Origin of the sequence: Streptomyces sp. E11-3, assembly GCF_046540415.1 — a bacterium.
Taxonomy (GTDB): Bacteria; Actinomycetota; Actinomycetes; order Streptomycetales; family Streptomycetaceae; genus Streptomyces.
Genome location: NZ_JAZGRL010000001.1, coordinates 294,729 through 349,314, shown reverse-complemented (window position 1 = coordinate 349,314; position 54,586 = coordinate 294,729). Strand labels below are relative to the sequence as shown.

Below are 54,586 nucleotides of genomic sequence, written 5' to 3'. Positions count from 1 at the left end.
GGCGGGGACGGGGGCGGAGGCGGGGTGGAACCGCCCGCACTGCGGATCGCGGCGGCGAACCCGGTGGGCAATACCTCGGCGTTGCCTCTCCTGCCTGATGCGGCGACCTGGGTGCTGCCCGACCTGGAACTGATCCGCGCCGGTTGGATCGAGCCCGATCGGCTTCACCCACTGGTCGCCTCGGCGCTGGCCCCGGGCCATACGCCGACCGGTCCTGCCAGGACTCCGGACCCGGCCGGACAACCGCGCCTCGTGGAGTGCCGGGGAGCACAGCACCGGATCGGCCTGGTCAACGGGGTACTCGCCCCGTTGGACCACGATCCGGCCGAGATCCGGCGCGAGGAACTGCTCGTCGCGCTGACGGGTACTCCGCTTCCCTGTCTGCAGGCCATCGACGAGGCGCACCGCCATCCGGACTGCCTCACCGGCGTCCGCGAACGCCTCGACCACGGCGACACCGTCGGCGCGCTGGCTGTGGTCGAGGGCCTGCTGGGCCCCGACGCGCTGCTGCGCGCCGGTGCTCTGCGGGACGCGCTGGAGACGGCCGCGCGGCGGCGGGTCACGTACGGGCTGTACAGGTCAGGCCTGATCGAACCCACACCCGACCGCATCCGCCCGGGCGTTCCCCGCCCCCGTGACCACCGCTCACACCCGCGCCACACGACCGCGCGCTGACCTGCGGGACCTCCGTCCTCCCGCACCCACGCCACTCACCGCTCACCGCTCACCGCTCACCACTCACCCAAAGGTGATCACGCATGCCTACGTACACCCCGTTCACTGCCACCGACACCCTCGCCGACCCGGCCCCGGCCTCCCAACTCGACGTCGCCGACGAGTTGTTGACCCTGCTGCGCGATGCCACCACCGAACCGCGACCCGACACACAACTGGAGGCCCTCACACTGGCCGTGGCCGCCGACCTGCCCGTACTCCTGTGGGGTGAGCCGGGGATCGGCAAGACCGCGGCCCTGACACAGCTGGCCGCTGCCCTGGACCTGCCGCTGACCACAGTGATCGCCAGTGTGCACGAGCCGTCCGACTTCTCGGGCCTGCCCATCGTCGGCGACGACCCCGCGGAACAGGGCGTCCCGATGGCCCCACCGGACTGGGCCGTGCGCCTGGTCCGGGCCGGTCGGGGACTGCTGTTCCTGGACGAGTTGTCCACCGCACCGCCGGCCGTTCAGGCCGCCCTGCTCCGCCTCGTGCTCGAGCGGCGGATCGGCTCCCTGCAACTGCCGCCCGGCGTCCGGATCGTGGCAGCCGCCAACCCGCGGTCCTCGGCCGCCGACGGCTGGGAACTGAGCCCGCCGCTGGCCAACCGGTTCGTCCACCTGCAGTGGACCCACGACCACGAGGTCGTGGTACGCGGCCTCGGTGGAACCTGGCCCCGGGCGACACTGCCACGGCTCGACCCGGCGAAGATGTCAGAGGCCGTGGACTTCGCCCGCCGCGCGGTGTGCGGACTCCTCGCCGCGCGCCCCACACTCGTACACCGGCTGCCCAGCAACGAAACCCGCCGGGGCGGCGCCTGGCCATCCCCGCGAAGCTGGGAGATGACCCTGAGCCTGATCGCCTTCGCGACCGCGGCCGGCTCCTCCCGGGACGTCCTCTCCCTGCTGGTCAGGGGCACCGTAGGAGACGGTCCGGGCCTGGAGCTGCTGGCCGGCCTGGACCGGATGGACCTTCCCGACCCCGAGGTCCTGCTCGCCGATCCCGCGGGTGCCGCCCTGCCCGAGCGGGGGGATCTACGCCAAGCCGCGCTCGACGGTGTGGTGGCGGCGGTCCGCAAGCGCCCGGAGAGGGCACGCTGGGACGCGGCGTGGGCGCTGCTGGTCCGGGCGGTGGAGACCGGAACCCCGGACCTGGTGGTTGTCCCCGCGACCACCCTCGCCACCCTGCGCCAGGAGGACTGGGACGTTCCGGCATCGATCGAGAAGCTCGCCGGAGCGGTGTCCCTGTCCCGGCGAGCCGACCAGGCGGCGGCCCGGACCGCGGTCGCAGCGAAGGCCGCACGATGACCGCGGACGCACCGGAAGCACCGGAAGCACCGGACGCACAGGGGGTACAGGGGACACCGGGGACACCGGACGCACAGGAGGCGCCGGTCGCGCCCAGGACCCTGGACCTCGACAAGCTCTTCGCCGCGAGACTGCACGCCGCCCGGGTCCGGCCCTACCTGGCGACGGCCCTGTTCGCCCTGCACACCGTCGAGTCGCGCGCGGTCCCGACGATGGCCGTCGACCGGCACTGGCGGTGCTACGTCTCGCCGGCGTTCGTGGACCGCACACCCGTGGAGGAACTGGCCGGCGTCTGGGTACACGAGGTGTCGCACCTGCTGCGAGACCACCACGGGCGCAGCGACCGCGTCGCGCGGCAGCGCGGGCTGACCGGCCCGGCGGAACGGCTGCGGATGAACATCGCCGCGGACTGCGAGATCAACGACGACGTGTTCGGCGACGGCCTCGTCCGGCCCGAAGGCGCCGTCCAACCGGTGTCCCTGCGGCTGCCCGAGGGGGAGCTCATGGAGGACTACCTGCGCCAGTTCCGGCTCGGGCCGCTGACCCAGAGCCTGGCCTGGCTGGACTGCGGCAGCGGCGCCGACGGACAGGAACGGGAGTGGGAGCTGGGACCGGACGGCGCGCACGGCCTCAGCGAGCAGGAACGCGACGCCGTACGGTTCCGGGTGGCGCAGGGCATCACCGCCCGGCCGGGGAGCACCCCCAAGGGCTGGCAGCGGTGGGCGGAGGAGGCGTTCCACCCGCCGCAGCCGTGGCGGGAGTTGCTGGGAGCGGCGGTCCGCTCGGCAGCCTCCGGCCCCGGCGCGGGCGAGGACTACACCTACGGTCGGCCCGCGCGGCGCTCGGCCGGGTTGCCCGGCGTAGTGCTGCCGAGCCTGCGGCGCAGGCCGCCTCGGGTCTCCGTGGTCATCGACACGTCAGGCTCGGTCAGTGACACCGAGCTGGGCAGCGCGCTCCTGGAGGTCGCCGCGATCTCCCGAGCCGTGGGCGGCCGCCGCGACCTGGTCACCGTGCTGCCGTGCGACGCGGCGGCCCGGGTCGTGCACCCGCTGTGCCGCGCCGAGGGAATTCCCCTGATGGGCGGCGGGGGTACCGATCTCCGTACCGGCTTCGCCAAGGCGCTCAGGGCGCAGCCACGCCCCGATGTCGTCGTGGTCCTGACGGACGGCCAGACGCCCTGGCCGAGCACGCCGCCGCCGTGCCGGACGGTGGTGGGTCTGTTCCCCCGGCAGCACGCGTCCCGGTCGTGGGACGAGGACGATCCCGAGTATGTTCCGGACTCGCCGCCCGCGTGGGCACGCGTGGTCGAGATCGAGTCCACCCCCGCTGTCCGGTGAGACGCTCAGGGCGTCGATGCACGCCGGAGTCCTGTGCGATCACCGGTTCCCGCACCTGTTCCCGCGAAGGAGTTCGGCCGTACCGTCGGAGACCGGCGCGGTCACCAGGGCGACCGACGCGTCGACGAGGTCGGCGAGGAAGCTGTCCCGGTCGTCCGGCCGCTCCGCCCCACCGGACGCGATGAACGCTTCGCGGTCGGTCAGCGCGTGCAGGACGAAGCCCACGAGAAACACCCAGCGGTGGGCCAGTGTGCGCGGCGGCAGCCCGCTCAGTCCCGCGCGCAGCCGCCGTTCGATCTCCGTGGCACCCGCGGTCCACCGCTGGGCGTCCAGGTCGGTCACCGAGGCCGTCGTACCGCCCAGCGCCTGCGCCGCGAAGCGCAGATATCAGTTGGGGCGGTCGGCCGTCCCCAGCCGCGCCGCCAGCGGCAGGATCAGCGCCTGCACCAGGCTCGTGGATCGGCGCCCCGCCCCGCGCGGTCGAACTCGGTCAGCATCTGCTGGCGCAGCATGCTGGCGGGCTCCATCCGGTGCGCGAACACCGCGTCGAGCAGCCCCTTCTTGGAGTGGAAGTGGCAGCGCACCGCACCCGTGTTGCGCTGGTCGGCGGCCGCGCCGATCTCCGGTGGTGCGCGGCCATGGACTACCTGACTCAAGCGAGTTAGTTTCCTCGGCTGTGCGGTACGCAGCGGCTCACCCCCTCTTCCACCTTCCAAGGAACGGGCTATGAAGAAGCCGAACATCCTCCTCGTCGTCTCGGACCAGGAACGCCAGCGCGGCTGGATCCCGCCCACCGTGCGCCTGCCCTGGCGCGACCGACTGCGCGCCGAGGGGCTGGAGTTCACCAACTACTGGACCCACTCATCCCCGTGCTCCCCGTCCCGCGCGACGATGATGACCGGGCAGTACGTCACCCAGCACCGGCTGGCGGAGAACGTGATCTTCCCGTGGCAGCCCGAACTCGATCCGGCCGTCCCAACGATCGGCAGTGTCCTGCGCAAGGCCGACTACCGGACCTCGTACATCGGCAAGTGGCATCTGTCCCGCTCCGCCCACCCCGACATGGAGGCCTACGGGTACGGCGACTGGGACGGCAACGACCACCACTTCATGGGCATGGCCGGCACCGGTGTGCACTTCGACCCGGTCATCGCGGCCAACGCCGCCCGCTGGCTCCGCTCCCACGCGAACGCTCCGGACCCGTGGTTCCTCACCGTCGCCCTGGTCAACCCGCACGATGTGATGTGGTATCCGATCGACCAGCCGGAGTACCAGCGGGCCAACCCCGCACTGCTCGACCTCATCCGCCAGTTCATCGACCCTGGTGACTGGGGCCGCGGGCAGGCGATACCCCCGTACGACCAGCCCTACGAGGAGGTCTTCAGCGAACTTCCCGCCAACTTCGACGACGACCTGCACACCAAGCCCACCACGCAACGGCAGTGGCGCCACGACCAGCAGCACGGCTTGTGGGGCTATATCGACCCCGCGGACAAACGCTCCTGGCTGCGCCAGCTCGACTACTACCTCCAGCTCCACCGACTCGCCGACGACAGCCTCGGCACAGTACTCGGCGCCCTGGAGGAGTCGGGCGGCTGGGACGACACGGTCGTCATCTTCACCTCGGACCACGGGGACATGTGCGGCTCGCACGGCCTGCGCTCCAAGGGCCCCTTCCTCTACGACGAGATCATGCGGGTGCCGTGCTACGTCAAGGCGCCCGGCATCACCCGGCCCGGCACCACGACCGACGCGCTCGCCTCGCACGTCGACCTGGCCTCGACGATCTGCTCACTCGCGGGCGCGGCCCCGGCCCCGTCCTTCCGCGGCACGGACCTGACCCCGGTGTTCGGCGACCCCACCGCATCCGTACGCGACTTCGTGCTCTTCGCCCAGGACGCCGTGCACACCCGGCGCATCCAGCGGACCCGCTACGCGAACCGCGGGATCTTCGACGGACGCTACAAGTACGCCCGTTACTTCGGCGTGGGCGGGGGACTGCCTGCCGACCGGGGGGAAGCGCCGAGGCCCTCCAAGATGCTCTACGGCGCCGATGCCGCCTTCGACGACAACGACCACGAGCTCTACGACCTTCAGGAGGACCCCCACGAACTGGTCAACCTGGCCATGGACCAGGGCCGCCGAGCCGAACTCCGCGAGCGTTTCGAGCGGCTACGGGCCATCGAGCGCACAGAACTCGCCCCGTAGCAGAACCATGTGATCAGCGTGGTCAGAAAGTGTGCCATATCCCACGATCTGTGACGTTCTGTGATGGTTGGCAGAGGCGTTCAACTGAGTGCCGAGACAGGCTTCGTGTTCGGGCAGGAGCGGGATGGTTTGCGCGCAAAGTGGGGTATTTCAGGTCATAAGCGGTGACCTTGGGGCGGGCGGTGGACACTGACGGGCATATGCGGGCCGGAGTCGCTGCGGCCGGTGAAGTGCCGACCCTAGTAAGACTCCGCTAGGTCTGCGTGGGTCTTGAGTCCCACGTCACTGGGGTGAATGCCGCGCGTCCCGGGCTGGTGGCGAGCGCGGCCACGGACGGCGGGGACTGGCGGTAGCGGGGCTGCGGCCAGCAGCCGTTGACTCCTTTGCGGGGCGGTGCCACGGGGACCGCGTCGAAGGGATGAGCTGTGACGTCGGAACGGACGGACAGCACGTACTGCAGGCCGCGTTCGTCGAGCGCACTACGAAATCGGGCGTTGGTTCCGTAGGCGGCGTCGGCCACGATGACCGGCGGGGTCAGGCCCCAGGTGGCGAGTTCGTCGAGGATGTCCAGAGCGAGCAGCCACTTCTCCCGGTGCCCCACATCGGCGGGAACGTGCGCCTTGGCCCGTCGTGCGTCGTCAGCGGCCCACTGCGCGGGCAGGAACAGGCGCCACTGCAGCGGACACGACGCCGTGGCGGTGACGGCGTGCACGCTCACCGCGACCTGGCAGTTGGCCCGCTTGCCCAAGGCTCCGCAGTACTGCGGAGCAACCCCGACCGATATTCGGCCGTCCTTGGGCACCGACACGTCATCGATGGCCCAGGCGTCTGGAGCGAGGGACCTCGCCACGCGCTCGGCGATCCGCCGCCGGACCGGCTGCGGATCCTACGGCGACTGGTTCACGAACTGCTGGAGGTTCTGTTCGTTGCCGTCCGACAGCCGCGAGGCCATCGCCTGGACCGACTTGCGCCGTCCGTCCAGCAGCAGTCCGCGTAGATAACAGTCGGCCTTGGCCCGCTGATCCCGCCGTGACACCGCGGCGAAGACGTCCGCAACGAACTCCGCCAAATCAGCCCGCAGACCCTCTACTTGTCCAAGTCCACACGTCCCACGTGCTGCCGAACAGGCCGAACGAGAAGACCCAACGGAGTCCTATTACTGGTCCGTCTGGGGAGTGTTCGTCGTGGCCCAGGGGATCGGCATTGTGCCGTGTGAAGGTTTTTATGATCTGGTGGACCAGTCGGTTCAGCTGGTCGGCCCACGCCGCACCTCATCGGGGCAGTGAAAGCAGCCGGCAAACTCACGCCCATGCGCATCCGGATGCAGCAGCCAAAGACGATCCGACTTGCCCTCACCACCCTGCGCTGAAACTGACAGGGCTGACGCCGCGACCTCGATTTGCGACGCGATCGGGGGCGTTCGCGGCGCAGGTCAGGCGGCGGAGGTGGGCCAGGGGATGTCGGTTTCGGCAGGGGCGGTGTAGTCGATGCCGGGGACAGCAAAGCCGTAGAGGCGGCGGACCTCGTCGCTGAACCAGTCGAGGTCGGCGAGTTCGGTGATGGTGTCGCTGGTGGCGTTGGCCCAGCGTTCGGCGACGGCGCTCTGCACGGTGGGGTCGAGTTCCCAGGTGTCGAGGCGGACCCGGCCCTCGTCGTCGAGGTCGAGGGGGCGGGCACCGGTCAACTGATCCCAGAGGTTCACCAGTTGGCTGATCGGGGCGACCATGGTGTCGCCGAGGACGCCTCGCAGCAGCCCGACGTACAGGGCGATGCCCGGGATGGCGGTGGAGGACTGGGTGACGGCGGCGGCGTTGACCGAGGTCACGGCCCGGCCGCCCACGGTCTTGCCGAGGCGCTCGTTCAACGTGCGTGCGGTGGCTTCCAGATGGGACTTCGCTGCGCCGATGGTGCCGTGCCGGTAGATCGCCGCGGTGAGTGGCGAGCCGATGTAGGACAGGGCGGCCGTGGTGAAGCCGTCGGCCAGCAGGGACCGGGCGGCCAGGAAGGTGATCCACCGTTCCCAGTCGGTGCCGCCCATCACCGCCACGGTCTGCTCGATGTCGTCGCCCTCGGCCGGCGCCGTGGTGACCTCCTTGACCTCTGGGGCACCGGACTCGTCGAAGACCAGGGTCTTGGTGGTGTACGGCGAGCCGACCGGCTTGAGGACCGAGGCGTGCACCGTACCGGTGTCCGGGTCGGTGCGGCGAGGCGCGGCCACCGAGTAGATCAGGTAGTCGAGCCGTCCCCCGAACCGCTCGGCGAGGAGGTCGGCGACCTGCTCCTTCACCGTGTCGCTGAACGCATCGCCGTTGACGAAGACCATGTCGCGCCCGTGCTGTCGGGCGAGCCGGGCGGTGGCTGCGGTGCGATACCAGCCGGCCGTACCGGTGCGTCGCGCGGGCGCCTTCTCGAAGCACACGCCGATGCCGCGGATACCGGCCCGGGCCAGGCCTGCGATCGTAGCGGCCAGGCCATACCCGGCGGACGAGCCGATGACCAGAGCCACCGGCTCTGCGCCCCCGTCGGTGACCGGGGCCGGGACGGCCTGCCACATCTCGTCCACCAACTGTCGGCAGCCGCCGGGATGGGAGTCGAGGAACAGGAAGCCCCGGCTCTTGGGCGCAATGACGCGTTCGCTCATGGTGTGGTGGCCCAGGTGTCGTCGCGGACAAGGACGCGGCGACCGCCTTGGCCTCCCCGTCCCGCAAGTCTGCGGCGGAACGGTGAACCCAGTGATCTTGCCTGGCACAACGATGTCCAGCCGGTATTGGAGGGTTCCGCACTTCAGCCTTACGACTCTCCGGCCCAGCACATGGGCCAGAGAGCGAGAGGCTGCGTCAGAAGACCACGACGATCTTGCCCGTCAAGCCACCCCGGAGGAAACGCGTGTGTCCAGCGTGGATTTCCTGGAGGCTGAAGCTGGAGTGCACGCGCAGTTGCAGGGCCCCATCGTCGACGAGCTTGGTCAGCTCGCTCAGGCCCAAGCCGTCCTCGCGGACCTGGTTCACGGTGGTACGCACATTGCGGGAGGACAGGTCAGGTGCCGGACCGGCCTGCGTGGCGATGGATGCGTATCGCCCTCCATCGACCACAACCTCGGTCACGAATGCCCCGAAGGTGTCGAACACGGCGTCATAGTGACGGTCTTGCAGGGCGTCCTGGTTGGTGGTCACGAAGTTGGCACCGTGCTCGTGAGCGAATGCGACGTGCTCATCCCGGGAAACCAGCGCATCGACTTCGGCGCCACGGGAGCGGGCGATCTGCAAGGCCAGCCCGCCCACCGCTCCCGCGGCACCCGTGATCAGCAGCCTCTCGCCAGCCTTGATCTCCAACCAGTCCAGCGTCTGCAGAGCTGTCAGCCCGGGAAGCGGCAAGGTGGCGGCTTCCGCCAGACTCACCGACGTCGGTGCTACAGCAACAGCTTGCGCGGGAAGCACGACGAGGTCGGCCCAGGTCCCTCGGCCCGTGCTGAGCTGATGGGACATGGCAATCACTCGTTCACCGACGCGCAGACCGCTGCTGCCGCCATCGACCACGATGCCGGACAGCTCCCAGCCGAGTGTCAGTGGCAGTGGCGGCGTGCCTTCACCGATGGCCCCCTCCCGCGTCTTGTCATCGACGGGGTTGATGCTGGTAGCAACGGCCCGGATCAGCACCTGGCCAGCGCCGGGCGAGGGCTCGGGGACATCGATGATGCCGAGCACGTCAGGAGTACCGAATCGATCGATCTGTATTGCGCGCACGAAGAGTCCTTCACTTGACGGGACTGACAGCACGGCTCAACACCATTGATGATCAAGGGATTCCTGCTTTAGGCCTGTCCCGCCCACCGAACCAGCAAAACGTGACTGTGCCCGACCGGATTCGAACTGCGGGGCCCTCATGCTTCCACAGCGGCGATTCGCTACGAAGCGTCACAGATCAAGGGATATAGCACAGCTTCTCAGCGCAGTTCGCCGATCACCGGGGCGAGGGCCTCCATATACGGCTCCAGGATGCAGACGTACGAGAAGCCGTACCGCTCGCGCTGCGCGAGCAGTTGCTCCGTGATCTGGCGCACCGTGCCGACCAGCACGATCGGCAGTTCCAGGACCTCGTCCTCGGTCAACTGCGGCAGGCGCGGGAGCAGGTCCTTGACGGCCTTCCGTCGGTCCTGGGTGATCGCGACGAACTGGATGAGCAGATTCAGCTCGGCCGGTGTCGCGCGTCCGGCGGCGAGCTTGTGGTAGGCGGCGACCCGCGCGTCCAGCTCCGTCGTGGTCAGCGGGGCGAGTCCACTGACGCTGTCGGGATCGGGGCGGGCGCCGGTGAAGGCGGTGATGTCGGCGTGTTCGGCGGCCAGGCGCAGCATGCGGTCGCCGTTGGCGCCGATCAGGAGGGGAGGCCGCGGCTGCTGCGAAGGCTGCGGCTGGTGGTCGGGTGAGCCAAGGAGCCGGTCCAGCTCGGTCACCGTGTGGCGCAGGTGGTCCACGCGTTCGCGCGGGGAACCCCAGGGCAGACCCGCCTGCTCGTGCTCGGCCCGTATGTAGCCCGTGCCGAGCCCCAACTCGAGCCGCCCGTCGGTCAGCGCGTCGGTGCCGGCCACCTCGCGGGCCAGTAACGCCGGGTTCCAGAAACCCGCGTTGAGGACGAACGTGCCGAGCCGCGGCCGTTCGGTCGCCTCGGCCGCGGCGACGAGCGACGGGAACGGCGCGGGCATCCCCAGATGGTCCGGGACCAGGATGACGTCGTAGCCGAGCTGCTCGGCCCTGCGGCACTTCGCGCGCCACGCGTCCCCGGTGGACGGCTGGATCATGTTGACGCCAAAACGGAACGGCCGTGTCATGAACTCCCCTTGGTCGGTCAGTGCGATGTGGTCGGCGGCTGAGATCACCGGCGGCCGCTACTCGTGGGCGATCGCGGCCAGTACGTTCATGCGCGAGGCCCGCAGCGCGGGCAGCAGCGCGGCCGCCAGGCCCACCACCACCGAGCCGGCCACCACGATGAGGATGGTTCCCCAGGGGATGTCCAGGGCCGTCATCCCCTGTAGTGCCAGGACCCGTTGGGCGGCCAGGCCCCACACCAGGCCCAGGGACAGGCCGAGTACCGCGCCGAACACGGCGATCACCACCGATTCCAGGCGGATCATCCGGCGCAGCTGCCTGCGGGCCAGACCGATCGCGCGCAGCAGCCCGATCTCCCTGGTGCGCTCCACGACCGACAGCGCGAGGGTGTTGACCACACCGAGCACCGCGATCACGATCGCCAGGCCGAGCAGCGCGTACACGAGGTACAGCAGCACGGCGATCTGGCCGCGGATCAGCTCCTTGTAGTCGGCCTGGTCGCGGACCTGCACCTGCGGGTACGGGTCCAGGGACTTCTCCATGCTCGCCCGGAGGGTGTCGGGGTCCGTGCCGGACGCGGCGTTCACGAACACCGCCGAGTCCTGGCCGTCGGGGAGGTACTTCTCGGCCGTGCCGAAGCCGAGGAACAGGTTCCCCTGATTGGCGGGCCCGCTTGCCCCCGGCTGGTCGGTGAGGGCCCCGACGGTGAGCCGCGTCTTGCGGTTTCCGGGGAACTCCGCAGGCAGCACGGTGCCGATCCGCACCTGGTGGTCCTCGGCGAACTCCCGGTCCATGGCGATGTGATCCAGGGCGAGGGCGGACGCGGTGTCCCCGGCCGAGTACTCGATCTTGGCGACCTCGTCCAGACGGTCCTCGTACGCCCCTGCCGTCGAGGTGACCTTCTTGCCGTCCGGCAGGCGCAGCTCCACGGGCGCGTACCGCTGCCGTACGACGAGCCCGGCGCCGTCGGACGCGCGGACCTTCTCGGTGATCTCCTCGGGGAACGGCAGGAAGTCGGCGCTCTGCACCACGAAGTCGGCGCCCAGGGTCCGGTCGATCTGCTCGTCGAAGGACTTCGTCATCGATGCGCTGGCCACACCGAGCCCGCCCACCAGCGCGAGGCCCACCATCAGCGCGGCGGCGGTGGCGCCCGTACGGCGTGGATTGCGCAGGGCGTTGCGCTGGCTCATCCGGCCGACCGAGCCGAACACCGCGGGGAACGCGCCGCCCAGGACCCGGATCACCGGACGGACCAGGAGTGGCCCCGCGATCACGGTGGCGATCAGGGTGAGGACTATGCCGAGCCCGAGCAGCGACGCGGCGTTCGAGGTGTCCTCGCTCACCGCGCACCCGATCAGGGCAGCCGCCCCGGCCGCGCCGACCAGGACGCCCACCACGGCACGCACCTTCAGCGGCCGCCCCACACCGGCGACCTCCACATCGGCGAGCGCGGCCATCGGCGACACCCGCGCGGCCCGCCGCGCCGGAAGGTACGCCGCGACGAAGGTGACGCCGACCCCGACGAGGTAGGCGGCGACGGGAGTCGGCCACCCGATGACCATCTCGGTGGACTTGAGGTTCATGCCGAGCAGACTCATCAGCTTGATCAGCCCGAGCGCCAAGCCGATGCCGGTGGCCAGGCCCAGCGTCGAGCCGACCAGGCCGAGCAGCAGTGCCTCGGTCAGCACCGAGCGGCGCACCTGGCGGCGGTCGGCGCCGAGCGCGCGCATCAGGCCCAGCTCACGGGTGCGCTGGGCGATCAGCATCGAGAAGGTGTTGACGATCAGGAAGACGCCGACCAGGACCGCGATCCCGGCGAAGCCCAGCATCACGTACTTGATGACGTCCAGGAACCCGGCCAGTTCCTCCGCGGCGGACTTGGCCTGCTCGTCGGCGGTCTTCACCTCGTAGTCGGCGCCCAGTTCGGCGACGATGTTCCGCTTGAGCTCGGCGTCGCTTACGCCAGGGGCCGCTTCGATCCCGATACTGGTCGCCAGGTCCGGGTCGCCCAGGAGCTTGGTCTGGGCCGTCTCGGTGTCCAGGAAGACCAGCGCCGCGCCCGGGTTGGTGGTGGTGAAGGTGGCGATGCCGACGACCTCCACCTTGAACGACCCCGGCCGGGCCAGGATGTTCAGGGTGTCGCCGATCCCGACGTTCTTGCGGTCCGCGGTGTCCGCGTCGATGAGTGCCTGGTCCGCGCCGCGCGGGGCGTGGCCGTCGGTCAGCTTCACGGGGCTGCGGTCGCTCTCGTACCAGGCGACCGCGATGGTGGGGGCACCGCTGGTCGGGCCCACCGACTCGTTGTCGGCGTCGACGATCGTGATGTTCTCCACGCCGACGTCCACGTCGGTCTTGGCGACGCCGTCCACGTCGGCGACCCGGTCGGCCACCTCGGCCGGAAGGGTCGGGGTGAGCCCCGACGGGATCGCCTCGCTGATGCCTTCCTTCGGCTCGATGGACACATCGGCCGAGGTGGAGGCGAAGAGCCGGTCGAAGGTGCGGTTCACCGTGTCCGAGAAGATCAGGCTGCCCGCGACGAACGCCACGGACAGCAGCACGGCCAGCGCGGAGAGCGCCAGGCGGCCCTTGTGTGCGAAGAAGCTCCGCAGTGTCGCCTTCAGCACGGCGGCCTCAGCTCTCCTTGGTCTCGTCGAGCCGCTTCGCTGCCTCGGGCAGCAGGGTGTCGAACCGCTTCAGCCGCTCCAGCACCGCCTCGGCCGTGGGGTCCGGCATCTCGTCGACGATGCGGCCGTCCCCGAGGAACAGCACCAGATCGGAGTGGGCGGCGGCCCCTGGGTCATGGGTGACCATCACCACGGTCTGGTCCAGCTGGTCGACGGCCTCGCGCAGAAAGCCCAGCACCTCCAGGCCGGCGCGCGAGTCCAGGTTGCCGGTCGGTTCGTCGGCGAAGATCAGTTCGGGCTGGCAGGCGAGCGCCCGGGCGCAGGCCACGCGCTGCTGCTGCCCGCCGGAGAGCTGCGCGGGCCGGTGCCGCAGCCGGTCCTGGAGCCCGAGGGTCTTGATGACGTGTTCCAGCCATTTGGCGTCCGGCTTGCGGCCCGCGATATCCATGGGCAGCGTGATGTTCTCGGCCGCGGTGAGGGTCGGCAGCAGGTTGAACGCCTGGAACATGAAGCCGATACGGTCCCGGCGCAGCCGCGTCAGTTCCTTGTCCCGCATCCCGGTGATCTCGGTCTCGCCGAGCCACACCTGGCCCGCGGAGACCGAGTCGAGCCCGGCGAGGCAGTGCATCAGGGTGGACTTCCCCGAACCCGAAGGCCCCATCACCGCGGTGAACCGGCCGCGGGCGATGTCCACGTCGACCGCGTCCAGGGCGAGCACGGTGGTCTCACCCGAGCCGTACGCCTTGGTCAGACCGCGGGCCCGCGCCGCGACGCCATCGGCCTGCGCGGGGCCGGTTCCGCTACCCGTCTTGGCTGTGGACAAGTCGTCCTCCCCAGTTCCCGCCGCACCAACGCACGTACGGCTACCGAGAGTAGAGCGCCACAGCGGGCCGCCGGTATCCCTCCGAGGTCGCTGTCCCGGCATGCATGTAAGGGACACCGAACGGCCGTTCCTGTCGCACCACTACCCCCACGCTAACGCGGGGGTATCTCCAGGACACTGTGGAGCTAGACCCCTAGGGGCCGCCGCGCCGTGCCCAGCACGCAGTACGACGTCGGCAGGCGCGGCCCTCTCTCGGGGATCAGCAGGCGCCGGTACGTCGTCACCTCGAACCCGGCCGCCTCGATCGCGGCGAGTGGCTCCCGCGCCACATGGCAGCCCCCGAAGAGCAGCGGCCACACCGTGCGGTCCAGCGCCCTCTGCGCGGCCGGCATCCCCCGGCCGCTCGGCGCCAGGCCGTGCTCCAGAAACCGCAGCTCCCCGCCAGGACGCAGCACCCGCAGGGCCTCCGCGAGGCTGCGCTCCACACCACGCACACTGCACAGCACCAGCGAGAAAACCACCGCGTCAAACGCCTCGCTCTTGACCGGCAGCGCCTCGGCGGCGCCCGGCACCACATCGACGGGAACCTCGGCGTGCCGCGCCGCCTTCGCCGCCAACTGCCGCAGCAGACGTTCCGGTTCGATCGCGACCACCTCGGAGACCGTCGAGGGATACGACGCGAAGTTCAGGCCGTTGCCCGCACCGATCTCGATGACCCGGCCGGAGATTCCGGCCAGCAACTCCTCGCGATGGGCGTGCATGACTTTCTCGGCCACCACGCTCTGCCGTGCGTAGAAGCGAGCGAAGACGGGGTGGTGCACGAGGTCCCGGGACACTTTGGCGCTGCGCGACGGCATGGCGGAGGCTCCTCGGCGAGTGCGACGGTTACCGCGATTGTGCCCTTCTGCGCGCGGTTCAGCCGTGCCGGACGACGACGGTGACGCCTGGGGCGCAAGGGAAAACAATCGGCCATTCGCGTCGAGAATATGCCGCTGTCCAGCGCACCGCGACGACAATGGAACCGCCCCGCACCACCGGAAAGGCCTTTCGAGAACGGCGTGAGGGAGCGGCTGTGCATGAGGAGTTCCTGTGCCATGTCACCGCGTACGGAGTCTGCGCCGGACGGCGTGTCGGGGTTCCCCTCGGCACCTACCGCGCGCCCTCCTTATCGCTGGCCCTGTGGTGGTTACGCGAGCGCGCGACCTGGATCGCCGAACGCCTGGACCCCACCCCCGACAGCAGCCACGTACCCGTGCGGGCACTGGTACCGATCGCGGCCCATGTCCCGGACGCCTCGGGAGAGCTGCGCGCCTGGCGGGACGACCCGGCCGTCCAGAGCGCGGTCGCCGAAGGCCTGTCGAGGGGGCAGCTGATCCGCTTCGCCACAGCCGACGACACCACCGAGTACGAGCTACTCGCGGAGTCCATCGACGCACTCCGCATGCAACGCGCGACCCACACGCGCCCCGCGCCCGCGCGCGTCCCTTCTTGGGCCGCGATGGTGCCCCGCCGCTAAGGGGCTGCCCCGCGCTCGGGGAGGGCGTCGCCCTTCGGCCTTGGTGAAGCGGTGCGCCCGAGGCGAGGGGTTGTGCCCACCCGTTCCGCCCTGCGGAACGTATGCCCACAACGGCAGGGGACGACTGCCACAACGGCACGCCCCACCGCGCCCCCGACCCACAACGGACGAAGCGCACCACCCCCGCCTACGTCAGTGACGCCGACGCCGCGTCCCACGTCCCGCCCAGCGCAGGGGCCAGCCACCCTGCCGCGCCCGCCCGGAAGGCCGGTCCGTCCAGAGCCCCGGCGCCTTCGGGGACAGCACCCAGGAGCGGCGCCCCAGCGACCGACGGCAGGTCGGTGAGGTTGCAGCGCGCGGCGAGGTCAGGCCGCCGCGGCCAGCTGCCGACCAGGACGCCCAGCGGCCGCAGGGACCGCGCCCGCAGCGCCTCCGCGGTCAGCGCGGTCGTGTTCAGGGTGCCGAGCCCGGCCGACGCGACGACCAACACCGGCGCGTCGAGCAACAAAGCCGCGTCGGCAAGCGTGCCGCCACCGCCACCGCCACCGCCACCGCCACCGTCGTCGTCGTCGAAGCGTACGAGCAGCCCACCCGCACCCTCGACCAACACCAGATCGTGCTCGGTGGCCAGCTTCTGCGCCGCGTCGGCGATCTCCTGCGGCCGTACGGGCGCGAGCCCGGCCCGACGCGCGGCCGTCGCGGGCGCCAACGGCTCGGGATAGCGAGCCAGTTCGACCGCGGTGACCGGCCCGGCGAGCCGCACCACCTCGTCCGCGTCACCGCGCTCACCGGCACCGACCCCGGTCTGCGCGGGCTTCAGTACGGCCACCGAGCGCCCGGCCGCCAGCGCGGCCCTCGCCACCGCGGCCGTCGCCACGGTCTTGCCGACCTCGGTACCGGTCCCCGTGACCACCAGAACCGTCATTGCACTGTTCTCCTCGCTGAGAGCGGCCCGTCCGGCAGACGCCCGGACGGGCCCGCACCCGGTCAGCCCGCAGCCGCGGCCGCGGCCGCCGCACGGCAGATCCGCGCCACATCCTCGTCACCCGTGATGTACGGCGGCATGGTGTAGATCAGGTCGCGGAACGGTCGCAGCCACACACCCTCGCGCCGCAGCACGTCGGTGGCCGCCGCCCCGTCCACCTGGTGGTCCAGCTGGATGACACCGATCGCGCCCAGGACCCGTACATCCACCACACCCGGCACATCGGACGCGGCCGCCAGCCCCTCACGCAGGCCCGACTCGATGCGCTTGACCTCGGTCTGCCAGTCCTGCGCGAGCAGCAGGTCGATCGAGGCGCAGGACACCGCCGCCGCCAGCGGGTTGCCCATGAACGTCGGCCCGTGCGCGAGCACCGGCACCTCGCCCCGCGAGATCCCGTCCGCCACGCGCGCGGTGCACAGCGTCGCCGCCATGGTCATATAGCCGCCGGTCAGCGCCTTGCCCACACACATCACATCGGGCGTCACGCCCGCGTGCTCGGCGGCGAACAGCGTGCCGGTACGCCCGAACCCGGTCGCGATCTCGTCGAAGACCAGCAGTACGTCCTGCTCGTCGCACACCTCGCGCAGCACCCGCAGATACGCGGGGGAGTGGAACCGCATCCCGCCCGCGCCCTGCACCACGGGCTCCACGATCACCGCCGCCAGCTCGTCGGCGTGCCGTGTGATCACCTCGCGCAGGTGGTCGGCGTACGACTCCTCGTACTGAGCGGGCGGCGCGTCCGCGAACACCTGCTTCGGCAGCGCGCCCGACCAGAGCTCGTGCATGCCGCCGTCGGGGTCGCAGACCGACATCGGCTGCCAGGTGTCGCCGTGGTAGCCGCCGCGCCAGGTCAGCAGCCGCTGCTTGGCGGGGCGGCCGACCGAGCGCCAGTGCTGCAGACACATCTTGATCGCGACCTCGACCGACACCGAACCCGAGTCGGCGAGGAAGACATGCTCAAGACCCTCGGGCGAGATGTCGACCAAGCGCTTCGCGAGCCGTACGGCGGGCTCATGGGTGAGCCCGCCGAACATCACATGGCTCATGCGGTCCAGCTGGCCGCGCACCGCGTCGTTCAGCACCGGGTGGTTGTAGCCGTGGATGGCCGACCACCAGGACGACATGCCGTCGACGAGCTCCTCGCCGCCGTCCGCGAGCCGCAGCCGTACCCCGGAGGCGGACTCCACGACCAGCGGCTCCGTACGGCCCGGCATCGGCCCGTACGGATGCCAGACATGCCGCCGGTCCAGCTCGACGAGCTCCTGAACCCGGGGGTCAGGCATTGGGCGCGAGGTCCGTGCCGGCGCCCCGCCGACGTACCGCTACCAGGTCCGTACGGGCGTCGGACGCCGAGACCTCATCGGCGGCGGAGGCGTCCTCGGGCGCCGACGAAGCCCCGGCATCCGAGCCGCACGGCGCGCAGCCACCCTCATGCGAGCCACACCCCGCCGTCTCATGCGAGCCGCACCCTGTCGCCTCCCCGGACAGCCGGTGCTCGGGCAGCGTCACCTTGTCCGCGCCCTCGACCTCGAATCCCGCGTCCTTGATCATGTCCAGGTCGGCCTGACCGGCCTGGCCCTCACTGGTGAGGTAGTCACCCAGGAAGATCGAGTTGGCCAGGTGCAGGGCCAGCGGCTGCAGGGTGCGCAGATGCACCTCGCGGCCGCCCGCGAGCCGTACCTCCACGTCCGGGCAGACGAACCGGACCATCGCCAGGATGCGCAGCGCCCGCTGCGGGGTGAGGTTCCACTCCTTGGCGAGCGGAGTCCCCTCGAACGGGATCAGGAAGTTCACCGGCACCGAGTCCGGGTCGAGCTCACGCAGCGAGAACACCACGTCGACCAGGTCGCCGTCGCTCTCGCCCATGCCGGCGATCAGTCCCGAGCAGGCGGATAGCCCGGCGGCCTGCGCCTGGTGCACCGTCTCCACCCGGTCGGCGTAGGTGTGGGTGCTGGTGATCTCCCCGTAGGTCGCCTCGGAGGTGTTCAGGTTGTGGTTGTACGCGTCGGCGCCCGCCTCGCGCAGCCGCTCGGCCTGGCCACCGGAGAGCAGCCCGAGGCAGGCACAGACCTCGACGCCCTCGTTCTGCTCCTTGATCGCCTCAATGGTCTTCCCGACCCGGTCGACGTCGCGGTCCGTGGGTCCGCGCCCGCTCGCCACCAGGCACACCCGCTTGGCGCCGCCCGCGACACCGGCCGCCGCCGCCTTGGAGGCCTCGTCGGGCTTCAGCCAGGTGTACTTGAGGATCTCGGCCTTGGAGCCGAGCCGCTGTGAGCAGTACGAGCAGTCCTCCGGACACAGTCCGGACTTCAGATTGACCAGATAGTTGAGCTTCACCCGCCGCCCGAACCACTGCCGCCGCACCTTTCCGGCCGCGGCCACTACGTCGAGAAGCTCGTCGTCGGAGGTCGCCAGGACGGCGAGCGCCTCTTCACGGGTCGGCAGCTCGCGCCGAAGCCCCTTGTCCACCAGCGTGTTCAGCAGGTCCATGAGGTCTGATCCTTGCCTACGGCACCGCCCTCGGCCAAGTAGGAACCGAACAACAGGGGTGGATCGGGGTGTGGGTATCGCCACATTCTGACCACGGGATTGTCCCGATAGGGTCTGTTGACTGCATACAAAGAGCCTGTGACACCCGACATACAAAGAGCCCGAGACACCCGACGACGCGAGGGACGGCCATGTACCGCCAGGCGACCGACGCTGCCCAGGACCCGTTCCACTGGATCGACGACCAGGCCGAGCAGCGTCGCCGTGCCGGTCTGGTACGCACCCTGCGGCCGCGCCCCGCTGATTCTCCCCTCCTGGACCTCGCGAGCAACGACTACCTGGGCCTGACCCGCCACTCGGAGGTCACCGAGGGCGCCGCCGACGCGGCCCGGGTGTGGGGCGCCGGCGCGACCGGGTCCCGGCTGGTCACCGGCACCACGGAACTGCACGCCCGACTTGAGCGGGAACTGGCTGACTTCTGCGGATTCGAGTCGGCCCTTGTGCTGTCCTCCGGCTACGCCGCCAACCTCGCCGCTGTCACCGCGCTCGCCCCGCACGGCTCTCTGATCGTCTCGGACGCCGCCAACCACGCCTCGCTCATCGACGGCTGCCGCCTGGCCCGCGCTGCGACCTCGGTCGTCGGGCACACCGACCCCGACGCCGTCCGCAAGGCCCTGGACGCCCACGGGGGGCCGGCGCTCGCGGTCACCGACTCGGTCTTCTCGGTGGACGGCGACGCGGCCCCGCTGCCCGCGCTGGCCGAGGCCTGTCGGGCGTACGGGGCGGGGCTTGTGGTGGACGACGCGCATGGTCTGGGCGTACTGGGCAGGGGCGGCCGGGGCGCCGCACACGCGGCAGGCATCGCGGGCGCGCCGGACGTCGTCGTCACCGTCACCCTGTCCAAGTCGCTGGGCAGCCAGGGCGGCGCCGTGCTCGGGCCCGCCAAGGTGATCGACCACCTGGTGAACACCGCCCGCACCTTCATCTTCGACACCGGTCTCGCCCCCGCCGCGGCGGGAGGTGCGCTAGCGGCGCTGCGGCTGCTGCGCCGCGAACCGGAGCGCGCCGAGCGGACCCGCGAGGTGGCGGCCGCGCTGTACGACCGGCTCACCGCCGCGGGCCTGCGGGCGGTACGGCCCGACGCGGCCGTCGTCTCTGTCTGTGCCCCCTCGCCGGACGAGGCGGTGCGGTGGGCGGCCGACTGCCGGGCAGCGGGCCTCGTCGTCGGCTGCTTCCGCCCGCCGTCGGTGCCGGACGGTATCTCCCGGCTCCGGCTGACGGCGCGCGGGGACCTGACACAGCAGCAGATCGACCAGGCCGTACGGACCGTCGTCGCCACCGCACCCCAGGCGGCCCAGGCATAGAGAGACCTATCGCCCGTCGCCCGTGAGTGCCGCGAGGAAGGGTTCCCAGGCGGCGGGGGAGAAGAGCAGAGCGGGCCCCGCCGGAGCCTTGGAGTCGCGCACCGCCAGCAATCCGGTCAGCGGTCCGCCGCCGAGGCGCGCGGCCTCGACGCAGTTGTTCATGCCCGTGCTGCGCGTGCTGCGCCGCCACCGCGCGTGGTGCGGGGCGGTGCTGAGTGATGTGCTGGAGGGTACGTACCGAGGCAGTGCAGACATGGTGCCTCCTTACGCGCCGTCACCGATCCCGGTGATGAATTCCTGAGTGTCCTCTGCCGAAAGTGCGTGCTTCTGAAGGAAGTTGAATGCTTCGCTGTAGGCCTGGAGGTCTTCTTTCCGCTCGAGGTAGAGGCTACTCGTCATATGGTCGAGAACAACCACATCCAGATCAGCGATGTTCGGAAATGAGAACATTACGAAAGATCCGGTGAGGCCGATATGCGCCCCCGCAGCGAACGGAACAACCTGCAGCCGTACCTGAGGCAACCGAGCCACCTCCCGCAACCGTCGCAGCTGCCGCGCCATCACCCCGTACCCACCCACCGGCCTGCGCAGCACCGCCTCGTCCAGCACCGCACTCAGCTCCAGCGGCGGGTCACCGTGCAGCACCTCCTGCCGCGCCAGACGCACCTCGACCAACGCGTCGACCTCGCGCTCGGCAAGCCCGTCCACCGCCGCCCGGGTCACCGCACGGGCGTACTCCGGCGTCTGCAGTAACCCCGGCACCACCGACGTTTCCAGCGTGCGCATCTGGCAGGCCTGCGACTCCAGGCTGATGAAGTCCCGATAAGCGGGCGGCAGCAGCCCCTTGTACGCGTGCCACCACTGGTGCCCCGCCGCGTGGTCACCGTCCGTGCCCGCCAACGCCTCAAACAGCGCGCGCAGTTCGGGGTCGCGGACGTCGTACGCGTCGAGCAGCAGCCGTACGTCCGCGGGCTTCGCCGCGCTGCGCCCGGTCTCTATCCGGCTTACCTTGGACTGGTGCCAGCCGACGAGTAGCGCGGCCTCGCCGCTGGTCAGTCCCGCGCGGTCGCGCAGGGAGCGGAGTTCGGCGCCCAGCTTGCGCCGACGTACCGCGGGGCCGTATCGCATGACCGCTCCTTCCGGCCGCCCGTGTGCTCCGTTGCGCCAGTCTCGCCCAAATACGTTCTTCCGTAGCAGAGTTCACCGCTTCGGGCGACAGATATATGCATATCTTGGGGGATCGCCACCCTTCGGTGCCCCTGGAGTGGCACTCTGGCGCGAAGCACCAGTCCGAGGCCGACCCGCTACATCCGCTACGTAACGGAGTTCGTCCCCGGTGGGAAAGGGACAGCGTCGCCATGGCAGACCATCAGGAAGCATCCGTCACTCTGCCGAGCGAGCCCGCCTCGGTGTCCGCGGCGCGGAAATACGTCAGCAGCATCTTGGCCGAATGGGGCCTGCCGGGAGATGCGGAGGCGTCCGACACCGTCCGGCTCATCGTCTCCGAACTCGCGACCAACGCCGTCCAGCACACCTTCGGCCAGTCGCCGACGTTCACGGTCGACCTGGAACTCGAGCGCGACGAGCAACTGCGGATCGGCGTCACCGACAGTCACCCCCGCTTCCCCAAGCGGCTGCCCGCGGCCGTCCAGCAGGACAACGGCCGCGGGATGGTCATCATCCGCTGGCTGACCGCCGAGTGCGGCGGCCGCCTCGCGGTCAGGCCGACGGCCGAGGGCGGCAAGACCATCTGGATCACCCTGCCCTGGACCGCGACCGCACCCGTCCAGACCTGACGGCACGGAACAACCACCCGGCTCGGCGGAGAAATAATCGGTTGCCTGTTGGCGATGGTGGTGGATGCAATGTCCGGCATGGTCACCGGTTCATCCATTCAGATCGGCGCTCTCGTTCCGCTGACTCGGCCTGGCTGGGTCGAGGCGGGCCAACACCTGCTCGCTGGACTCGAGCTGGCCGTTCGCGAAGCCAATGACGCAGGCGGGATCGTCGGCAGACCACTTGAGTTGGTGGTCCGAGACACGGCGGCTGATCCGCAGCGGGCCGTGGCGGCGGTAGATGAATTGGCTCGCCTGGGCGTGGCCGCCTTGGCGGGGGAGTACCACAGCGTCGTCGCTCGCGCCGCTGCCACCAGGGCCGACGCCCTCGGCCTGCCGTTCCTCTGCTCGTCAGCGGTTCTCGACGCGCTCACCGAACAGCCAACGGAATGGGTCGCGCGCCTCGCCCCGGCGCAGTCCCACGGCTGGCAGATCTACGCGGACTTCCTCCTCAGCGCGGGGCACAGTCGCATCGCCGTAGCCGCCGATCCGAGTGTGTACTGGTCATCCGGGACGCGCATACTGCGGGACTACCTCGCTGCGCGCGGTGGCACCGTCATCGAACTCGACATGCGCGCGCTCGACCCCACGGCCGTGTGCGACGAGCTCGTCGACCATCGCGCGACAGCCGTCCTTCTTCTGGTCGGCCACCCGGATCCGGCAGTGCCGATCGTCCAGGCCGTCCGCCGCGACCAGCGCCTCGCCGAGGTCATGATCGGTGCGCCTGCCGGGCAACCGGAGTTCGCCGAATGGGCGACGCTGCTGGGCGACGACGGCGCCGCGATCCCGTTCTTGCGCTACCTGCCCGAACGCCTCAGCCCACTCGGTGCACGCGTCGAGACGGCCCTCCGTGAGCGGCTAGGCGAAGCGCCCTCCTTCGTCGCCTTCGAGGGCTACGACACGATCACCGTCCTCGCCGATGTGCTGCGTTCTCACGGCGCGGACCGGGCGCGCACTGCCGAATCCTGGCCGCGTGTCGCAGTCGAAGGCACGCGCGGGCAGATCCGGTTCTCCCGCACGCCAGGCATCAGCGTGTGGCAATGGGCTTGGACGCCGGTCCAAGTCGTCGATCGAGATCCGGCGGAACCCGGTCGCTTGCGGATCCTCCACGCCAGCTGAGAGAGCACGGAGGAGGGACCTGACGACCCGCTTGGCTCAGGACACGCCCGAGCGGCCGAACGCGCCGCGCAGTAGCGCTCGTAGGGTGTCCGCCGCGGGATTCGGCTCGTCCACGCGGTACACGACCGAGATCGTACGGCGCAGTCCTGGCGGGTCCAGGGCCCGGACGTTCACCGGTGTCAGGGCCTTGCGCGCCACCATCTCGGGCACCACGGCCACTCCGAGTCCGGCGCTGGCCAGGGCGCACACCACGGCGTAGCTCGGCGTCTCGACCACCACCGACGGGCTGGCCCCGGCCCGCGCGAGTGCGGCCTCCACCTCCCGGCGGCGCGGATGCCAGGGTGCCATGCTGATCAGCGGCTGCCCCGCGAGGTCCCCGAGCGGCAGCCGCCCCGCGCCATCCGCCAGGGCGTGCCCCGGAGCGGTCACCAGCACCAGCTCCTCGGTCAGCAGCGCCTCGGCGGCGACGGCCACGGGCAGCGGCTCGGTCTCGCCCGGCTGGTACGCGTGCGTCAGCGCGAGATCCACCGCGCCGTCCGCCACCGCGGCCACACCCGCCGGAGGCTCGAACTCCGTTACCGCCAGCTCGACATCGGGATGCGCCCTGCGGAACGCGCTGAGCGCCGGAGGCAGCAGATGAATCCCGGCCGTCGGGAACGCCCCGATACGCAGCCGCCCGCCCGAGAGCCCTGTCAGCCGGGCCAGCTCGTGGCGGGCCAGGTCCATCTCGTCCAGCACCCTGCGGGCCCGCTTGACCAGCAGTTCGCCAGCGGCCGTCAGCCGTGCCCCGCGGTGGTGCCGTACCAACAGCGCGGCCCCCGCCTCCCGCTCCAGCTTGGCGAGCTGCTGGGACAGCGCGGGCGCCGTATAGCCGAGCCGCCCGGCTGCCCGAGTGATCGAACCGGCCTCGGCGACCGCCACCAGTGCCGCGAGTCGCGTGGGATCGTACATAAAGCAACTCTTAAGGCAGACCCTCAAGATTGCAAGTACCTGCTGAAGGCTGACGGCGGGCACGCTGGGGGCCATGGACACACAACTGGTCGCCTTCACGGGGGTCGCCGCCGCCATGGTCGCCATGCCGGGCGCCGACTTCACCGTCGTGGTGCGCAACGCCCTCGCCTCACGCCGGGCGGGCGCCGCCTGCGCCCTGGGGATCGCGGCCGGCCTGCTGGTCCATACCGCGCTCGCCGTCGCCGGGGTCGCCGCCGTCCTCACGGCGGTTCCGGCGCTCTTCCGTGGGCTGCAACTGCTGGGCGGCGCCTATGTGCTCTACCTCGGATACGGCGCGCTGCGCGCCGCGGCCCGGCCACGCCAGACCGCCACCGACGCGGACTCCCCCGACGGCACGGTGGCCGTGAGCCCCGCCAGGGCCCTGCGCCAGGGATTCCTCACCAACGCGCTCAACCCCAAGGCGTCGATCACCTTCCTCAGCGTGCTGCCCCAGTTCGTCCCCGCGTCGAGCCCGGCGATGCCCCGCACGCTGCTGCTCGCGGCGATCATCGTGGGGATCGCCGCGGTCTGGTTCCAGGCCGTCGCCCTGCTGGTCGACCGGCTCGGCCGCTGGCTGCGCCGACCGCGTACGGCCCGCGCCATCGAAGGCGTCAGCGGTACGGCACTGGCCGCCCTGGGGCTGACCCTGCTGGCGGCGCCCCTCGCGGGCTGACCCGCGAGGGACCCGGAAGGGTCCCGGCGGAAGGCGCCGGAAGGTGCCACAGCCTCCCGGGCCCGGCCCGCCTACCGCTGACGCACTCGCCTACCGGCTAACGCCTACCGGCTAACGCACCCGCCCGTAGGACACGCTCTTGGTCCAGATCTTCTGCAGCCGCACCACATCGCCGCTCTTGGGCGAGTGCCAGATGCGCCCGCGACCTGCGTAGATGCCCACGTGGTACACGCTCCGGCCGGAGTGGAAGAACACCAGGTCGCCGCGCTGACGCTTGCCCGCGGAGATCCGCCGGGTCTTGTTGCGCTGGGCCGCCGCGGTGCGCGGCAGCGACTTTCCGACGCGCTTGAACGAGTACAGCGTCAGCCCCGAGCAGTCGAAGCGGCGCGGCCCCGCCGCTCCCCACTTGTACGGCGATCCCTTCTTGGACGCCGCGATCTTGACGGCCTTGGTGGCGGGCGCCGCGGCCTCGGCCTGGCCCGCGGCGCCCGGTACCACCAGGGTGCCGCCGACGGCGACGAGTGTGAGGGCGGATGCGGTGCCGGCCCGAGTGAGCAGGGACGGAACACGGTGACGCGCAGTCATGCGCAACCCTTCGGCAGCCGCCTGTGAAGGATGACCTGTCGGATTCGGACCGGCGCCACGGCAGGGAGCCGTACGCCTTCGCTGTCCGGCCGCTCTCACGGCTTCACCCCAAGGGGCCTTCTCGCCCCGTAGTGCTCGGGTCCTCCACTCCTGCCGATCCGCTGTCGTCGACCCGGCATCCGGACGGCGGCAGGACTCGGCGTCCGCCCGGACCGCCCCACCGCGGTTGGCGGGGGCTTGTCGTCGCAACGGATCTTGGCGCACGGCACCGGCCAAAACCGAGAAGAAACGGCGGTATGTGAGTGTCCTCACGACTGACCCGTTCGGGTGGACAACAGGGGTTTACGGCCGGGGCGCCGAGCCCCGAGGACCCCTGGACCAGCACCGGAACCAATCATTCCGAACACCACGTACAGCACGCGTGCAACTTTCTTGCGCCATCAGGGCGGATATTCACTCCGCCGATCAGGCGACCCGAACTGGTCCTTCCGGGGCACGGCGCGGACGGACCGCTCCGTGCCCCGGAGCCGTCAGGCCGTGGACGTGGGCGGCAGCGCCACTCGCCCAGCCCGCCGCTCCCCGTCCAGCACCCGCAACGCCCGCGCCAGCGTGTCCGCGTGGACCTCGGCCTCACCTCGTTGGTGCATCAGCGTCAGGGCGTCCCGCAGCGCGGTGGACTTGGCGACCAGGGCCTGCGCGGCGCGCAGCGAACCGTACGTGTCGCGGCCGCGCGCCGGGTTGATCCGGCCCAGCAGGTCGATCACCTCCAGATACCGGTCGACGACCTCCGACTCGGCGCGGGTCAGCGCGGGGAGCTCGGGCAGTTCCGGTGGCAGCATCGGCGGCTCACCTCGTGCCAGGCGTCGCCCGGGACGCCTTACGGGACGGAATGACCCGGTCCACCAGCCCGTACTCCACCGACTCGCGCGCGGTGAGGATCTTGTCCCGCTCGATGTCCGCCGCGATCCGCTCCAGGCGCTGCCCGGTGTGGCGTACGAGCATCTCCTCCAGCAGCCCCCGGGTACGCATCAGTTCGTCCGCCTGGATCGCCAGATCGGTCGCCTGCCCCTCGATCGGCTCGGCGACGGACGGCTGGTGGATCAGTACCCGGGCGCCGGGCAGCGCGTACCGCTTGCCGGGCGTCCCGGCCGCGAGCAGCACGGCCGCGGCGGAGGCAGCCTGCCCCAGGCAGATCGTCTCCACCTCGCAGGTGACGAACTGCATGGTGTCGTAGATCGCGGTCATCGCGCTGAACGAGCCGCCGGGGGAGTTGATGTACAGCGAGATGTCCCGGTCGGGCGCGGCGTGCTCGAGATGCATGAACTGGGCCATCACGTCATTCGCCGACGTGTCGTCGATCGGCGTCCCGAGAAAGACGATGCGCTCCTCAAGCAGCTTCGCGTAGGGGTCCATCGTGCGCTGCCCCACGCTGGTGCGCTCGGTGAACTCCGGCAGGACGTGGCGGGCGGACGGTCGGTTCATGGCAGAGCGCTCCTCATCCATCGGTGCTTGCGGTCCTGTAAAAAATGTACAGGACGTACATTGCGTAGGGAGAGGGAGGGGAAGTCGGCGCGGCGTGCTTAGGCTGGGGACATGGCCTACGAGATTCCGGTGACGCAAGCGCGGGCAGAGCTCGCCGACCTCATCAACCGTGTGGTGTACGGCGGGGAGCGGGTCGTCGTCACGCGGCACGGCAAGCCGCTCGTGGCCCTGGTGTCGGCCGCTGACCTGGAGCGGCTGGAGCAGTTGGAGGGCGCGGACGAGCAGGTGATCAGCGCCGTCTCGACGGTGGGTGGGGTGTCGCCCGCTCCGGGGGAGCGTCAGCGGTTCGGGATCGCGGCCGAACATCGCGGGCCCAACCCGTCGTAGACCGGGTACGCGGCACCGTCGTAGGCCCTGGCGCGCGACACCCGTCGTAGGCCCCTGGTGCGGGGCACCCCTCGTAGACCCCGGTACGCGGCACGCGCCGGTGCGCGGCAAGACCGTGCGCCCCCGTCCGCTACAGCGGGGGCGCACGGCCGGTCTCACGGTGCGGTGTCAGCCAGCCGGAGTGGGCTCCGGCGTGCGCACCGGCTCGCCCGCCGGGGCGCTGCTTCCGGCCCGCCGTCCGCCGAGCAGCACCGCCGTCAGGCCCAGCGCCGCCCACAGTCCGAGGGTCAGCGCGGGCCCGCCCGCCTGGGCTCCGTCGAAGAAGGAGACGGACCGCAGCAGGCTCCCGCCCGCGCCTGGCGGCAGCCACTGACCGATCATTCCGATTGGCTCGGGGAGGAGTTCGGGCGCGGAGGTCACCCCGGAGAACGGGTTGCCGAGCAGCACGACCAGCAGGGCGCCGACGCCGATACCCGCGGGGCCGATCAGTGCCGCGAAACCGGCCACGGCGGCGCTCACCGCCAGCGCCGACAGGCCCAGCGCGCCGGCCTCGGCCCACCAGTTGCCGGTGAGGACGCCCAGCCAGCTGTGCGTGAGCGTGGCGGCGACCAGGCCCACCAGTGTCGCGGCGCCGACCAGGGCGACGGCCGCACGCATCCGCCGCAGCCCGACCATCGTCACGATGGAACCGGCCGCTACACCGGCGATCGCCATCGGCAGCACACTGGAGCTCAGTGCGGCGCCGCGCGGGTCGCTGTCCGGGGCCGGTACGACGTCGACGGTCTCCACGGGCGTGCCGTCTGGGGACTGGGCGGCCACTGCCTGCTGCAGCAGCTGGGCCACCACGGGGCTCGCCGCCGACGCGGTGAGCAGCTTCGGGCCGCGCTCGGTGACGACGACCGCGCCGTATACGGTCCGGTCCTCGATGGCCTCGCGCGCGGCGGACTCGTCCGCGTACCGGTGGACCTCGAACGCGCCGTCGTTGTTCTGCTCCAGCCGGTCCTGTACGGCGCTCGCGGCGGCCGTCGGGCCCGCGACGCCGAGTGGCAGATCCTGGGGAGCCATGCGGGCGGCCGGCCAGGTGAAAGCCCACAGCGCGAGGGCGACCAACAGCGGGACCAGTACGGCGACCGCGACCATCCGACGGGACTGCGGCGCGGCGGGCGGGTCCGGGGGAGCGGCCGGGGTGGGCGACGTAGCGGATGTGGTGGACATGGTGCCCCTCGATTCGCCTCGGTGATCAAAGAGAAGGATCGTTCGTTTTCCGTGGGCCCACTGTCCCGCCGGGTGCTGTCCTTGTCAAGAATGAATATTCGTTTTACTTTGGGCGCATGGCTCGCGTATCCCAGGAACACCTCGATGCCCGCCGCCGCCAGATCCTGGACGGTGCCGCGCGCTGCTTCGCGCGTAATGGATTCCACGCCACGTCCATGCAGGACGTCCTGCGTGAGGTCGACCTGTCGGCGGGCGCGGTCTACCGCTACTTCAGCGGCAAGGAAGAGCTGATCGGCGCCGTCGTCGGTGAAGTGCTCGACATCATCCGCGGCGCCTTCGAGACAGCACTGCGGCAGAGCCCGCCGCCGCCCCCCGATGTGCTGATGGAGGAGATCCTGACCAAGGTGCTCCGGCCTGATACCGGGATCACCTACGAGGGGGAGTCAGGCTTCCCGCGGCTGATGATCCAGGCCTGGACGGAGACGCTCCGCAACGACGAACTGTCCGCCCTGCTGCGCGACGGCTACACCAAGGTGCGGGAGGCCTGGGTGCGCATCGTCCGGGCCTACCAGGACGCCGGGCTGATGCGTGCGGACGTCCCCGCCGACAGCGTCGCCCGGACCATGATCGCCATGGCGCAGGGCTTCGCGGCCCAGCAGGCGCTGTTCGGAGAGGTGACGGTGCAGTCGATGACGGAGGGGCTGCGCGGCCTGATGTCCATGGGGCAACCCCGAGCCAGTTGACCCACCAGTTAACGCATCGGAAAAACTTCCGCATTAACGTGCAACCTCTTCCCCCAGGGGACATCAACTGTGAGGTGGCGCGTGCAACTGACCCCGCATGAACAGGAACGGCTGCTTATCCATGTGGCGGCCGACGTGGCCGAGAAGCGCCGAGCGCGGGGCCTGAGACTCAACCACCCCGAAGCCGTCGCGCTGATCACCTCGCACATACTCGAGGGCGCCCGCGACGGCAGGTCCGTCGCCGAGCTGATGTCGTCCGGGCGCAAGCTCCTGACCCGCGGCGACGTCATGGACGGCATACCCGAGATGCTCCACGACGTCCAGGTCGAGGCCACCTTCCCGGATGGCACCAAACTCGTCACCGTCCACGACCCGATCGTCTGACGGGGGATGAGCCGATGATCCCCGGAGAGATCTTCTTCGCCGACGAGCCGGTGCTCCTCAACGAGGGCCGTGCCACCACCCGACTCACCGTCCTGAACCGCGCCGACCGGCCCGTCCAGGTCGGCTCCCACTACCACTTCGCCGAGGCCAACCCGGGCCTGGAATTCGACCGCGCGGCCGCCCGCGGGCTGCGGCTGCACATCGCGGCCGGGACCGCCGTCCGCTTCGAGCCCGGCATTCCCGTCGACGTGGAACTCGTACCCCTGGCCGGGGAGCGGATCGTTCCCGGCCTGCGCGGTGAGACCGGAGGTGCCCTCGATGGCTGAACTGACACGTGCCGCCTACGCCGACCTGTTCGGCCCCACCACCGGCGACCGTATCCGCCTCGCCGACACCGACCTGCTCGTCGAGATCGAGGAGGACCGCTCGGGCGGACCCGGACTCGCGGGGGACGAGGCGGTGTTCGGCGGCGGCAAGGTCATCCGCGAGTCGATGGGCCAGTCCCGCGCCACCCGCGCCGACGGCGCCCCCGACACCGTCATCACCGGCGTGGTGATCCTCGACCACTGGGGCATCGTCAAGGCCGACCTCGGCATCCGGGACGGCCGGATCACCGGCATCGGCAAGGCCGGGAACCCCGACACCATGGACGGCGTACACCCGGACCTGGTCATCGGCCCGGAGACCGAGATCATCGCGGGCAACGGCAAGATCGTCACGGCGGGCGCCATCGACGCCCATGTGCACTTCATATGCCCGCAACTCGCCGACGAGGCCCTGGCTTCCGGCATCACCACGCTCGTCGGTGGCGGCACCGGACCCGCCGAAGGCAGCAAAGCCACCACCGTCACCCCGGGCCCCTGGCACCTCGCCCGGATGCTGGAGTCCATGGAGCAGTACCCGGTCAACCTCGGGCTGCTCGGCAAGGGCAACACCGTCTCGCGCGAGGCGATGCTCTCCCAACTGCGCGGCGGCGCGCTCGGGTTGAAGATCCACGAGGACTGGGGGGCCACCCCCGCCGTCATCGACGCGGCACTGGGCGTCTGCGACGAGACCGGCGCCCAGCTCGCCATCCACACGGACACCCTGAACGAGGCGGGGTTCGTCGGTGACACGCTGGCGGCGATCGCCGGGCGCACCCTGCACGCGTACCACACCGAGGGAGCGGGCGGCGGGCACGCGCCGGACATCATCACGGTCGTCTCCGAGCCCAACATCCTGCCCAGCTCGACCAATCCGACCCGGCCGCACACCGTCAACACCATCGAGGAACACCTCGACATGCTGATGGTCTGCCACCACCTCAACCCGGCCGTCCCCGAGGACCTGGCCTTCGCCGAGTCCCGGATCAGGCCGTCCACCATCGCGGCCGAGGACATCCTGCACGACCTCGGCGCGATCTCGATCATCTCCTCGGACTCCCAGGCGATGGGCCGCATCGGCGAGGTCATCCTGCGCACCTGGCAGACCGCGCACGTGATGAAGCGGCGGCGCGGCCTGCTGCCAGGGGACACTCGCGCGGACAACCTCCGGGCCCGTCGCTATGTCGCCAAATACACCATCAACCCCGCCGTCGCCCAGGGCCTGGACGCCGAGGTCGGCTCGGTGGAGTCCGGCAAGCTCGCCGACCTGGTGCTGTGGGACCCCGCCTTCTTCGGCGTCAAGCCGCAACTGGTCATCAAGGGCGGGCAGATCGCGTACGCGCAGATGGGTGACGCCAACGCCTCCATCCCCACCCCGCAGCCGGTGCTGCCGCGCCCCATGTTCGGCGCGACGGGCCGGGCGCCGGGCTCCAACTCGCTCAACTTCGTGACCCAGGCGGCGCTGGACGACGGGCTGCCCGAACGGCTCGGCCTCGGCAAGGAGTTCGCCGCGATCCACAGCACCCGCCAGGTCACCAAGGCGGACATGCGCGAGAACGACGCCAGGCCCCAGGTGCGGGTCGACCCCGACAGCTTCGCCGTCACCATCGACGGCGAACTCGTCGAGGCCGCACCCGCCGCCGAACTGCCCATGGCCCAGCGCTACTTCCTCTTCTGAGACGTGACAGGAGGGAGCCAGGGATGTCCAGAGCCGCACTGCTCGTACTTGCCGACGGCCGCTTCCCCGCCGGCGGGCACGCGCACTCCGGCGGGGCCGAGGCGGCGGTCGCCGCGGGCCGCGTCACCGACGCCGCGAGCCTGGCCGAGTTCTGCCAGGGGCGGCTGCACACCACGGGCCTGACCGCGGCCGCCCTCGCGGCGGCTGCCGCGCTCGGCGTGGACCCGCTGGAGCTCGACGGGGCCGCGGACGCCCGCACCCCGTCGGCCGCGCTGCGTACCGCGGCCCGAAAGCTGGGCCGCCAGCTGATGCGGGCGGCCCGCGCCACCTGGCCGTCGGCCGAGCTCGACGCGCTCGCCGCGGCCCGGCCGCGCGGCGCCCACCAGCCCGTGGTGCTCGGGCTCGCCGCCCGCGCCGCGGGGCTCGGGCCCGAGGACGCCGCGTACTGCGCCGCGTACGAGAACCTCAGCGGCCCGGCGACCGCGACCGTACGGCTGCTCAGCCTGGACCCCTTCGACGCCACCGCGGTACTGGCCCGGCTCGCCCCCGAGGTCGACCGCATCGCCGACCACGCGACCAACGCCGCCCGGCGCGCACTCGACAGCGGTGTCGACGCACTGCCCGCCGCCTCCGCGCCGCTGCTGGAGATCAGCGCGGAGGCGCACGGCGGCTGGCCCGTACGCCTGTTCGCGTCCTGAGCGCCGCGTACCACGCACTACGCACCACGCACCACGCACTACGCACCACGCACCACGCACCACGCACTGGGTGCGCACCACCGCCCAGCAACCCTTGGAGCCGCACCATGCACCTCGACCACGCCACCACCTACCCCGAGCGGCACACCCACAGCGCCGACGCCCTGCGCCCCGATGGCACCCGGCGCGCGCTGCGGATCGGCCTCGGCGGGCCGGTCGGCTCCGGCAAGACCGCGACTGTCGCCGCCCTGTGCCGGGCCCTGCGCGACACGGTCTCGCTCGCCGTCGTCACCAATGACATCTACACCCGCGAGGATGCCGCGTTCCTGCTGCGCGAGGCGGTGCTGCCGCCCGAGCGGATCACCGCGGTGGAGACCGGGGCCTGCCCGCACACGGCCATCCGTGACGACATCTCCGCCAACCTCGAAGCCGTCGAGGACCTGGAGGACGAGGTCGGCCCGCTCGACCTGATCCTCGTCGAGTCCGGTGGCGACAACCTCACCGCCACCTTCTCCAAGGGCCTGGTCGACGCCCAGATCTTCGTCATCGATGTCGCGGGCGGCGACGACATCCCCCGCAAGGGCGGCCCCGGCGTGACCACCGCCGACCTCCTGGTCGTCAACAAGACCGACCTCGCCCCGCACGTCGGCTCCGACCTGGCACGCATGGCCCGCGACGCCAAGGAGCAGCGCGCCGAACTCCCCGTCGTCTTCCAGTCCCTGCGCTCCGACGAGGGTGTCGCGGCCGTCGCCGCCTGGGTACGGGAACGGCTCACCGACTGGACCGCCCGATGACCCTCACCGTGACGCCCGCCCTCGGCACGCAGGCGGCGCCGACGGCGGGGGTCCGTGCCACGGCCCGGATCGTCGCCGAGCCGGACGCGCGCGGCGGCACCGCGCTGCCCGTACTCGACGGTGAGGGGCCGTTCGCCGTGCGGCGCACCCGCGCCACCGGGTCCGAGGCCCGGGTCACCCTCGTCGGTGCGATGAGTGCTCCGCTCGGCGGCGACCGCCTCGCTGTCGAGGCCGAGGCGTGTGCGGGGGCGCGGCTGCGGATCGGTTCGGCCGCCGCCACGATCGCGCTGCCGGGACAGGCCAAGGAGCCCGCGCACTACGCCGTACGGCTCAAGGTCGGCGCAGGCGCCGAGCTGCACTGGCTGCCGGAGCAGCTCATCTCGGCGTACGGGAGTGACCTGCGGGTCACCACCCACGCCGAACTCGCCCCGGACGCCCGGCTGCTGCTACGCGAGGAGCAGGTGCTCGGCCGGTCGGGGGAGGCCCCAGGACGGCTGACCACCCGGCTGACACTGCGGCACGCGGGCCAGGTGCTGCTCGACCAGGAACTGGCCTGCGGCCCGGGCGCGCCCGGCGGCTGGGACGGCCCGGCCGTCCTGGGCGGACACCGGGCCGTCGGTCAACTCCTCGTCGTACGCCCGGAGTTCGCCGCGCAGCTGCCCGAGCCGCGCACCCTGGGGGAGTACGCCGCCCTGACCCCGCTCGCCGGACCCGCGGTGCTCGTCACCGCCGTGGCCCCCGACGCTCTGCGGCTGCGCCGGGTCCTCGACGACGCCGTACGCATCCTGGGGTGAGGGGACGCGGTCACTGGGAGATCGGAGCCCTACGAGGCTGGGCGATGCTCTCGTAGTCCGCGGTGCGCAGGGCCAACGAGCGGTCCAGCCGGGCCGCGTTGAAGTACAGCTCCTCGTGTTCGAGCAGCGCCGGGTCCACGACCAACTCCAGCTCCGGGTCGAAGGAGAACGGCAGAATCGTCCCGCTCACCGACCCGGCGAGCCGCTCCGCCACCTCCGGGGTCGCGAACCCCGCGTAGACGCCGTCGAACAGTGCCTTCACCGCACCGAGATCGACCCGCCGGTTACCGGGCACCACGGCCAGCACATAGCGCTTCGACTTCTTGGTCACCTTCACCATCACGACGATGCACTTGGCCGCCTGCGCGAGGGTGTTGCCGCGCAGCGCGGACACCGCCTCGGTGGCGCCCTCGGGCTCGTGCTCGATGACGCGGTACGTCGCCGAGTGCTCCCCCAACAGGCCGATCAATTTGTCGTACAGGACGTGCTCGCTCACTTCAGGCCTCCCGCCGCTTCAACCAGGCGTCCTCAGCGGCATAGTCGAAGAGATCACCACCCGCATCGTAGTTCGCCGCCATCTTCGGAAAGGCCTGACGCCAGTCGGACCCGGCCCCGCGCAGCTGCCGCTCCAGCCACTCCACCGTCTCGGGCAGCGCGTCGGCGTACCCGGTCACCGGCCGATAGCCCAACTCCCGTTCGGCCAGCGCCATGTCGAGTACCACCGGATGTGGCACATCCCAGGGCGTCAGCCCGACGGACGCCTCCGGCGGCGGGCCGTCAACGAGCACAGTCTCGCTCTCGACCCCCATCACCGCGTCGATCGCCGCCCCGATCTCCGCGACCGTCGGCGCCTCGGGATCACCGGCGTTGACCGCCCGCGACCCCGGCCGCGCCGCGGCGAGCCGCACGAGCTCGGCGATGTTGCGCACGCTCACCGGATGGAAGCGGTTCGCCCCGCCGCGCGCCAGCACGCGGGTGCGCCGCCCGTCCAGGGCCCGCTTGACGAAGTACAGCTCACGTGGCGTACGGCAGTACGGTCCGTGCACCGCGCCCGCGCGCACCAGCGTCACCGGCAACTGGTCGCCCGCCGCGAGGAGTTCCCGCTCGATGGCCGCCTTCCGGGTGGGGTACGTCCCCTCGCCCGCGGCCACCGTGCGCTGCGTCTCCGGAATCGGCACCGGGTACCGGGGAAACCCGTCGGGCTCGTCCTGGGTGTCGAAGGTGCGGCCCTGGTCGTCCCCGTACACGGACGCGCTGGACACCACGACCGCCGAGCCGATCCGGTCGCCAAGCGCCGTCAACTGCCGGGCGTGCCGGGCGTGGAAGGCGACCATGTCGACCACCAGATCGCAACCGTCCCCGATCACCGCGGCCAGCGCCGCGTCGTCCTCCCGGTCCAGCCGCGCCGCCCGCACCGTGTCCGGCCAGGACGCGTCCCGCCCGGCCCCGCGCGACGCGGCCGTCACCTCCCAGCCGTCCTCGGCGAGCGCCCGTACCGCGGCCCGCCCGATCTGTCCCGTCGCCCCGATGACCACCACATGATTCATGAACGGACCGTACGTCGCCGGGGCACCCGACCCCCAGGCTGTTTCGCCCTGCGCGGATTACCCGCTCAGCTGATCCGCGCGTCCCCGCCCGTCGGCAGCCGCCCGTCGCCCCTCGGCAGCCGACAGCGGGAGTCAACTCAGCGGCATCCGGGGGAATTTCTTCGGCTGCTCGGCCCGCTCCACCTGCTCCTCGGCCTTCACCTGGGCCGCGTACCGGTCCACGTACTCCTGCCCGGACAGCCCGAGGATCGCGTACATGATCTCGTCCGTCACGGCGCGCAGCGCGGCCTTCTCGTTCTCCATGCCCGCGAACCGGGTGAAGTCCAGCGGCTGACCGAAGCGGATCGTCACCCGCTTGAACGTCGGCATGATCTGTCCCGGAGGCTGCGCCTCGAACGTGCCGATCATCGCGCACGGCACCACCGGCACTCCCGCCTTGATCGCCATCACGGCGACCCCGACCTTGCCCTTGTACAGCCGCCCGTCGTGCGAGCGAGTGCCTTCCGGGTAGATGCCGAGCAGCTCCTTCCTGCGCAGCACCCCGAGTCCCTCGCGGATCGCGGCCTGTCCCGCGTCCTTGCCGGAGCGGTCCACCGGGATCTGCCCCGCGCTGCGGAAGAACGAGGCGATGAGCCGCCCCTTGATGCCGGGGCCCGTGAAGTACTCCGCCTTCGCCAGGAAGGTGATGCGCCGTTTGATCACCGCGGGCATCAGGAAATGGTCGGAGAACGACAGATGATTGCCCGCGATGATCGCCGCGCCGGACTCCGGCACATGCTCAACGCCCTCGATCCGAGGGCGGAACATCAACCGCAGCAACGGCCCCAGTAACACGTATTTGAGCACGTAGTAGAACATCGGGGCGCTCCCAACTGTACCGAGTCGGCTCTGGGGGTTGCGTTCGACCAGCTCAACGGGCGTTTCAGATGGGGAAGTGTAGGTGCATGTCCCGTCGGCCGTAACCACGCCTGATCGGACTCAGGCTATTTCGTCCGGTGATCAGACGGTGTGCGGCGACGGCGGACGGCCCGGTCGGCATGCGCCGACCGGGCCGTGTTCATCGCGGACTCACGCGTGCTCACGTGTACTCCCTCGTACTCCCTCGTACTCCCTCGTACTCACTCGTACTCACTCGGACGGTGGGCCCCCGCGCCACGGCGGTGCCGCCGTCCGGTGACCCTCGTGCCCGGCGTGGGCGGCCTTGTCGGTCTGGCGGCGCAGACGGTCCTGGAGCTGATCGATGGCCTCCGCGCCCGTTGCCTCCTCCGCGAGGACGACGACGCGCCACCTGCCGACGTGCAGGTCGGCCGTGGCAGACCAGGGGCGGCCGGCGTGGTGCGCGGCCGCTCGCACGACGCGCACCTCGCCGGTGACGGCGGGCAGCCCCGGCCTGCTCAGCACGGCGTCGATCTTCCTGCGCGCGTACGCCAGGGTCTCGTCGTCCACCGCGCCGTCCGAACGCAGCCGCACGGTGGCCGTGGTCTGGGTGTGGTCGCTGGTCATACGGATTCCTCCCGCAGGAAGTGGGGACGTTCGGTGCGGCTCGTTCGGTGCGGCTCAGGCCGCGGTGCCGGGGAGCCACAGGTCGGGCCCGAAGACCTCGTAGCGGATGCTCCGGGCCGGAACCCCGGCGCCCAGCAGCTGTGCGCGGACGTCGCGCATGAAGGGGAGCGGGCCGCACAGGAACACCGTGGCGCTGTCCGGAATTTCGATCCCGTCGAGGTTCATCTGGCCCTCGCGGGCGTCGGGTTCCTCCAGGCCGGGGTGCTCGTACCAGAACACGGCGCGAGCGCCGGGCAGTTGCCCGACCAGCTCATGGGTCTCGGTGCGCAGGGCGTGGTCGCCGGGGGAGCGGTCTGCGTGCAGGACCAGCACCGGGCGGGTCGCGTCGTGGGCGGCGAGGTGTGCCAGGATGCCGGTCATCGGGGTACAGCCGATGCCCGCGGAGACCAGGATGACGGGGGCGGCGGCATCGGCTGAGGCCCCAGCCGGGCCATCGGCCAGGCCGTCGGCCGGGTCATCGAGGAACACGTCACCGAAGGGCGCGGACAGAGCCAGTTCGTCCCCCTCGCGGAGGTGGTCGTGCAACTGGCTGGAGACCTCGCCGTCCGGCGTGTCGGCGGTCCCCGCGACCCGCTTCACGGTGATCCGCCGCACATCACCGCCCGGGTCGGAGGACAGGCTGTACTGGCGCAGCTGGTGCACCCCGTCGGGCATCCGGACGCGCACGCTCACGTACTGGCCCGCCCGTGCCCGCGGTGCCGGTTCGCCGTCTGCCGGGCGCAGCAGGAAGGACACCGTGTCGGGGGTTTCGGCGGTGCGCTCGACGACCGCCCACTGCCGCCAGATCCGGCCGGGCTGGACGCCCGCGTCCTGGTACAGGCGCGCCTCCTTGCCGATCAGGGCGCCGGCCATCAACCAGTAGACCTCGTCCCAGGCGGCGGCCACCTCCGGGGTGACCGCGTCGCCCAGCACCTCGGCTATCGCGCCGAACAGGTACTTGTGCACGATCGTGTACTGGTCGTCGGTGACCCCGACCGCCGCGTGCTTGTGCGCGATCCGGTCCAGAAGCGTGTCCGGGCGGGTGTCCGGATCCTCCAGCAGGGCGGTCGCGAACCCGGCGATCGACCCGGCGAGGGCACGCCGCTGCGCGCCGCTGGCCTGGTTGCCACGGTTGAACATCCCGTCGAGCAGCTCCGGCCGGTCGCGGAACATCGCGCCGTAGAACCGGGTGGTGATCTCGTCGAGCGCTCCGCCCACAGCGGGCAGCGTGGCCCGGATGAGGGCGGCGGATTCTGCGGACAGCATGGGACCTCCGGACAAGGCGGATGACGTGGAAGAAGCCGCATCATCTGGGGCGGCGCTCTTCTGTGTAGCAGGCACCCGACTGTGTTTCGGTGCCGTTTCGCCGCCGTGGGCCGAAGAGGGGCCGAAGGGCCCACCGCTTCGGGCGCTTCGGCCCCACCAGGGCTGCTCCACCAGGGCCGGACGGACCTGCGACGCACTCCCCGCGGGCCCTGTCCCCGGCCTACGCCGCTGTAAGGAGGCCGGACTGCACACGTCCCTGGACACCTCCGGCTTCCTGGGCGTCCGCGCCACCGACGAACTCCTCGCCGACGCCGACCTGGTCCTCCTGGACATCAAGTCCTTCGACGTCCGCACCTATCGGGAGCTGACCGGCGGCGAACTCGCGCCCACCCTGGACTTCGCCACCCGCCTGGACCGGCTCGGCAACCGGATGTGGATCCGGTACGTACTGCTCCCCGGCTGGACCGACTCACCGCATGCCGTGTACGGACTCGCCCGCTTCCTCGCCGGTCTCGGCACCGGAACACCCCGACGCCGGGACCCGACATGGTCGGGCGGGTACGGGATCAGTTCCGCGAGCTGGGTCTGACCGCGTATTGAACGGCCGCGGCGTCGGGGCGCAGGCGGGGGTTCAGAAACAGGATCTGAGGGCCGAACGGTCCGATCTGATGGACTCATCGGCCCTGGTGGTGCTGGGTGTGGCGTGGTGGGATGAAGTCAGCGGGAAGGACCTGAAAAGGACGCGGAGCAGCGGCCAGCAGCCGCGCACCACGCAATCAGGATTCGCGAGAAGCGAATGGGTCCTTCCCGTTTCTGCTGTGCGCTTTTTCTACGTCCTGTCGCGGACCGAAGCCGTATACCCCCGCCGGGTAAGGGTCCACCGGCGGGGTGTGCTGGCCCCTTCGGCCCACGACGCGCCTGCCGTACGGGGTCGAGGGTGAGGGTGAGGCGATGGGAGGACACGGGCGTCGAGCCCCGTAGGAGCTGACCGCAGATCCCGAAGGGCACGCTTTCGAGGAGGCTCACGATGAACACCAACCAACGTAACTACGGCCTGTACGCCATCGCGGTGTCGATAGCCGTGGTCGGCGTCCTGAGCCTGGGCGTGCCGGTGGGCACGCTCGCCATCCTGGCCATCGTGCTGGTCTGCCCGCTGATGATGCTCTTCATGATGCGTGGCATGCACGGCGGCGGTGGCAAGCACGGCGGCCACGACGCCTCTGACGAGTCCCGGCTGGACGACGATCCGTTGGCCAAGTACGACCGCCCGCACCGGCGGGACTGACAGCTCGCGCCCTGGAAGCCGGAGCGTGCCATGTCCGCGGTCGTCGCCTCACTGCTCGGGGTGGCCATCCTGGCCGGTGCCGTCTACCAGGCCCGGATGAGCCACCTCGCCCACCCGCCCCGCGTACACCCCGCACTCCCCGCGTACACCCCGCACTCCCCTGGCGAGGTGACCGGCCATGACCGGCCATGACGTGCTGCTGCAGGCCACCGGCATCGAGAAGAGCTACCGGCGTGGCACCTGGCCGAGCCGCCACCGGCTCCCCGTCCTGCGGGGCGTCGACCTGGCCCTCGCGCCGGGTGAGGTGGTAGGGCTGGTGGGGGAGAACGGCGCAGGCAAGAGCACCTTGATGAAGATCCTCGTCGGCGCCTTGGCCCCGGACGCCGGGACGGTGGTGCACGCGGGGCGCCTGGGCCACTGCCCGCGCCCGGCTACGGCGCCACCCGCGTGCTGGCCGACGCGGCCCTCACCCCTGGCTTCGACGAGACCGCCGCCCTGCTGATCGCACTGGGCTGGATCGCCGTACTCGCTCTGGCCGTGATCCTGCTCTTCCGTTCCACCATGCGCCCGATCCGTGTACCGCGCCTCGCGACGGGTACCGCGCGCAACCAAGCCGCTTGATGGCGAAGGAACGAAGGGGCTCCAGCGGACGACACCGGCTCGCAGCCGGGCCGCGGAGCAGACCAGTCGAAGTGACAGATGCAGGCGGTGTGGCGGCCGGAAAGGCTGGAGGTGTCCCTGAGAGGAGCACTTCATGCCGGATGAGGCGTCGTCCCCCAAGCCCACCAGACGCACCGTCGTGCGCGGTGGCGTCACCATCGGCGCGGCCCTGGCGGTCGCCCCCCACCTGGCCGCGCCCGCGGCGGCCGCCGTTTCCGAGGGGGCGCCGCGCAGGCTCGCGCTCACCGTCAACGGGCAGGACCTGACGCTGGACCTCGACCCACGCACCAGTCTGCTCGACGCGCTGCGCGAGCACGCGGGCACCACGGGGCCCAAGAAGGGCTGCAATCAAGGCGCGTGCGGGGCCTGCACCGTCCTGCTCGACGGGCAGCGCGTGCTGTCCTGCCTCACCTTCGCCGTGCTGCACGACGGCCAGGAGGTGACCACGGTCGAGGGGATCGCGGACGGCGACCGGCTGCACCCCGTGCAGCAGGCGTTCATGGACCATGACGCGTTCCAGTGTGGGTTCTGCACGTCGGGGCAGATCGTGTCCGCCGTCGGGCTGCTCTCCGAGGAGCCCGGTATCACCAAGGACCGGATCCCCGAGGCGATGAGCGGCAACCTCTGCCGGTGCGCCGCCTACTGCAACATCAGGGACGCCATCGAGACGGCATCGGCCGCGACGACGCAGGCGAAGGGGCGGTAGCCGTGGACCCGTTCCAGTACGTCCGCGCCGAGAGCGTCGGCCAGGCCGTCCGGGTGCTCGCCGAGCACCCCAGGGCCGCGGTCATCGCCGGTGGTACCGATCTGACGACCCTGATGCGCGACCGCGTGCGACGGCCCAGTCACCTCATCGACCTGGGCGGGCTCGCCCTCGACACGGTTACCGCACGGCCGGACGGAGGGCTGCGCATCGGCGCCCTGTGCCGCAACGCCACCACGGACGCACGCATCGCGCGGGACTTTCCCGTTCTCGTCGAGGCGCTGCGCTCCGGCGCGTCCCCGCAGATCCGCAACCGCGCCACCTTCGGTGGCAACCTGCTCCAGCGGGTGCGCTGCCCGTACTACCGACAGCCCGAGTTCGACTGCAACCGCCGTGACCCCGGCTCGGGTTGCGCTGCCCTGGCCGGGGACAGCAGCCGTCATGCCATTCTCGGCACCAGCGGGTCCTGCGTCGCCGTCCATCCGTCGGACTGTGCCGTCGCCCTCCAGGCCCTGGACGCCGAGATCCTGGTACGCGGGCCTCGCGGCGAGCGACGTATCCCCATCGACGCCTTCCACCGGCTGCCCGGCAAGGCGCCCCAGCGCGAAGTCGCCCTGCGCCGCGACGAGATCGTGCTCGCCGTGGAAATGCCGCCGCGGGCCGCGTCCGCGCACTCCCACTACGTCAAGTTCCGCGAGCGCGCCTCGTACGCTTTCGCGCTGGCCTCGGCCGCCGTCGCCGTGGAACTGCGCGGCGGCACGGTCCGCTCGGCGCGGATCGCGCTGGGCGGTGTCGCGCCCAAACCCTGGCGGGCCAAGGCCGCCGAACAGGCCCTGCGCGGGCGCCCGTTGGACGACGACGCCATCGACGCCGCCGCGCGGGCGGCGACCCGCGGCGCCACGCCCCGCCCCGACAACACGTACAAGGTGCGCCTGGCCCAGGAAGTCGTACGGCAGGCCCTCACCGAACTCGGAGGTGCGTGATGACGCCCAGGACCGCGGCGAGCGAGGTGCCAACAGAGGGCATCGGCGCGCCGGTCAACCGCGTGGAGGCCCGCGACAAGGTCACCGGAAAGGCCGTCTACGCCGCCGACGCACGGCTCCCGCGCATGGTGCACGCCGCACTCGTCGCCAGCACCGTATCGGCGGGCCGGGTCCGCGGCATCGGCACGAAGCGGGCGGCGGCCGCGCCCGGCGTGCTCGCCGTCCTCACCCACCGCGACCGGATGCCGTGGCAGGGCACCCCCGCCGACGCCGACTACATCGAGGACCGATTTCCGCTCGCCGACGACCGTATTACCTACTACGGGCAGTACCTCGCCGTCGTGGTCGCCCGGACGCCGGAACAGGCCGAGCATGCCGCGTCCCTGGTCGCCGTCGACTACGCGGAGCACACCCCCGTGCCCACCCTCGACGATGCGCTCCCCGACGCCCACACCGCCACCGGCCGCCTGATCCGGCCGCCGTGGCCGCAGCGGGTCGTCCTGCCGCCCGGCGCGGACCCGCAGGCCGCGCTGGAGAGCGCCGAGGTCCGTACCGACTCCAGTTACCGGGTGCCGCACTACAGCCACGCCCCGATGGAGCCGGGCGCCGTGCTCGCCTCCTGGCAGGACGGCACCCTCACGCTGCGCGACTGCAGCCAGAACGTGCACAAGCACCGCCAGGTCGTGGCCACCGTCTTCGGGCTGCCCAAGGAGCGCGTACGCGTCCTGTCGCCGCTGGTCGGCGGCGCGTTCGGCAGCAAGACCGACCCCTGGGCGCACACCCTGCTCGCGGCGGCCGCCGCCCGGGTCGTCCGGCGTCCGGTCCGGCTCGTCCTGACCCGTAAGCAGGTCTTCACCGGCACCGGCCACCAGCCGCCGATCATCCAACGCATCCGGCTCGGCGCGGACCGCGGCGGCAAGCTCGCGGTGATCCTGCACGACACCGTCAACGCGACCGAGATGCGCGGCGACCGGCCCGAGCCCGCGATCGTCGCCACCGCCAACACCTATGCCGCGCCCGTCCTTTCGGCATCGGCGCAGGTCGCCTCGGTGAACATCGGCCCGTCCGTCAACCTCCGGGCGCCCGGTGACGCCCCCGGCTCGTTCGCGCTGGAGAGCGCCATGGACGAGCTGGCGTACGAGATCGGCCTGGACCCGCTGGAGCTGCGCCGCCGCAACCACCTCACCAAGGACCCGCTCACCGGCCGCCCGTGGAGCGCCAAGCACCTGCTGGAGGCCTACGAGCTGGGCGCGGAACGCTTCGGCTGGTCCGACCGCCCGGCCAAGCCCCGATCGCTGCGCGAGGGAGGGGAGTTGGTCGGCTACGGCATGGCCACCGCCGTACACGGGCAGCGCGACGACACGGCGCGCGCCGAGGTGGAGATCCGGGCCGACGGCACGGGGCAGGTGCGCACCGCCACCCAGGAGATCGGCACCGGCACGCTCACGCAGGTCGCCCAGATCGCGGCGGCCGGGACCGGGCTGCCGCTGCCCAGGGTGGACGTCCGGGTGGGGGACACCGAGTTGCCCAGGACCGCGGGCAATGCGGGCTCGCGGACGACGGGTTACACCGGTTCCGCCGTGTATCTCGCCGCGGAGCAGGCCCGCGGCAAGGCCGTACGGATGGCTGTCGGGGACCGCGAGTCGCCGCTGTACGGGCTGCCGCCGGGGGAGGTCGCGGCGGGCGACGGCCGGTTGTTCCACCGCGATGACACCAAACGCGGCGAGACCTACCGCGCCCTGCTCAACCGTCACGGCGGCGAACCGATCGTGGGGGATGGCCTCTACGAGCCAAAGACCTCCCACTCCGTGGCCTCGTTCGGCGCGCACTTCACCGAGGTACGCATCAACCCCGCCCTGCCCAGAGTCCGGGTCACCCGGCATGTCGCCGTGTTCGACGTCGGCCGGGTGACGAACCACAAGGCCGCGCGGAACCAGGCGCAGGGCGGCATCGTGTTCGGGATGGGCTGGGCGCTGATGGAACAGCTGACCCCCGACCCGGTCTCCGGCCGCTACATCGGGCCCGCGTTCACCGACTACCACATCCCGGTCAACGCGGACGTCCCCGACCTCGATGTGCGGTTCATCGACAAACCCGACACGCTGGCCCACCCGATCGGCAGCAAGGGCCTGGGCGAGGTGAGTGCGGTGGGCGTCGCGGCGGCCATCGCCAACGCGGTGTACCACGCCACCGGCAAGCGGATCACCGAACTGCCGCTCACGCCCGACAAGTTGGTGGACTGACGCCGCTGCCGCTGCCAAGCCGTTTCGAAGCCGCTCCCAGCCGCGCACCACGACAGGGCGTCAGTCCACCGCGCCCAAGTCCGCGTCGCGCAACTGGGAGCGGCTGCTGATCCCCAACTTGGGGAAGACCTTGTACAGGTGGTAGCCGACGGTACGTGGGCTCACCGAGAGCCGCGCGCCGATCTCCCGGTTGCTCAGGCCCGCCGCCGCCAGCCGGGCGACCTGCAGCTCCTGGACGGTCAACCGGGCCGTGGGATCGCCCCCGCGCCGCCGCGGCGAGCCGCCCGCCGCCCGCAGCTGGGTCCGGGCCCGCTCCGCCTCCCGGCCCGCGCCGAGCCCCTCCAACACCTCCAAAGCGGACCGCAGTTGGGCCCTGGCCTCCCCTTCGTGGCGGGTGCGTCGCAGCCACTCGCCGTACAGCAGCGTCGTACGGGCCAGGGTGTACGGGTCGTCCGCCGCGCCCGGCGTGGCCAGGGCGGCCCGGAAGTGCTTGTCCGCCGCGTCGCCCTCCGCGAGCAGGGCGCGCAGGCTGTGCCGGTGCAGCTGGGGCCACCCCAGGGTGCTCTGATCCGCCCACTCACCGAACGCCCCCGCCGCCCGTTCGGCGCCCTCCGGGCGACCCGCGCGCACCTGCGCCTCCACCACGTCGAGCACGGCCCGCCGGGCCACCTGGCGGTGGGCGAACGGCGATCCGGGCCGTCCGAGCAGGGCAAGGCGCTCGCAGGCCTCGTCGTACGCACCCGCACCGAGCGCGAGACGGCCCAGCGCCCACTGCGCGGTGCCCGCCGCCGCCCGGTTGCCCTGCGGCACCGCCAGGGCCTGCGCCCGCTCGGCGTGCTCGCGACACAGCTCCTCCCGCCCGCGCCCGGCACCCAACAGGGCCGACAGAGCCAGCAGATCCGCCTCCAGCACGGGTTGGCCCACATCCCGCGCCGCCCGCAGCCCCTCCCGTATCCGGGCCTCGCAGTCCTCCCACAGCCCGAGCCCGTACTCCAACTCGGCCAACCAGAACAGCAGCAGTACGCGGACGGCCAGCATCCCCGCGGCGTCGAAGTGGGCGCACGCCTCGACGGCGAAGGCACGAGCCTGCCGGGGCGGCGTCCCGAACCTGCCGAGCGCCGCGGGCCACAGCCAGCGGTGCGCGTCGCCGGGCCCGAGCGAAACCGGGGCCTCCTGGAGCAACTGCCAGGGCGACAGGTCATGCCGCGGCCGGTCGCACAGCGAGTCCGCGAGCCACCGCCCGTACCTGGCATATCCGGGATCGTGATCGCCCGCGGTCTCGATCTGCTCCGCCGCGCGCAGCGCCTCGTCCAGCTGGTCGGCCCGCAGCGCCCCGTCCACGGCCATGAACGCCAGTGCCACCGCGCGGTCCCTGGACCGTCCGGCCAGCAGTTCGGCGCCGTGCAGCAGCCGGGCAACCGCCGCCTCCTGCTCGCCGCCCCAGAGCTCCATCATGCCCTGCAACCGGACCAGTTCGAGCTCGGTGGCCTCGTCCGCGGGCCGGGTCAGGGCCTCCCGTACGATCGGACGCGCGAGCTGCGGATTGCCCGACTTCCAGGCGGCGTACGCGGCGGCCGTCAGCCGCCTGGTGTGCTGCTCCCGCGTGGGGCTCAGGCGTGCGGCCCGGTGCAGCACTGCCGCCGCCGCCGCGAGCCCGCCGCGCCGCCCGGCCTCCGCGGCCCCGGCCTCCAGAGCCCGCGCCAGCTCCTCGTCCGGGCCGGTCGCGGCGAGCGCGCGATGGCGTATGGCCTGCTCGGCGAGGACCGGCTCGTGCCGCTGGGCCAGCTCGGCGGCGAGCGCCCGGTGCGCCAGGGCCCGCTGCCGCGCCGAGGCGTCGGCGTACACGGCGGCACGTACCAGCGNGGGCGGGAACTGTGGCGGGGGAGGCGGACCGTAGGCGGGCGGCTGCCCCGGTGGCGGTGGCACCGCCCCTGGTCCGAAACGGTTGTCTCCCGGCTCCATGCAAGCCCCCCAAATCCGGCGTGCGTGACGCTGTCAGCGCGCCGGGGCGCCCGGCACGCCACCACAGTATGCAACCGTGTGCGGACAGTGGTCACCGGGGTGCCGGGACAGGCGCACGCGACGGGCGCCCGAGCGGGCCCCCGCGCCCCTCCTCGGGCGCGGGGGCCCGCTCAGTCACAGGGGCAGCCCCGCTCAGGCAGCCAGGGGCAACCCCGCTCAGACAGCCAGAACAGCCCCGCTCAGGCAGCCAGGGACAGCCTCCGCTCGGGCACAGCCGCGGCCCGCGCGCAGAAACAGGCCCTCAGGTAGGGCGGGACAGTGCCATCGCCAGCGTGATCAGCCCCAGCACCACCCAGCCGAACCACAGCCAGCCGTTGCTGCCGAGCGCCGCCGTGTAGGCCGTCACCACGACGAGCCCTCCGACGGTCATCACGCCCATCGTCTTCGTAGAACCGGGCATCGCGACACCCTCCTCCGGGAAGCCGGACGCGAGCTGCGCCCGCACCGCGACCGTTAGGTCATGGTCTCCCGCGAAGACCCACTTCCGCTAGCGCCCACGCGCGTGCAGCGACGCCAGATAGGCGTTGTACTCCGCCAGCTCCTTGTCCCCGTCCCGGTCGGCGGCCCGGTCCTTGCGCCGGGCCTCCCGGTCCTCGGAGCGGCGCCACTGGAACAGCAGCGCCACCAGCACCACCACGGACGGGATCTCGCTGAAGGCCCAGGCGATACCGCCCGCGGCCTCCTGGTCGCTGAGCGCGTCGATGCCGAGCGACGCCGGCGGGTCCATATACGTGCCGATCATCGGCTGGGACGCCATCATCAGGGCGATTCCGAAGAACGCGTGGAACGGCATGCCCGCGAAGAGCTCCAGCATCCGCATCACATAGCCGGGCCGCTGCGGCCCCGGGTCCACACCCATGATCGGCCAGAAGAACACCACACCCACCATGAGGAAGTGCACCATCATGAAGGTGTGTCCGGTCTTGGACTCCATCAGGAAGTCGAAGAGCGAGGTGAAGTACAGCCCGTACAGGCTCGCGATGAACATCGGGAGCGTGAAGGCCGGATGGGTGATCACCCGCATATAGCGGCTGTGCAGCAGGGCGAGGAGCAGCTCCCGTGGCCCCTTGCGGCCGCGGCCGGCGACCGGCAGGGCCCGCAGCGCCAGCGTCATCGGCGCCCCGAGCAGCAGCAGGATCGGCGACAGCATGCTGATCACCATGTGCTGCACCATGTGGACGCTGAACATGACCATGCCGTAGTCGTTCAGCTTGGTGCACATCACCAGCGCGATGCTCAGCACCCCGAGCACGAACCCGACCGTACGGCCGACGGGCCAGGCGTCCCCGCGGCGCACCAGACGCGTCACACCCCAGCCGTACAGACCCAGCGCCGCCAGGGAGCCGATCAGGAAGAAGGGGTCCAACGACAGTTCCAGACCCCGCCCCAGCGTGAACGGCGGCAGATCCATCATCATGCCGTGTCCGCTGTGATCTGCCATCCGCTCGCTCCTGATTCGTGCCGGTTGTCCGAACCAGAGTAGAACCGCCCCCGCACGCGACTGCGGGCGGGGGCGGACGTATGAGCGACGGGCTGGGGTCAGAGGACGGTCTCGGCCTCGGCGTACCGCTCGTCGGGCACCGTCTTGAGGGTTTCCACCGCTTCGGCGAGCGGCGCCATCACGATGTCCGTGCCGCGCAGCGCCGTCATCATCCCGAACTCGCCGCGGTGTACCGCCTCCACCGCGTGCCAGCCGAAGCGGGTGGCGAGCACCCGGTCGTAGGCGGTCGGGGTGCCGCCGCGCTGCACATGGCCGAGGATCACCGGGCGGGCCTCCTTGCCGAGCCGCTGTTCCAGCTGGATGGAGAGCTCCCGGGCGATGCCCTGGAACCGCTCGTGCCCGTAGATGTCCTTGCCGCCCTCGTCGTACTCCATGGTGCCCGGGCGCGGCTTGGCGCCCTCGGCGACGACGACGATCGCGAACTTCTTGCCCTGCGAGAACCGTTCGCCGACCCGCTCGGCCAGCTCGGCGATGTCGAAGGGGCGTTCCGGTACGACGATGGCGTGCGCACCGGCGGCCATGCCCGAGTTCAGCGCGATCCATCCGGTGTGCCGGCCCATGACCTCCACGATCAGGACCCGCTGGTGCGACTCGGCGGTGGTCTTGAGCCGGTCCAGGGCCTCGGTGGCCACGCCGACGGCGGTGTCGAAGCCGAAGGTGACGTCGGTGACCGCGATGTCGTTGTCGATGGTCTTCGGTACGCCCACGATGGGCAGACCGCCGTCGGACAGCAGCCGGGCCGCCTTGAGGGTGCCCTCGCCGCCGATCGGGATGACCGCGTCGAGCTCCAGCTCCTCAAGGTGGCCCTTGGCCAGTTCGACGCCGTTACGGAGCTGCGCGGGCTGCACCCGCGAGGAGCCGAGGATGGTGCCGCCGCGGGCCAGGATGCCGCTCACGGCGTCCAGGTCGAGCTTGCGGTAGTCGCACTCCAACAGGCCCTTCCACCCGTCGTGGAAGCCGATGACCTCGTCACCGTGGTCGACCACAGCGCGATGCACGACCGAACGGATGACAGCGTTCAGGCCGGGGCAGTCGCCGCCGGAGGTGAGGACACCAATACGCATGGCCCAAGAACCTTTGCAACGTGGGCGGAAGACCGGACCACGTCGTCCGGCAAAGACCCCGTCACCCTACTAGTGCCAAGTGACGGGGCCGAATCAGTCCCAGCTGCCGGACCTTGGAGGACCCTACAAACGCCGCGTCAGGCGGGCTGGGTCGCCGCGGCGATCCGCTCGCCCCGCAGCGCCTCGTACCAGCGGTCGTCGGCCGGCGGCAGCGCGTTCACGTCCAGGGCCAGCTTCAGCAGCAGATCCGCGATCTGCGGATTGCGGGCCAGCACCGGACCGTGCATGTACGTCCCGAACACCGTGTCGTTGTACGCGCCTTCGGTGCCGTCCCCGGTGCCGTTGCCCTGGCCCAGGCGCACCCGCGCCAGCGGCCGCGCCGAGGGGCCGATGTGCGTGACGCCCTGGTGGTTCTCGAAGCCCGTGAGCTGCGGCAGCCCGAGCCGCTCGTCGATGTCGCCCAGGACGTCACCCACGCACCGCGCACCCTCGCCGCGGGTGGACACCACGTCGAGCAGGCCGAGGCCCGGCTCCCGCTCGCCGAGGTCGTTGATGAACTCGTGGCCGAGGATCTGGTAGCCCGCGCAGACCGAGAACACGATGGCGCCGTTGGAGGCCGCGCGGCCCAGGCCACCGTCCCGGCGCAGCCGCTCGGCCGCGAGGCGCTGCGGCCGGTCCTCACCGCCGCCGATCAGGTAGATGTCACCGGATGTCGGCACCGGCTGGTCGCTGCGTACGTCGTAGCGCTCGACCTGCAGGCCGCGCTGCCGGGCCCGGCGTTCCACGACCAGGACGTTGCCCTGGTCGCCGTACGTGCTGAGCAGGTCCGGGTAGACCCACACCAGACGCAGGCTGTTGTCACTCATGCTGATCCGTCCTTACGAGTCTGGTGGGGCTAGTTGCCGACGCGGCGGCGCAGGTCCTGGAACGCGGTGTAGTTCGCGATGACCTCGATCCGTCCGGGCGGGGCCAGCTGCACCGCCTCGTCGACCGTCTCGCAGACCCGGAAGTCCAGGCCCGCGACCTCCAGGCGCACCGCGAGGTCGAGCCTGCGGTCGCCGATGACGAAGATCGGGTGCCCGGCGAGCCGGGTGTAGTCGACGTCCCACAGCCACGAGGTGTCGGTGCCGTCGGCGCCGCGCGCGTTCACCGACAGCAGCACCGGGGACGGCGGCGGGTCGATCAGCGAGAACGTCTCCAGCCAGCCCGCGGGGTTCTTGGCCAGCAGCAGCCGCAGGTCACGGCCCTGGAACTGCACCACGTCGTACCGGCCGGCCACCGCCTGCACCTGGTACATCCGCTCCAGCGCCACCTGCGGCGGCACCCCGAACACCGCGGCGACCGCGGCGGAGCTGGCGGCGTTGGCCTTGTTCGCCCGGCCCGGCAGCTGCAGATGGATCGGCCACGCCGAGCCGTGCGGGTCCAGGACGTGGTCGCCGCTCAGGGCCCAACTCGGCGCCGGACGGCGGAAACCGCACTCGCCGCAGAACCAGTCGTCGCCGGGACGCTGCATCACACCGCCGCACGACGGGCAGGACCAGGCGTCGTCCTTCCACTCCTGGCCCGCCGCGACCCACACCACGTTCGGCGACGAGGACGCCGCCCACACCACCAGCGGGTCGTCGGCGTTGGCGATGATGACGGCCTTGGAGCCCGACAGGCCCTCCCGCCAGCGCTCGGCGAGCATCCGGGTCTCACCGGCGCGGTCGAGCTGGTCGCGGGAGAGGTTCAGCAGCGCTATGGCCTTGGGCGCCACATCGCGCGCGACACCCGCGAGGTACTTCTCGTCGACCTCGATCACACCGAACTTGGCGTCCGAGCCGCCGGCCAGCGCAGAGGTGATCCCGGCGGGCATGTTCGCGCCCAGCGCGTTCGACACCACCGGGCCCGCGGCGCCGAGTGCCTCGGCGATCAGCCGGGTGGTGGTGGTCTTGCCGTTCGTCGCCGAGACCAGGATCACGTCGAGGTGCTGGGCGAGCCGCCCGAGCAGCTCCGGGTCGAGCTTGAGGGCCACCCGGCCGCCGATCACCGATCCGCTGCCGCGGCCCGCGGCTCGCGATACCGCAGCGGCCGCCTTGCCCGCCGTCACGGCCAGCTTGGCCCGCGGCGACAGCGGGTCCGTGTTCCCTGACATCGTCCTAGATCCTCCTTGCATACGGCGCTGCGCCTGCCCCCCAGCACTGGTCTGGCCTCAGCCTATCGAGATCCGCGCCGGGCCCCGAACCACGGCACCGCCGTGAGGGCGCGGCTTGGGCGGAACGTACCCTTGCGTCCATGCGACAGGCTTCCATCCCGGGCAGCTCCGGGCGTGTACGACCGATGAGTCTGCTCGGTGATCCGGTGCTGCACTCCCCGTGCGAGGAGGTCACCGACTTCGGGCCACCGCTGGCCCGGCTGGTGGAGGACCTGTACGCCACGATGTACGCGGCCGAGGGCGTCGGCCTCGCCGCGAACCAGATCGGTGTCGCCCAGCGGGTCTTCGTGTACGACTGCCCCGACGACGAGGACCGCCGCCACCTCGGCCACGTGGTGAACCCGCGCCTGGTCGAGGCGGACGGGGTGAGCGTCCGCGGTCCCGAGGGCTGCCTCTCGCTGCCCGGGCTCGAGGCGGGCACCCCGCGCTTCGACCGCGCCCTGGTGGAGGGCGTCGACCTGCAGGGGGAGCCGGTGCGCGTCGAAGGCACCGGGTTCTTCGCCCGCTGTCTGCAACACGAGTGCGACCACCTGGAGGGCCGGGTCTACCCGGACCGGCTCACCGGCTGGCGCCGCGGCCGGGTGCTGCGGGCCGCCCGCCGGGCGCCCTGGAGCCGGTAGTTCTTCACTTCGTTGGCTTTTCTCGTTCGTTAGTCCCCGGGGTACGGCAGTTCCCGGGGTACGGCAGTTCCCGGGGTACGGCAGTTCCTGGCGTACGGCGGTCCCTGGGGTACGGCGGTCAGAACGCGGGGCCGCCGACGCGGTCACCGGCCGCGGCGAGCCGCCCCCACAGTAGATCCGCCAGGGTGCGCACCAACTGGGCGCGGGAGCAGGGCCGTTCGCCGAGCCACCAGTCGCCCGCCGCGTGCATCATCCCGACGATGCCGTGCCCCCAGACCCGCGCCAGCTGCTCGCTGTCGGGCCCGAGGTCGACCCGCTCCGCGATGACCTTGGCGAGCTCCTCGCCGAGCCTGCGCAGCACCGGAGCGGAGTGCAGGCCGACGTCGAAGCCCTGCTCGCCCTGGGGCGCGGTCTCGGACGGGTGCATCAGGAACCGGTACACCTGCGGCCGCGCCTCGATGGCCGCGAGATAGGTGTCCAGCGTGGCCTCGACCCGCTCCCGGCGCTGGGCCGGGGCGTCGAGCGCGGCGCGCAGGGCGTCCAGCAGGGCGTCGGTGTGCCGCTTGGCGAGCGCCGTGTACAGCCCGCCCTTGTCGCCGAAGTGCCGGTAGAGGATCGGCTTGGTGATTCCGGCCTCGGCGGCGATGGCGTTCATCGAGGCGCCGGGCCCGTCGCGGAGCACCACCCGGTCGGCGGCTTCCAGCAACTCGCGCCGCCTGCGCTCCGCCGACCGTTCCTGGTCGGTCCGCTGTGTGGTCGTCTCCATGGTGGTTCTCCCCGCCCGTGATATTCCGTGACGCAACGCGCAACGTAGCACTCCCGTCCGCTGTTCTCTCGAACGAGCGGTCGGGAGTTGACAGCGCCTACCAGCCGGTAACAGACTCGGGTTACCGTAAGTAACAAGGTGCTGGAGGGGACATGGCCGAGTTCACCATGGAGCTGAGCGACGAGCAGAAGGAGGTCCGGGACTGGCTCCACGGGTTCGCCGCCGAGGTGATCCGCCCCGCGGCCGCCGAGTGGGACGAGCGCGAGGAGACCCCTTGGCCCGTCATCCAGGAGGCCGCGAAGGTCGGCATCTACTCCCTCGACTTCTACGCCCAGCAGTTCTTCGACCCGACCGGGCTCGGCATCCCGATGGCCATGGAGGAGCTCTTCTGGGGTGACGCCGGAATCGCCCTGTCGATCGTCGGCACCGGCCTGGCGGCGGTCGGCGTCCTCGCCAACGGCACCGAGGAGCAGATCGGCACCTGGGTACCGCAGATGTACGGTGACGTCGACGACGTGAAGGTCGCCGCCTTCTGCTCGTCCGAGCCGGACGCCGGGTCCGACGTCGGCGCGATGCGCACCCGCGCGGTATACGACGAGGCCAAGGACGAGTGGGTGCTGAACGGCACCAAGACCTGGGCGACCAACGGCGGCATCGCGGGTGTCCATGTCGTGGTGGCCGTCGTCGACCCCGGGCTCGGCTCCAAGGGCCACGCCTCCTTCATCGTCCCGCCCGCGACACCCGGCCTGTCCCAGGGGCAGAAGTTCAAGAAGCACGGCATCCGCGCCTCGCACACCGCCGAGGTCGTCCTGGAGGACGTCCGGGTCCCCGGCCACTGCCTGCTCGGCGGCAAGGACAAGCTCGACGAGCGCCTGGCCCGCGCCCGGGAGCGCGCCAAGTCCGGTGGCGAGCGCGTCAAGAACGCCGCGATGGCCACCTTCGAGGCCTCCCGCCCGGCGGTCGGCGCGATGGCGGTGGGCACCGCGCGAGCCGCGTACGAGGAGGCCCTGGAGTACGCCAAGACGCGCACCCAGTTCGGCCGCCCGATCATCGACAACCAGGGCGTCGCCTTCCAACTGGCCGATATGCGGACGCAGATCGACGCGGCCCGGCTGCTGGTCTGGCGCGCCTCCTGGATGGCCACCACCGGCAAGAAGTTCACCTCGGCCGAGGGGTCCATGTCGAAGCTGTTCGCCAGTGAGACCGCCAAGAAGGTCACTGCCCAGGCCGTCCAGATCCTCGGCGGCAACGGCTTCACCCGCGAGTACCCGGTCGAGCGGATGCACCGGGACGCGGCGATCTACACCATCTTCGAAGGCACCAGCGAGATCCAGCGCCTGGTCATCGCCCGCACCCTGTCGGGCATGCCGATCCGCTGACCTTGAACCCCGCCCTTCGGGTCGCCGACCAGTCTGACAATCCGCCGTTATGGGTGGATGTTGCACGTGAAACATCGGTGCCGCCCCCTCCGTGGAAGCGGAGAGGGCGGCACGACGGCGCCTACTGCCGCTCAGGCGGGCAGCTGCGCCTCGATGGCCGCGACGAGCTCGGCGGCATCGGGCTCCGTGCGCGGCCGGAAGCGGCCCACGACCTCGCCGTCGCGGGAAATGACGAACTTCTCGAAGTTCCACTGGACATCCCCGGCTGCGCCCTCCGCGTCCGGGGTGCCGGTCAGCTGCTCGTACAGCGGGTGCCGTCCGGAGCCGTTGACGTCGGCCTTCTCCAGCAGCGGGAAACTGACGCCGTAGGTCGTCGAGCAGAAGGTCTCGATCTCGTCGGCGCTGCCCGGCTCCTGCCCGGCGAACTGGTTGCACGGCACCCCCAGCACCGTGAAACCCCGTTCGCCGTACTGCTGCTGCAGCCGCTCCAGGCCCGCGTACTGCGGGGTCAGCCCGCACCGGGAGGCGACATTGACCACCAGAACGGCCTGGCCCTTGAAGGCGCCGAGCGTGGTGGGTTCACCGGTCAGGGTGCGCAGGGCGATGTCGTACAGGCTCATTCCATCTCCTCGGTGCCTTCATGTACTGCTCGGTCGAGTGCATCCTGCCATCCGGGGCGGCGGTGGCTGAGCGGTAGCGGTGTCCATGGGGCGAATCTAGACTCGCTACGGAATGGGCAAGTCCTGAAATAAGGAGATGTCTGCCGATGTCGAAGCGAGGCAACAAGCGGCGCGCCCGGAAGAAGAAGAGCGCCAACCACGGAAAGCGCCCCAACACCTGAGCGTCACGAGAACGGCCGGTCGCCCGCCCAGCTGGGCGGG

Annotated in this window: 56 protein-coding genes and 3 pseudogenes; 27 read left to right on the top strand and 32 right to left on the bottom strand. The window is 71.3% G+C overall.

Going from position 1 to position 54,586, the window contains the following annotated elements; genetic code table 11:
- From U9R90_RS01580 to U9R90_RS01570, 3 genes and pseudogenes are all read left to right on the top strand, one after another.
- Nucleotides 1-675, top strand: a pseudogene (locus U9R90_RS01580) (hypothetical protein); the annotation flags it as partial.
- A gap of 83 nt (nucleotides 676-758) precedes the next feature.
- Nucleotides 759-2,021, top strand: coding sequence for an AAA family ATPase (locus U9R90_RS01575; protein WP_411054536.1), 1,263 nt, complete (start codon nucleotides 759-761; stop codon nucleotides 2,019-2,021).
- A complete protein-coding gene (locus U9R90_RS01570) occupies nucleotides 2,018-3,358 on the top strand; it encodes a DUF2201 family putative metallopeptidase (RefSeq protein ID WP_411054535.1) in 1,341 nt (446 codons plus the stop codon). Before U9R90_RS01575 ends, U9R90_RS01570 begins: the two co-directional genes overlap by 4 nt.
- A 39-nt stretch (nucleotides 3,359-3,397) precedes the next feature.
- Here U9R90_RS01570 and U9R90_RS01565 read toward each other — a convergent pair whose 3' ends face one another.
- Both U9R90_RS01565 and U9R90_RS01560 read right to left on the bottom strand, forming a co-directional pair.
- Complete coding sequence (locus U9R90_RS01565) at nucleotides 3,398-3,742, bottom strand: hypothetical protein (protein WP_411057601.1); 345 nt, start codon at nucleotides 3,740-3,742, stop codon at nucleotides 3,398-3,400.
- Nucleotides 3,743-3,792: 50 nt separating this feature from the next.
- A complete protein-coding gene (locus tag U9R90_RS01560; RefSeq protein WP_411054534.1) occupies nucleotides 3,793-4,014 on the bottom strand; it encodes a hypothetical protein in 222 nt (73 codons plus the stop codon).
- A 70-nt stretch (nucleotides 4,015-4,084) separates the two neighbouring features.
- Between U9R90_RS01560 and U9R90_RS01555 the strand changes: the two genes are divergently transcribed.
- Complete coding sequence (locus tag U9R90_RS01555) at nucleotides 4,085-5,566, top strand: sulfatase-like hydrolase/transferase (RefSeq protein WP_411054533.1); 1,482 nt, start codon at nucleotides 4,085-4,087, stop codon at nucleotides 5,564-5,566.
- 277 nt (nucleotides 5,567-5,843) lie between these two features.
- Here U9R90_RS01555 and U9R90_RS01550 read toward each other — a convergent pair.
- The 7 genes and pseudogenes from U9R90_RS01550 to U9R90_RS01520 form a co-directional block, all read right to left on the bottom strand.
- Nucleotides 5,844-6,647, bottom strand: a pseudogene (locus U9R90_RS01550) (IS701 family transposase); the annotation flags it as partial.
- Between the two features lie 351 nt (nucleotides 6,648-6,998).
- On the bottom strand, nucleotides 6,999-8,207 hold the full coding sequence (gene fabV / locus U9R90_RS01545) for an enoyl-[acyl-carrier-protein] reductase FabV (protein WP_411054532.1): 1,209 nt from the start codon (nucleotides 8,205-8,207) through the stop codon (nucleotides 6,999-7,001).
- Nucleotides 8,208-8,403: 196 nt separating this feature from the next.
- Complete coding sequence (locus U9R90_RS01540; RefSeq protein WP_411054531.1) at nucleotides 8,404-9,309, bottom strand: NADP-dependent oxidoreductase; 906 nt, start codon at nucleotides 9,307-9,309, stop codon at nucleotides 8,404-8,406.
- Nucleotides 9,310-9,509: 200 nt separating this feature from the next.
- Nucleotides 9,510-10,391 carry an LLM class F420-dependent oxidoreductase gene (locus tag U9R90_RS01535; protein ID WP_411054530.1) on the bottom strand — a complete coding sequence of 294 codons (882 nt, stop codon included), beginning with the start codon at nucleotides 10,389-10,391 and terminating at the stop codon, nucleotides 9,510-9,512.
- Nucleotides 10,392-10,448: 57 nt separating this feature from the next.
- On the bottom strand, nucleotides 10,449-13,013 hold the full coding sequence (locus U9R90_RS01530) for an ABC transporter permease (protein WP_411054529.1): 2,565 nt from the start codon (nucleotides 13,011-13,013) through the stop codon (nucleotides 10,449-10,451).
- A 7-nt stretch (nucleotides 13,014-13,020) separates the two neighbouring features.
- Nucleotides 13,021-13,836 carry an ABC transporter ATP-binding protein gene (locus U9R90_RS01525; RefSeq protein WP_411054528.1) on the bottom strand — a complete coding sequence of 272 codons (816 nt, stop codon included), beginning with the start codon at nucleotides 13,834-13,836 and terminating at the stop codon, nucleotides 13,021-13,023.
- Nucleotides 13,837-14,021: 185 nt separating this feature from the next.
- Complete coding sequence (locus U9R90_RS01520; protein ID WP_411054527.1) at nucleotides 14,022-14,693, bottom strand: class I SAM-dependent methyltransferase; 672 nt, start codon at nucleotides 14,691-14,693, stop codon at nucleotides 14,022-14,024.
- A gap of 215 nt (nucleotides 14,694-14,908) precedes the next feature.
- Here U9R90_RS01520 and U9R90_RS01515 point away from each other — a divergent pair, with 215 nt between their 5' ends.
- Nucleotides 14,909-15,352 carry a hypothetical protein gene (locus U9R90_RS01515; protein WP_411054526.1) on the top strand — a complete coding sequence of 148 codons (444 nt, stop codon included), beginning with the start codon at nucleotides 14,909-14,911 and terminating at the stop codon, nucleotides 15,350-15,352.
- A 187-nt stretch (nucleotides 15,353-15,539) separates the two neighbouring features.
- Here the strand turns inward: U9R90_RS01515 and bioD are convergent, their stop codons facing one another.
- The 3 genes from bioD to bioB form a co-directional block, all read right to left on the bottom strand.
- Nucleotides 15,540-16,277: a dethiobiotin synthase gene (bioD, locus tag U9R90_RS01510; RefSeq protein ID WP_411054525.1), complete on the bottom strand. Its 738-nt coding sequence runs from the start codon at nucleotides 16,275-16,277 to the stop codon at nucleotides 15,540-15,542.
- Between the two features lie 62 nt (nucleotides 16,278-16,339).
- On the bottom strand, nucleotides 16,340-17,620 hold the full coding sequence (locus U9R90_RS01505; protein ID WP_411054524.1) for an adenosylmethionine--8-amino-7-oxononanoate transaminase: 1,281 nt from the start codon (nucleotides 17,618-17,620) through the stop codon (nucleotides 16,340-16,342).
- Nucleotides 17,613-18,827: a biotin synthase BioB gene (gene bioB / locus U9R90_RS01500; RefSeq protein ID WP_411054523.1), complete on the bottom strand. Its 1,215-nt coding sequence runs from the start codon at nucleotides 18,825-18,827 to the stop codon at nucleotides 17,613-17,615. The genes U9R90_RS01505 and bioB overlap by 8 nt, the downstream gene beginning before the upstream one ends.
- Nucleotides 18,828-19,018: 191 nt before the next feature.
- Between bioB and U9R90_RS01495 the strand changes: the two genes are divergently transcribed.
- The gene (locus U9R90_RS01495) at nucleotides 19,019-20,191 is read left to right on the top strand and encodes an 8-amino-7-oxononanoate synthase (protein WP_411054522.1); all 1,173 of its coding nucleotides are present in this window, start codon (nucleotides 19,019-19,021) and stop codon (nucleotides 20,189-20,191) included.
- 6 nt (nucleotides 20,192-20,197) lie between these two features.
- Here the strand turns inward: U9R90_RS01495 and U9R90_RS01490 are convergent, their stop codons facing one another.
- Entirely contained in the window at nucleotides 20,198-20,446 is a 249-nt protein-coding gene (locus U9R90_RS01490; RefSeq protein ID WP_411054521.1) for a DUF397 domain-containing protein, read from the bottom strand.
- A 9-nt stretch (nucleotides 20,447-20,455) separates the two neighbouring features.
- Complete coding sequence (locus U9R90_RS01485) at nucleotides 20,456-21,319, bottom strand: helix-turn-helix domain-containing protein (protein WP_411054520.1); 864 nt, start codon at nucleotides 21,317-21,319, stop codon at nucleotides 20,456-20,458.
- Nucleotides 21,320-21,549: 230 nt separating this feature from the next.
- Between U9R90_RS01485 and U9R90_RS01480 the strand changes: the two genes are divergently transcribed.
- Nucleotides 21,550-21,987 (top strand): ATP-binding protein, encoded by a 438-nt coding sequence (locus U9R90_RS01480; RefSeq protein ID WP_411054519.1) that lies wholly within the window; start codon nucleotides 21,550-21,552, stop codon nucleotides 21,985-21,987.
- Nucleotides 21,988-22,041: 54 nt separating this feature from the next.
- Nucleotides 22,042-23,145 carry an ABC transporter substrate-binding protein gene (locus U9R90_RS01475; protein WP_411057600.1) on the top strand — a complete coding sequence of 368 codons (1,104 nt, stop codon included), beginning with the start codon at nucleotides 22,042-22,044 and terminating at the stop codon, nucleotides 23,143-23,145.
- 36 nt (nucleotides 23,146-23,181) lie between these two features.
- Here U9R90_RS01475 and U9R90_RS01470 read toward each other — a convergent pair whose 3' ends face one another.
- Nucleotides 23,182-24,096 carry a LysR family transcriptional regulator gene (locus tag U9R90_RS01470; RefSeq protein ID WP_411054518.1) on the bottom strand — a complete coding sequence of 305 codons (915 nt, stop codon included), beginning with the start codon at nucleotides 24,094-24,096 and terminating at the stop codon, nucleotides 23,182-23,184.
- 73 nt (nucleotides 24,097-24,169) lie between these two features.
- Between U9R90_RS01470 and U9R90_RS01465 the strand changes: the two genes are divergently transcribed.
- On the top strand, nucleotides 24,170-24,808 hold the full coding sequence (locus U9R90_RS01465) for a LysE family translocator (protein ID WP_411054517.1): 639 nt from the start codon (nucleotides 24,170-24,172) through the stop codon (nucleotides 24,806-24,808).
- A 111-nt stretch (nucleotides 24,809-24,919) separates the two neighbouring features.
- On the opposite strand, the gene U9R90_RS01460 is transcribed toward U9R90_RS01465, so the two are convergent.
- The 3 genes from U9R90_RS01460 to U9R90_RS01450 all read right to left on the bottom strand — a co-directional run bounded on the left by U9R90_RS01460 (nucleotide 24,920) and on the right by U9R90_RS01450 (nucleotide 26,875).
- Nucleotides 24,920-25,393, bottom strand: coding sequence for a C40 family peptidase (locus U9R90_RS01460; protein ID WP_411054516.1), 474 nt, complete (start codon nucleotides 25,391-25,393; stop codon nucleotides 24,920-24,922).
- Nucleotides 25,394-25,923: 530 nt separating this feature from the next.
- Complete coding sequence (locus U9R90_RS01455) at nucleotides 25,924-26,232, bottom strand: hypothetical protein (RefSeq protein ID WP_411054515.1); 309 nt, start codon at nucleotides 26,230-26,232, stop codon at nucleotides 25,924-25,926.
- Between the two features lie 7 nt (nucleotides 26,233-26,239).
- A complete protein-coding gene (locus tag U9R90_RS01450) occupies nucleotides 26,240-26,875 on the bottom strand; it encodes an ATP-dependent Clp protease proteolytic subunit (RefSeq protein WP_411054514.1) in 636 nt (211 codons plus the stop codon).
- Nucleotides 26,876-26,986: 111 nt separating this feature from the next.
- Between U9R90_RS01450 and U9R90_RS01445 the strand changes: the two genes are divergently transcribed.
- Entirely contained in the window at nucleotides 26,987-27,262 is a 276-nt protein-coding gene (locus tag U9R90_RS01445; RefSeq protein ID WP_411054513.1) for a type II toxin-antitoxin system Phd/YefM family antitoxin, read from the top strand.
- Nucleotides 27,263-27,430: 168 nt separating this feature from the next.
- On the opposite strand, the gene U9R90_RS01440 is transcribed toward U9R90_RS01445, so the two are convergent.
- The gene (locus tag U9R90_RS01440) at nucleotides 27,431-28,477 is read right to left on the bottom strand and encodes an ABC transporter permease (RefSeq protein WP_411054512.1); all 1,047 of its coding nucleotides are present in this window, start codon (nucleotides 28,475-28,477) and stop codon (nucleotides 27,431-27,433) included.
- A gap of 116 nt (nucleotides 28,478-28,593) precedes the next feature.
- On the opposite strand from U9R90_RS01440, the gene U9R90_RS01435 reads away from it, so the two are divergent.
- The 7 genes from U9R90_RS01435 (at nucleotide 28,594) to U9R90_RS01405 (ending at nucleotide 33,930) form a co-directional block, all read left to right on the top strand.
- Nucleotides 28,594-29,220 carry a TetR/AcrR family transcriptional regulator gene (locus tag U9R90_RS01435; RefSeq protein ID WP_411054511.1) on the top strand — a complete coding sequence of 209 codons (627 nt, stop codon included), beginning with the start codon at nucleotides 28,594-28,596 and terminating at the stop codon, nucleotides 29,218-29,220.
- An 81-nt stretch (nucleotides 29,221-29,301) separates the two neighbouring features.
- Entirely contained in the window at nucleotides 29,302-29,604 is a 303-nt protein-coding gene (locus U9R90_RS01430) for an urease subunit gamma (RefSeq protein WP_411054510.1), read from the top strand.
- A gap of 14 nt (nucleotides 29,605-29,618) precedes the next feature.
- Nucleotides 29,619-29,930 carry an urease subunit beta gene (locus tag U9R90_RS01425; RefSeq protein WP_411054509.1) on the top strand — a complete coding sequence of 104 codons (312 nt, stop codon included), beginning with the start codon at nucleotides 29,619-29,621 and terminating at the stop codon, nucleotides 29,928-29,930.
- Nucleotides 29,923-31,644 carry an urease subunit alpha gene (locus U9R90_RS01420; protein WP_411054508.1) on the top strand — a complete coding sequence of 574 codons (1,722 nt, stop codon included), beginning with the start codon at nucleotides 29,923-29,925 and terminating at the stop codon, nucleotides 31,642-31,644. The genes U9R90_RS01425 and U9R90_RS01420 overlap by 8 nt, the downstream gene beginning before the upstream one ends.
- A 23-nt stretch (nucleotides 31,645-31,667) precedes the next feature.
- Nucleotides 31,668-32,342, top strand: a complete 675-nt coding sequence (locus U9R90_RS01415; RefSeq protein WP_411054507.1) for an urease accessory protein UreF — start codon at nucleotides 31,668-31,670, stop codon at nucleotides 32,340-32,342.
- A 107-nt stretch (nucleotides 32,343-32,449) separates the two neighbouring features.
- Nucleotides 32,450-33,136: an urease accessory protein UreG gene (gene ureG / locus U9R90_RS01410; RefSeq protein ID WP_411054506.1), complete on the top strand. Its 687-nt coding sequence runs from the start codon at nucleotides 32,450-32,452 to the stop codon at nucleotides 33,134-33,136.
- The gene (locus U9R90_RS01405; protein WP_411054505.1) at nucleotides 33,133-33,930 is read left to right on the top strand and encodes an urease accessory protein UreD; all 798 of its coding nucleotides are present in this window, start codon (nucleotides 33,133-33,135) and stop codon (nucleotides 33,928-33,930) included. The genes ureG and U9R90_RS01405 overlap by 4 nt, the downstream gene beginning before the upstream one ends.
- Before the next feature lie 10 nt (nucleotides 33,931-33,940).
- On the opposite strand, the gene U9R90_RS01400 is transcribed toward U9R90_RS01405, so the two are convergent.
- From U9R90_RS01400 to U9R90_RS01380, 5 genes are all read right to left on the bottom strand, one after another.
- Nucleotides 33,941-34,426 carry a YbaK/EbsC family protein gene (locus U9R90_RS01400; RefSeq protein ID WP_411054504.1) on the bottom strand — a complete coding sequence of 162 codons (486 nt, stop codon included), beginning with the start codon at nucleotides 34,424-34,426 and terminating at the stop codon, nucleotides 33,941-33,943.
- Between the two features lies 1 nt (nucleotide 34,427).
- Nucleotides 34,428-35,477 carry an NAD-dependent epimerase/dehydratase family protein gene (locus U9R90_RS01395; RefSeq protein WP_411054503.1) on the bottom strand — a complete coding sequence of 350 codons (1,050 nt, stop codon included), beginning with the start codon at nucleotides 35,475-35,477 and terminating at the stop codon, nucleotides 34,428-34,430.
- 132 nt (nucleotides 35,478-35,609) lie between these two features.
- The gene (locus U9R90_RS01390) at nucleotides 35,610-36,335 is read right to left on the bottom strand and encodes a lysophospholipid acyltransferase family protein (RefSeq protein ID WP_411054502.1); all 726 of its coding nucleotides are present in this window, start codon (nucleotides 36,333-36,335) and stop codon (nucleotides 35,610-35,612) included.
- 270 nt (nucleotides 36,336-36,605) lie between these two features.
- The gene (locus U9R90_RS01385) at nucleotides 36,606-36,980 is read right to left on the bottom strand and encodes a hypothetical protein (protein ID WP_411054501.1); all 375 of its coding nucleotides are present in this window, start codon (nucleotides 36,978-36,980) and stop codon (nucleotides 36,606-36,608) included.
- Between the two features lie 54 nt (nucleotides 36,981-37,034).
- Nucleotides 37,035-38,285, bottom strand: a complete 1,251-nt coding sequence (locus U9R90_RS01380; RefSeq protein ID WP_411054500.1) for a globin domain-containing protein — start codon at nucleotides 38,283-38,285, stop codon at nucleotides 37,035-37,037.
- Between the two features lie 220 nt (nucleotides 38,286-38,505).
- On the opposite strand from U9R90_RS01380, the pseudogene U9R90_RS01375 reads away from it, so the two are divergent.
- The 7 genes and pseudogenes from U9R90_RS01375 to U9R90_RS01345 all read left to right on the top strand — a co-directional run.
- Nucleotides 38,506-38,885 (top strand): annotated as a pseudogene (locus U9R90_RS01375) (pyruvate formate-lyase 1-activating enzyme); the annotation flags it as partial.
- Nucleotides 38,886-39,312: 427 nt separating this feature from the next.
- Nucleotides 39,313-39,570 (top strand): DUF2933 domain-containing protein, encoded by a 258-nt coding sequence (locus U9R90_RS01370; RefSeq protein WP_411054499.1) that lies wholly within the window; start codon nucleotides 39,313-39,315, stop codon nucleotides 39,568-39,570.
- A gap of 30 nt (nucleotides 39,571-39,600) precedes the next feature.
- Entirely contained in the window at nucleotides 39,601-39,762 is a 162-nt protein-coding gene (locus U9R90_RS01365) for a hypothetical protein (protein ID WP_411054498.1), read from the top strand.
- The gene (locus tag U9R90_RS01360; protein WP_411054497.1) at nucleotides 39,749-40,072 is read left to right on the top strand and encodes an ATP-binding cassette domain-containing protein; all 324 of its coding nucleotides are present in this window, start codon (nucleotides 39,749-39,751) and stop codon (nucleotides 40,070-40,072) included. Before U9R90_RS01365 ends, U9R90_RS01360 begins: the two co-directional genes overlap by 14 nt.
- A gap of 252 nt (nucleotides 40,073-40,324) precedes the next feature.
- Nucleotides 40,325-40,936, top strand: coding sequence for a (2Fe-2S)-binding protein (locus U9R90_RS01355; protein ID WP_411054496.1), 612 nt, complete (start codon nucleotides 40,325-40,327; stop codon nucleotides 40,934-40,936).
- Between the two features lie 2 nt (nucleotides 40,937-40,938).
- Nucleotides 40,939-41,916: an FAD binding domain-containing protein gene (locus tag U9R90_RS01350; protein ID WP_411054495.1), complete on the top strand. Its 978-nt coding sequence runs from the start codon at nucleotides 40,939-40,941 to the stop codon at nucleotides 41,914-41,916.
- Nucleotides 41,916-44,159: a xanthine dehydrogenase family protein molybdopterin-binding subunit gene (locus tag U9R90_RS01345; RefSeq protein WP_411054494.1), complete on the top strand. Its 2,244-nt coding sequence runs from the start codon at nucleotides 41,916-41,918 to the stop codon at nucleotides 44,157-44,159. Before U9R90_RS01350 ends, U9R90_RS01345 begins: the two co-directional genes overlap by 1 nt.
- 60 nt (nucleotides 44,160-44,219) lie before the next feature.
- Here the strand turns inward: U9R90_RS01345 and U9R90_RS01340 are convergent, their stop codons facing one another.
- From U9R90_RS01340 to U9R90_RS01315, 6 genes are all read right to left on the bottom strand, one after another.
- The gene (locus tag U9R90_RS01340) at nucleotides 44,220-46,004 is read right to left on the bottom strand and encodes a LuxR C-terminal-related transcriptional regulator (protein WP_411054493.1); all 1,785 of its coding nucleotides are present in this window, start codon (nucleotides 46,002-46,004) and stop codon (nucleotides 44,220-44,222) included.
- 418 nt (nucleotides 46,005-46,422) lie between these two features.
- Entirely contained in the window at nucleotides 46,423-46,581 is a 159-nt protein-coding gene (locus U9R90_RS01335; protein WP_411054492.1) for a hypothetical protein, read from the bottom strand.
- 87 nt (nucleotides 46,582-46,668) lie between these two features.
- Entirely contained in the window at nucleotides 46,669-47,622 is a 954-nt protein-coding gene (locus U9R90_RS01330; protein ID WP_411054491.1) for a cytochrome c oxidase assembly protein, read from the bottom strand.
- Between the two features lie 98 nt (nucleotides 47,623-47,720).
- A complete protein-coding gene (locus U9R90_RS01325) occupies nucleotides 47,721-48,746 on the bottom strand; it encodes a 6-phosphofructokinase (RefSeq protein WP_411054490.1) in 1,026 nt (341 codons plus the stop codon).
- A gap of 137 nt (nucleotides 48,747-48,883) precedes the next feature.
- Nucleotides 48,884-49,612 (bottom strand): type 1 glutamine amidotransferase, encoded by a 729-nt coding sequence (locus U9R90_RS01320; RefSeq protein WP_411054489.1) that lies wholly within the window; start codon nucleotides 49,610-49,612, stop codon nucleotides 48,884-48,886.
- Nucleotides 49,613-49,641: 29 nt separating this feature from the next.
- Nucleotides 49,642-50,880, bottom strand: a complete 1,239-nt coding sequence (locus U9R90_RS01315) for a MurT ligase domain-containing protein (RefSeq protein WP_411054488.1) — start codon at nucleotides 50,878-50,880, stop codon at nucleotides 49,642-49,644.
- A 140-nt stretch (nucleotides 50,881-51,020) separates the two neighbouring features.
- Here U9R90_RS01315 and def point away from each other — a divergent pair, with 140 nt between their 5' ends.
- Nucleotides 51,021-51,560 carry a peptide deformylase gene (gene def / locus U9R90_RS01310; protein ID WP_411054487.1) on the top strand — a complete coding sequence of 180 codons (540 nt, stop codon included), beginning with the start codon at nucleotides 51,021-51,023 and terminating at the stop codon, nucleotides 51,558-51,560.
- 118 nt (nucleotides 51,561-51,678) lie between these two features.
- Here def and U9R90_RS01305 read toward each other — a convergent pair whose 3' ends face one another.
- Entirely contained in the window at nucleotides 51,679-52,326 is a 648-nt protein-coding gene (locus U9R90_RS01305; protein WP_411054486.1) for a TetR family transcriptional regulator, read from the bottom strand.
- 152 nt (nucleotides 52,327-52,478) lie between these two features.
- Between U9R90_RS01305 and U9R90_RS01300 the strand changes: the two genes are divergently transcribed.
- Nucleotides 52,479-53,705, top strand: a complete 1,227-nt coding sequence (locus U9R90_RS01300) for an acyl-CoA dehydrogenase family protein (RefSeq protein ID WP_411054485.1) — start codon at nucleotides 52,479-52,481, stop codon at nucleotides 53,703-53,705.
- 131 nt (nucleotides 53,706-53,836) lie between these two features.
- Here U9R90_RS01300 and U9R90_RS01295 read toward each other — a convergent pair whose 3' ends face one another.
- Nucleotides 53,837-54,325, bottom strand: coding sequence for a glutathione peroxidase (locus tag U9R90_RS01295; RefSeq protein ID WP_411054484.1), 489 nt, complete (start codon nucleotides 54,323-54,325; stop codon nucleotides 53,837-53,839).
- 146 nt (nucleotides 54,326-54,471) lie between these two features.
- Here U9R90_RS01295 and U9R90_RS01290 point away from each other — a divergent pair, with 146 nt between their 5' ends.
- Nucleotides 54,472-54,546, top strand: coding sequence for a 50S ribosomal protein bL37 (locus U9R90_RS01290; protein WP_371657075.1), 75 nt, complete (start codon nucleotides 54,472-54,474; stop codon nucleotides 54,544-54,546).
- The last annotated feature ends 40 nt before the right edge of the window (nucleotides 54,547-54,586 follow it).

Excerpts from the sequence above, each read along its gene's own strand:
- U9R90_RS01395 (WP_411054503.1), bottom strand. The coding sequence starts at position 35,477 with ATGAATCATGTGGTGGTCATCGGGGCGACGGGACAGATCGGGCGGGCC.
- U9R90_RS01435 (WP_411054511.1), top strand. The coding sequence starts at position 28,594 with ATGGCTCGCGTATCCCAGGAACACCTCGATGCCCGCCGCCGCCAGATC.
- ureG (WP_411054506.1), top strand. The coding sequence starts at position 32,450 with ATGCACCTCGACCACGCCACCACCTACCCCGAGCGGCACACCCACAGC.
- U9R90_RS01380 (WP_411054500.1), bottom strand. The coding sequence starts at position 38,285 with ATGCTGTCCGCAGAATCCGCCGCCCTCATCCGGGCCACGCTGCCCGCT.
- U9R90_RS01320 (WP_411054489.1), bottom strand. The coding sequence starts at position 49,612 with ATGAGTGACAACAGCCTGCGTCTGGTGTGGGTCTACCCGGACCTGCTC.
- U9R90_RS01495 (WP_411054522.1), top strand. The coding sequence starts at position 19,019 with ATGTACCGCCAGGCGACCGACGCTGCCCAGGACCCGTTCCACTGGATC.
- U9R90_RS01480 (WP_411054519.1), top strand. The coding sequence starts at position 21,550 with ATGGCAGACCATCAGGAAGCATCCGTCACTCTGCCGAGCGAGCCCGCC.
- U9R90_RS01460 (WP_411054516.1), bottom strand. The coding sequence starts at position 25,393 with ATGACTGCGCGTCACCGTGTTCCGTCCCTGCTCACTCGGGCCGGCACC.
- U9R90_RS01360 (WP_411054497.1), top strand. The coding sequence starts at position 39,749 with ATGACCGGCCATGACGTGCTGCTGCAGGCCACCGGCATCGAGAAGAGC.
- U9R90_RS01555 (WP_411054533.1), top strand. The coding sequence starts at position 4,085 with ATGAAGAAGCCGAACATCCTCCTCGTCGTCTCGGACCAGGAACGCCAG.
- U9R90_RS01575 (WP_411054536.1), top strand. The coding sequence starts at position 759 with ATGCCTACGTACACCCCGTTCACTGCCACCGACACCCTCGCCGACCCG.
- U9R90_RS01335 (WP_411054492.1), bottom strand. The coding sequence starts at position 46,581 with ATGCCCGGTTCTACGAAGACGATGGGCGTGATGACCGTCGGAGGGCTC.
- U9R90_RS01305 (WP_411054486.1), bottom strand. The coding sequence starts at position 52,326 with ATGGAGACGACCACACAGCGGACCGACCAGGAACGGTCGGCGGAGCGC.
- U9R90_RS01465 (WP_411054517.1), top strand. The coding sequence starts at position 24,170 with ATGGACACACAACTGGTCGCCTTCACGGGGGTCGCCGCCGCCATGGTC.
- U9R90_RS01390 (WP_411054502.1), bottom strand. The coding sequence starts at position 36,335 with ATGTTCTACTACGTGCTCAAATACGTGTTACTGGGGCCGTTGCTGCGG.
- U9R90_RS01330 (WP_411054491.1), bottom strand. The coding sequence starts at position 47,622 with ATGGCAGATCACAGCGGACACGGCATGATGATGGATCTGCCGCCGTTC.
- U9R90_RS01490 (WP_411054521.1), bottom strand. The coding sequence starts at position 20,446 with ATGTCTGCACTGCCTCGGTACGTACCCTCCAGCACATCACTCAGCACC.
- fabV (WP_411054532.1), bottom strand. The coding sequence starts at position 8,207 with ATGAGCGAACGCGTCATTGCGCCCAAGAGCCGGGGCTTCCTGTTCCTC.
- bioD (WP_411054525.1), bottom strand. The coding sequence starts at position 16,277 with ATGACGGTTCTGGTGGTCACGGGGACCGGTACCGAGGTCGGCAAGACC.
- def (WP_411054487.1), top strand. The coding sequence starts at position 51,021 with ATGCGACAGGCTTCCATCCCGGGCAGCTCCGGGCGTGTACGACCGATG.
- U9R90_RS01470 (WP_411054518.1), bottom strand. The coding sequence starts at position 24,096 with ATGTACGATCCCACGCGACTCGCGGCACTGGTGGCGGTCGCCGAGGCC.
- U9R90_RS01420 (WP_411054508.1), top strand. The coding sequence starts at position 29,923 with ATGGCTGAACTGACACGTGCCGCCTACGCCGACCTGTTCGGCCCCACC.
- U9R90_RS01365 (WP_411054498.1), top strand. The coding sequence starts at position 39,601 with ATGTCCGCGGTCGTCGCCTCACTGCTCGGGGTGGCCATCCTGGCCGGT.
- U9R90_RS01440 (WP_411054512.1), bottom strand. The coding sequence starts at position 28,477 with ATGTCCACCACATCCGCTACGTCGCCCACCCCGGCCGCTCCCCCGGAC.
- U9R90_RS01295 (WP_411054484.1), bottom strand. The coding sequence starts at position 54,325 with ATGAGCCTGTACGACATCGCCCTGCGCACCCTGACCGGTGAACCCACC.
- U9R90_RS01485 (WP_411054520.1), bottom strand. The coding sequence starts at position 21,319 with ATGCGATACGGCCCCGCGGTACGTCGGCGCAAGCTGGGCGCCGAACTC.
- U9R90_RS01315 (WP_411054488.1), bottom strand. The coding sequence starts at position 50,880 with ATGTCAGGGAACACGGACCCGCTGTCGCCGCGGGCCAAGCTGGCCGTG.
- U9R90_RS01355 (WP_411054496.1), top strand. The coding sequence starts at position 40,325 with ATGCCGGATGAGGCGTCGTCCCCCAAGCCCACCAGACGCACCGTCGTG.
- U9R90_RS01450 (WP_411054514.1), bottom strand. The coding sequence starts at position 26,875 with ATGAACCGACCGTCCGCCCGCCACGTCCTGCCGGAGTTCACCGAGCGC.
- U9R90_RS01505 (WP_411054524.1), bottom strand. The coding sequence starts at position 17,620 with ATGCCTGACCCCCGGGTTCAGGAGCTCGTCGAGCTGGACCGGCGGCAT.
- U9R90_RS01325 (WP_411054490.1), bottom strand. The coding sequence starts at position 48,746 with ATGCGTATTGGTGTCCTCACCTCCGGCGGCGACTGCCCCGGCCTGAAC.
- U9R90_RS01300 (WP_411054485.1), top strand. The coding sequence starts at position 52,479 with ATGGCCGAGTTCACCATGGAGCTGAGCGACGAGCAGAAGGAGGTCCGG.
- U9R90_RS01425 (WP_411054509.1), top strand. The coding sequence starts at position 29,619 with ATGATCCCCGGAGAGATCTTCTTCGCCGACGAGCCGGTGCTCCTCAAC.
- bioB (WP_411054523.1), bottom strand. The coding sequence starts at position 18,827 with ATGGACCTGCTGAACACGCTGGTGGACAAGGGGCTTCGGCGCGAGCTG.
- U9R90_RS01415 (WP_411054507.1), top strand. The coding sequence starts at position 31,668 with ATGTCCAGAGCCGCACTGCTCGTACTTGCCGACGGCCGCTTCCCCGCC.
- U9R90_RS01370 (WP_411054499.1), top strand. The coding sequence starts at position 39,313 with ATGAACACCAACCAACGTAACTACGGCCTGTACGCCATCGCGGTGTCG.
- U9R90_RS01455 (WP_411054515.1), bottom strand. The coding sequence starts at position 26,232 with ATGCTGCCACCGGAACTGCCCGAGCTCCCCGCGCTGACCCGCGCCGAG.
- U9R90_RS01535 (WP_411054530.1), bottom strand. The coding sequence starts at position 10,391 with ATGACACGGCCGTTCCGTTTTGGCGTCAACATGATCCAGCCGTCCACC.
- U9R90_RS01570 (WP_411054535.1), top strand. The coding sequence starts at position 2,018 with ATGACCGCGGACGCACCGGAAGCACCGGAAGCACCGGACGCACAGGGG.
- U9R90_RS01445 (WP_411054513.1), top strand. The coding sequence starts at position 26,987 with ATGGCCTACGAGATTCCGGTGACGCAAGCGCGGGCAGAGCTCGCCGAC.
- U9R90_RS01475 (WP_411057600.1), top strand. The coding sequence starts at position 22,042 with ATGGTGGTGGATGCAATGTCCGGCATGGTCACCGGTTCATCCATTCAG.
- U9R90_RS01405 (WP_411054505.1), top strand. The coding sequence starts at position 33,133 with ATGACCCTCACCGTGACGCCCGCCCTCGGCACGCAGGCGGCGCCGACG.
- U9R90_RS01345 (WP_411054494.1), top strand. The coding sequence starts at position 41,916 with ATGACGCCCAGGACCGCGGCGAGCGAGGTGCCAACAGAGGGCATCGGC.
- U9R90_RS01385 (WP_411054501.1), bottom strand. The coding sequence starts at position 36,980 with ATGACCAGCGACCACACCCAGACCACGGCCACCGTGCGGCTGCGTTCG.
- U9R90_RS01520 (WP_411054527.1), bottom strand. The coding sequence starts at position 14,693 with ATGCCGTCGCGCAGCGCCAAAGTGTCCCGGGACCTCGTGCACCACCCC.